Annotated in this window: 50 protein-coding genes (1 of these 50 cut by a window edge); 26 read left to right on the top strand and 24 right to left on the bottom strand. The window is 67.5% G+C overall.

The features are described from left to right. Positions 1–445: the 5' portion of a 1,4-alpha-glucan branching protein GlgB gene (glgB, locus tag V9L20_RS10165; protein ID WP_337296673.1), read on the bottom strand. The gene continues 1,727 nt to the left of window position 1, outside the view; 445 of the gene's 2,172 nt are visible here — the first part of the coding sequence; its start codon is at positions 443–445; the stop codon falls past the left edge of the window. A 5-nt stretch (positions 446–450) separates the two neighbouring features. Beyond that, on the bottom strand, positions 451–2,127 hold the full coding sequence (locus tag V9L20_RS10160; RefSeq protein WP_337296495.1) for an alpha-amylase family glycosyl hydrolase: 1,677 nt from the start codon (positions 2,125–2,127) through the stop codon (positions 451–453). 141 nt (positions 2,128–2,268) lie between these two features. On the opposite strand from V9L20_RS10160, the gene V9L20_RS10155 reads away from it, so the two are divergent. The 3 genes from V9L20_RS10155 to V9L20_RS10145 are packed head-to-tail and all read left to right on the top strand — an operon-like array spanning position 2,269 to position 4,917. Continuing rightward, positions 2,269–3,744 carry an NAD(P)/FAD-dependent oxidoreductase gene (locus V9L20_RS10155; protein ID WP_337296494.1) on the top strand — a complete coding sequence of 492 codons (1,476 nt, stop codon included), beginning with the start codon at positions 2,269–2,271 and terminating at the stop codon, positions 3,742–3,744. Between the two features lie 52 nt (positions 3,745–3,796). After that, positions 3,797–4,321 (top strand): CMD domain-containing protein, encoded by a 525-nt coding sequence (locus V9L20_RS10150; RefSeq protein WP_337296493.1) that lies wholly within the window; start codon positions 3,797–3,799, stop codon positions 4,319–4,321. After that, positions 4,318–4,917, top strand: coding sequence for a peroxidase-related enzyme (locus tag V9L20_RS10145; RefSeq protein WP_337296492.1), 600 nt, complete (start codon positions 4,318–4,320; stop codon positions 4,915–4,917). The genes V9L20_RS10150 and V9L20_RS10145 overlap by 4 nt, the downstream gene beginning before the upstream one ends. Here the strand turns inward: V9L20_RS10145 and V9L20_RS10140 are convergent. Together V9L20_RS10140 and V9L20_RS10135 are read right to left on the bottom strand one after the other, a co-directional pair. Next, a complete protein-coding gene (locus tag V9L20_RS10140; protein WP_337296491.1) occupies positions 4,912–5,991 on the bottom strand; it encodes an NAD/NADP octopine/nopaline dehydrogenase family protein in 1,080 nt (359 codons plus the stop codon). The two genes, V9L20_RS10145 and V9L20_RS10140, sit on opposite strands and share 6 nt — an antisense overlap. Further along, positions 5,984–6,958 (bottom strand): Bug family tripartite tricarboxylate transporter substrate binding protein, encoded by a 975-nt coding sequence (locus tag V9L20_RS10135; protein WP_258503660.1) that lies wholly within the window; start codon positions 6,956–6,958, stop codon positions 5,984–5,986. The genes V9L20_RS10140 and V9L20_RS10135 overlap by 8 nt, the downstream gene beginning before the upstream one ends. A 204-nt stretch (positions 6,959–7,162) precedes the next feature. Between V9L20_RS10135 and leuS the strand changes: the two genes are divergently transcribed. From leuS to V9L20_RS10105, 6 genes are all read left to right on the top strand, one after another. Further along, positions 7,163–9,793, top strand: a complete 2,631-nt coding sequence (gene leuS / locus V9L20_RS10130) for a leucine--tRNA ligase (RefSeq protein ID WP_337296490.1) — start codon at positions 7,163–7,165, stop codon at positions 9,791–9,793. Between the two features lie 14 nt (positions 9,794–9,807). Further along, entirely contained in the window at positions 9,808–10,329 is a 522-nt protein-coding gene (locus V9L20_RS10125) for an LPS-assembly lipoprotein LptE (RefSeq protein ID WP_337296489.1), read from the top strand. 27 nt (positions 10,330–10,356) lie between these two features. Further along, positions 10,357–11,424 (top strand): DNA polymerase III subunit delta, encoded by a 1,068-nt coding sequence (holA, locus tag V9L20_RS10120; RefSeq protein WP_337296488.1) that lies wholly within the window; start codon positions 10,357–10,359, stop codon positions 11,422–11,424. 66 nt (positions 11,425–11,490) lie between these two features. After that, positions 11,491–12,783 carry a glutamate-5-semialdehyde dehydrogenase gene (locus tag V9L20_RS10115; RefSeq protein ID WP_337296487.1) on the top strand — a complete coding sequence of 431 codons (1,293 nt, stop codon included), beginning with the start codon at positions 11,491–11,493 and terminating at the stop codon, positions 12,781–12,783. Positions 12,784–12,903: 120 nt separating this feature from the next. Further along, complete coding sequence (gene gshA / locus V9L20_RS10110; protein ID WP_337296486.1) at positions 12,904–14,214, top strand: glutamate--cysteine ligase; 1,311 nt, start codon at positions 12,904–12,906, stop codon at positions 14,212–14,214. Between the two features lie 174 nt (positions 14,215–14,388). Continuing rightward, on the top strand, positions 14,389–16,260 hold the full coding sequence (locus tag V9L20_RS10105) for a potassium transporter Kup (protein ID WP_258503668.1): 1,872 nt from the start codon (positions 14,389–14,391) through the stop codon (positions 16,258–16,260). A 40-nt stretch (positions 16,261–16,300) separates the two neighbouring features. On the opposite strand, the gene V9L20_RS10100 is transcribed toward V9L20_RS10105, so the two are convergent. The 3 genes from V9L20_RS10100 to V9L20_RS10090 are packed head-to-tail and all read right to left on the bottom strand — an operon-like array spanning position 16,301 to position 18,436. Beyond that, complete coding sequence (locus V9L20_RS10100) at positions 16,301–17,038, bottom strand: GntR family transcriptional regulator (RefSeq protein WP_258503669.1); 738 nt, start codon at positions 17,036–17,038, stop codon at positions 16,301–16,303. A gap of 41 nt (positions 17,039–17,079) precedes the next feature. Continuing rightward, positions 17,080–18,003, bottom strand: a complete 924-nt coding sequence (locus V9L20_RS10095; RefSeq protein WP_337296485.1) for a polysaccharide deacetylase family protein — start codon at positions 18,001–18,003, stop codon at positions 17,080–17,082. A gap of 10 nt (positions 18,004–18,013) precedes the next feature. Beyond that, positions 18,014–18,436, bottom strand: a complete 423-nt coding sequence (locus V9L20_RS10090) for a nuclear transport factor 2 family protein (RefSeq protein ID WP_337296484.1) — start codon at positions 18,434–18,436, stop codon at positions 18,014–18,016. A gap of 234 nt (positions 18,437–18,670) precedes the next feature. On the opposite strand from V9L20_RS10090, the gene V9L20_RS10085 reads away from it, so the two are divergent. The 5 genes from V9L20_RS10085 to gshB are packed head-to-tail and all read left to right on the top strand — an operon-like array spanning position 18,671 to position 25,545. After that, positions 18,671–19,879 (top strand): ABC transporter substrate-binding protein, encoded by a 1,209-nt coding sequence (locus V9L20_RS10085; RefSeq protein WP_337296483.1) that lies wholly within the window; start codon positions 18,671–18,673, stop codon positions 19,877–19,879. Next, positions 19,876–20,754, top strand: a complete 879-nt coding sequence (locus V9L20_RS10080; RefSeq protein WP_337296482.1) for a branched-chain amino acid ABC transporter permease — start codon at positions 19,876–19,878, stop codon at positions 20,752–20,754. Before V9L20_RS10085 ends, V9L20_RS10080 begins: the two co-directional genes overlap by 4 nt. Continuing rightward, complete coding sequence (locus tag V9L20_RS10075) at positions 20,751–23,264, top strand: branched-chain amino acid ABC transporter ATP-binding protein/permease (protein ID WP_443098563.1); 2,514 nt, start codon at positions 20,751–20,753, stop codon at positions 23,262–23,264. The genes V9L20_RS10080 and V9L20_RS10075 overlap by 4 nt, the downstream gene beginning before the upstream one ends. 53 nt (positions 23,265–23,317) lie before the next feature. Beyond that, the gene (locus V9L20_RS10070; RefSeq protein ID WP_337296481.1) at positions 23,318–24,586 is read left to right on the top strand and encodes a benzoate/H(+) symporter BenE family transporter; all 1,269 of its coding nucleotides are present in this window, start codon (positions 23,318–23,320) and stop codon (positions 24,584–24,586) included. After that, complete coding sequence (gshB, locus tag V9L20_RS10065; protein WP_337296480.1) at positions 24,586–25,545, top strand: glutathione synthase; 960 nt, start codon at positions 24,586–24,588, stop codon at positions 25,543–25,545. Before V9L20_RS10070 ends, gshB begins: the two co-directional genes overlap by 1 nt. A 9-nt stretch (positions 25,546–25,554) precedes the next feature. On the opposite strand, the gene V9L20_RS10060 is transcribed toward gshB, so the two are convergent. From V9L20_RS10060 to V9L20_RS10040, 5 genes are all read right to left on the bottom strand, one after another. Further along, a complete protein-coding gene (locus tag V9L20_RS10060; RefSeq protein ID WP_337296479.1) occupies positions 25,555–26,841 on the bottom strand; it encodes a PepSY-associated TM helix domain-containing protein in 1,287 nt (428 codons plus the stop codon). Between the two features lies 1 nt (position 26,842). After that, complete coding sequence (locus V9L20_RS10055; protein WP_337296478.1) at positions 26,843–29,053, bottom strand: TonB-dependent receptor; 2,211 nt, start codon at positions 29,051–29,053, stop codon at positions 26,843–26,845. Positions 29,054–29,159: 106 nt separating this feature from the next. Continuing rightward, positions 29,160–29,927, bottom strand: coding sequence for a class II glutamine amidotransferase (locus tag V9L20_RS10050; RefSeq protein WP_157611715.1), 768 nt, complete (start codon positions 29,925–29,927; stop codon positions 29,160–29,162). 50 nt (positions 29,928–29,977) lie between these two features. Continuing rightward, complete coding sequence (locus V9L20_RS10045) at positions 29,978–31,117, bottom strand: ABC transporter substrate-binding protein (RefSeq protein WP_258503681.1); 1,140 nt, start codon at positions 31,115–31,117, stop codon at positions 29,978–29,980. A 71-nt stretch (positions 31,118–31,188) separates the two neighbouring features. Beyond that, on the bottom strand, positions 31,189–32,670 hold the full coding sequence (locus tag V9L20_RS10040) for an MFS transporter (protein WP_337296477.1): 1,482 nt from the start codon (positions 32,668–32,670) through the stop codon (positions 31,189–31,191). 137 nt (positions 32,671–32,807) lie between these two features. Between V9L20_RS10040 and V9L20_RS10035 the strand changes: the two genes are divergently transcribed. Further along, positions 32,808–34,223, top strand: coding sequence for a zinc-binding metallopeptidase family protein (locus tag V9L20_RS10035; protein ID WP_337296476.1), 1,416 nt, complete (start codon positions 32,808–32,810; stop codon positions 34,221–34,223). Positions 34,224–34,245: 22 nt separating this feature from the next. Here V9L20_RS10035 and V9L20_RS10030 read toward each other — a convergent pair whose 3' ends face one another. The 6 genes from V9L20_RS10030 to V9L20_RS10005 form a co-directional block, all read right to left on the bottom strand. Continuing rightward, a complete protein-coding gene (locus V9L20_RS10030; protein WP_337296475.1) occupies positions 34,246–34,473 on the bottom strand; it encodes a cysteine-rich CWC family protein in 228 nt (75 codons plus the stop codon). 5 nt (positions 34,474–34,478) lie between these two features. Continuing rightward, positions 34,479–35,735: a 6-phosphofructokinase gene (locus tag V9L20_RS10025; RefSeq protein ID WP_337296474.1), complete on the bottom strand. Its 1,257-nt coding sequence runs from the start codon at positions 35,733–35,735 to the stop codon at positions 34,479–34,481. A gap of 46 nt (positions 35,736–35,781) precedes the next feature. Next, positions 35,782–36,945: an acyl-CoA dehydrogenase family protein gene (locus V9L20_RS10020; RefSeq protein ID WP_337296473.1), complete on the bottom strand. Its 1,164-nt coding sequence runs from the start codon at positions 36,943–36,945 to the stop codon at positions 35,782–35,784. A 2-nt stretch (positions 36,946–36,947) separates the two neighbouring features. Next, complete coding sequence (locus tag V9L20_RS10015) at positions 36,948–37,754, bottom strand: enoyl-CoA hydratase-related protein (RefSeq protein ID WP_337296472.1); 807 nt, start codon at positions 37,752–37,754, stop codon at positions 36,948–36,950. Next, positions 37,754–38,932: an acetyl-CoA C-acetyltransferase gene (locus V9L20_RS10010; protein ID WP_337296471.1), complete on the bottom strand. Its 1,179-nt coding sequence runs from the start codon at positions 38,930–38,932 to the stop codon at positions 37,754–37,756. The genes V9L20_RS10015 and V9L20_RS10010 overlap by 1 nt, the downstream gene beginning before the upstream one ends. A 130-nt stretch (positions 38,933–39,062) precedes the next feature. Next, positions 39,063–39,383, bottom strand: a complete 321-nt coding sequence (locus V9L20_RS10005) for a DUF2917 domain-containing protein (RefSeq protein WP_337296470.1) — start codon at positions 39,381–39,383, stop codon at positions 39,063–39,065. A gap of 82 nt (positions 39,384–39,465) precedes the next feature. Here V9L20_RS10005 and V9L20_RS10000 point away from each other — a divergent pair, with 82 nt between their 5' ends. Then, positions 39,466–40,401 (top strand): LysR substrate-binding domain-containing protein, encoded by a 936-nt coding sequence (locus V9L20_RS10000; RefSeq protein ID WP_337296469.1) that lies wholly within the window; start codon positions 39,466–39,468, stop codon positions 40,399–40,401. Between the two features lie 26 nt (positions 40,402–40,427). On the opposite strand, the gene V9L20_RS09995 is transcribed toward V9L20_RS10000, so the two are convergent. Continuing rightward, positions 40,428–40,934: a fasciclin domain-containing protein gene (locus tag V9L20_RS09995; RefSeq protein ID WP_258508209.1), complete on the bottom strand. Its 507-nt coding sequence runs from the start codon at positions 40,932–40,934 to the stop codon at positions 40,428–40,430. Between the two features lie 443 nt (positions 40,935–41,377). Here V9L20_RS09995 and V9L20_RS09990 point away from each other — a divergent pair, with 443 nt between their 5' ends. Continuing rightward, positions 41,378–41,605 carry a hypothetical protein gene (locus V9L20_RS09990; RefSeq protein ID WP_337296468.1) on the top strand — a complete coding sequence of 76 codons (228 nt, stop codon included), beginning with the start codon at positions 41,378–41,380 and terminating at the stop codon, positions 41,603–41,605. Continuing rightward, on the top strand, positions 41,598–42,380 hold the full coding sequence (locus V9L20_RS09985) for a hypothetical protein (RefSeq protein WP_337296467.1): 783 nt from the start codon (positions 41,598–41,600) through the stop codon (positions 42,378–42,380). Before V9L20_RS09990 ends, V9L20_RS09985 begins: the two co-directional genes overlap by 8 nt. On the opposite strand, the gene V9L20_RS09980 is transcribed toward V9L20_RS09985, so the two are convergent. The 4 genes from V9L20_RS09980 to V9L20_RS09965 form a co-directional block, all read right to left on the bottom strand. Next, complete coding sequence (locus tag V9L20_RS09980) at positions 42,381–43,031, bottom strand: L,D-transpeptidase (protein WP_258503698.1); 651 nt, start codon at positions 43,029–43,031, stop codon at positions 42,381–42,383. A gap of 7 nt (positions 43,032–43,038) precedes the next feature. After that, a complete protein-coding gene (locus V9L20_RS09975; protein ID WP_258503699.1) occupies positions 43,039–43,338 on the bottom strand; it encodes a proteophosphoglycan ppg4 in 300 nt (99 codons plus the stop codon). Positions 43,339–43,462: 124 nt separating this feature from the next. Next, on the bottom strand, positions 43,463–45,637 hold the full coding sequence (locus tag V9L20_RS09970; protein ID WP_337296466.1) for a malate synthase G: 2,175 nt from the start codon (positions 45,635–45,637) through the stop codon (positions 43,463–43,465). A 189-nt stretch (positions 45,638–45,826) separates the two neighbouring features. Continuing rightward, positions 45,827–46,567: an IclR family transcriptional regulator gene (locus V9L20_RS09965; RefSeq protein WP_337296465.1), complete on the bottom strand. Its 741-nt coding sequence runs from the start codon at positions 46,565–46,567 to the stop codon at positions 45,827–45,829. A 133-nt stretch (positions 46,568–46,700) separates the two neighbouring features. On the opposite strand from V9L20_RS09965, the gene V9L20_RS09960 reads away from it, so the two are divergent. From V9L20_RS09960 to V9L20_RS09940, 5 genes are all read left to right on the top strand, one after another. After that, positions 46,701–47,648 carry a hydroxymethylglutaryl-CoA lyase gene (locus V9L20_RS09960; protein ID WP_337296464.1) on the top strand — a complete coding sequence of 316 codons (948 nt, stop codon included), beginning with the start codon at positions 46,701–46,703 and terminating at the stop codon, positions 47,646–47,648. Next, on the top strand, positions 47,641–48,831 hold the full coding sequence (locus V9L20_RS09955; protein ID WP_337296463.1) for a CaiB/BaiF CoA transferase family protein: 1,191 nt from the start codon (positions 47,641–47,643) through the stop codon (positions 48,829–48,831). Before V9L20_RS09960 ends, V9L20_RS09955 begins: the two co-directional genes overlap by 8 nt. Positions 48,832–48,882: 51 nt before the next feature. Then, positions 48,883–49,815 carry a LysR family transcriptional regulator gene (locus tag V9L20_RS09950; RefSeq protein WP_258503707.1) on the top strand — a complete coding sequence of 311 codons (933 nt, stop codon included), beginning with the start codon at positions 48,883–48,885 and terminating at the stop codon, positions 49,813–49,815. A 64-nt stretch (positions 49,816–49,879) separates the two neighbouring features. Then, the gene (locus tag V9L20_RS09945; RefSeq protein ID WP_337296462.1) at positions 49,880–50,332 is read left to right on the top strand and encodes a DUF2214 family protein; all 453 of its coding nucleotides are present in this window, start codon (positions 49,880–49,882) and stop codon (positions 50,330–50,332) included. A 7-nt stretch (positions 50,333–50,339) separates the two neighbouring features. Then, complete coding sequence (locus tag V9L20_RS09940; RefSeq protein ID WP_337296461.1) at positions 50,340–52,373, top strand: fused MFS/spermidine synthase; 2,034 nt, start codon at positions 50,340–50,342, stop codon at positions 52,371–52,373. A gap of 77 nt (positions 52,374–52,450) precedes the next feature. Here V9L20_RS09940 and V9L20_RS09935 read toward each other — a convergent pair whose 3' ends face one another. After that, entirely contained in the window at positions 52,451–52,840 is a 390-nt protein-coding gene (locus tag V9L20_RS09935) for a PsiF family protein (protein ID WP_337296460.1), read from the bottom strand. A gap of 132 nt (positions 52,841–52,972) precedes the next feature. Between V9L20_RS09935 and argS the strand changes: the two genes are divergently transcribed. From argS to V9L20_RS09920, 3 genes are all read left to right on the top strand, one after another. Continuing rightward, positions 52,973–54,658, top strand: coding sequence for an arginine--tRNA ligase (gene argS / locus V9L20_RS09930; RefSeq protein WP_337296459.1), 1,686 nt, complete (start codon positions 52,973–52,975; stop codon positions 54,656–54,658). Positions 54,659–54,665: 7 nt separating this feature from the next. Further along, a complete protein-coding gene (locus V9L20_RS09925) occupies positions 54,666–55,415 on the top strand; it encodes an SPOR domain-containing protein (protein ID WP_337296458.1) in 750 nt (249 codons plus the stop codon). A 161-nt stretch (positions 55,416–55,576) separates the two neighbouring features. Next, the gene (locus V9L20_RS09920; RefSeq protein WP_258503716.1) at positions 55,577–56,224 is read left to right on the top strand and encodes a thiol:disulfide interchange protein DsbA/DsbL; all 648 of its coding nucleotides are present in this window, start codon (positions 55,577–55,579) and stop codon (positions 56,222–56,224) included. Positions 56,225–56,264 lie beyond the last annotated feature (40 nt).

The following is a 56,264-nucleotide window of genomic DNA, read 5'->3' as shown; positions in this document are numbered from 1 at the left end:
GCGCGTTCGGCGCCCACACCGCAAACGCCACGCCCTTCACGCCATTCATCTCGCGCAGGTGCGCGCCCAGCCGCTCCCACGGCCGCAGGTGCGTGCCCTCGGCCAGCAGCCACACGTCCGTTTCGCCGAGCACGAACGGAAAGCGGTAAGGGTCTTCAAGCCGCGAGGTGTGCGTGCCCCAGTCGATCTGGAACGAATAGCCCAGCAGCGCCTCCGCCGCCGGCACCAGGCCCGAAAAGATGTCGGTGCCGTCTTGCCGGGCGAGCATGGCCAACGGCCAGCCCGTGCGCGTGTGCATCACCGCCACGCTGTGCGCGCCGGGCAAGAGCGCACGCACCTGCAGGCCGTCACGTGTCTCGTGCGGCCCGAGCACCGCGAACGGGTCGCCGTGTTCGGCGCGCATCAGTGCGCGCGCTTCGCGTTCGGGCAGCAGCATCGGTGGCATGTTCTTCACATTTGCTCTTCGCTGGCGGGGCGGCCGAAAAAGACACCATAGGGTGGCAGCGTCAGCATGCTGCTGTCGCCGCTTGCCTGCACGCGGGCCCCGGCCTGCGGCGAATGCGGATGCCCCGGCAATGGCACGAGCGCCTCGCGCAGCGCGACCGAGACGGACTCGTCTCCCAGGTTGAAGAGCGCCTGCAGCGATTGGCTGCCCTCGCGCCGCTCGAACCACAGCACCGGCTCGGGCGCATCGAAGAAAGCGGTGCTGCCGGTGCGCAATAGCGGCTGCGTGCGGCGCCAGTGCAGCAGCGCGCGGCTGAAGACGAGCATCGAATCGGGGTCGGTCGATTGGCGATCGACCGCCAGCGGCAGGTGGCGGCCATGGACCGGCAGCCAGGGCCCGCCGGTGGTGAACCCGGCGTGAAGTTCGTCGGCCTTCCAGGGCATGGGCGTGCGGCAGCCGTCGCGGCCCTTGAACTCGGGCCAGAACGCGCGGCCGTAGGGGTCTTGCAGCAATTCGAACGGCACCTCGGCCTCGGGCAGGCCGAGTTCCTCGCCCTGGTAGATGCTGGCGCTGCCGCGCAGGGTGAGCAGCAGCGTGAGCCAGAGCCGGTCGCGCCGGGTGTCTTCGGGTTTGCCGTTGCTCCAGCGCGTGGCCACGCGGGGCACATCGTGGTTGGAGACGGCCCAGCAGCCCCAACCACCCGTGGGTGCGAGTGCCTGGTCGAGCGTTTCGACCTGGTGGCGCAGGTGGTGTGCGCTGTGGTCGGCGGTCAGCAGGCTGAAGCTGTAGGCCAGGTGCAGGCGCCGGCCCAGTTCGGTGTACTGCGCCATCACGGGCGGCGCGTTCTCGTCGCCCACCTCGCCGAGCGCGACGGCGCCGTAGCCATCGAGCAGCTTGCGCAGGTTCTCGAGAAAGAGCAGGTTCTCCATCTGGCTCTTGTCGTAGAGGTGCTGCTGCATGGCATAGGGGTTGTCGGCGCGCACGGTGCTCACCTCGTCCAGCGCGGCCGTGCTGGCCGGCGGGTTGTCGCGCAGCTGCGCATCGTGGAACTGGTGGTTGCAGGCATCGAAGCGGAAGCCGTCCACGCCGCGCTCGCACCAGAAGCGCACCTCGCCGAGCAAGGCCTCCTGCACCTCGGCGCAATGAAAGTTGAGATCCGGCTGCTCCTTCAGAAAGCTGTGCAGGTAGTACTGCCGGCGGCGCGAGTCCCACTGCCAGGCCGAGCCGCCGAACACCGAGAGCCAGTTGGTCGGCGGCGTGCCGTCGGGCCGTGGGTCGGCCCACACGTACCAGTCGGCCTTGGGGTTGTCGCGGCTCGAGCGGCTTTCGGCAAACCAGGCGTGCTGGTCGGACGTATGCGAAAGCACCTGGTCGATGATGATCTTCAGGCCCAGCGAATGCGCGCGGGCCAGCATCTCGTCGAAATCGGACAGGGTGCCGAAGATCGGGTCGACGTCGCGGTAGTCGGACACGTCGTAGCCGAAGTCCTTCATCGGCGAGCGGAAGAAGGGCGACACCCAGATCGCATCGACCCCCAAGCCGGCCACGTGCTCGAGCCTGGAGGTGATGCCAGGCAGGTCGCCAATGCCATCGCCGTTGCTGTCCATGAAGCTGCGCGGATAGATCTGGTAGATCACCGCGCCGCGCCACCATTCGCTGTTGCTGCTTTGATTGCTGCGCATGCTGCCCCTGTGGTCTGAAAATCATTGTGGCATGCGAGATCCGGGCCCGGTCCATGCATGGGTCTCTCCGGTCGCACCTGAAAAGCTTTCTACACTGGGCAGGGGTTTCATGTGAACCCCGCTCCCGTTCCCGCTCGCAAGATGACAACCGACTCCGTTTCCCTCGTACTTTCTTCTTCGCCTGAAGGCCTGGCCGCGCTCGAGCGGCGGCTTGCCAAGGACCTTGAATGCCTGGGCTGGCCCGCACGCTCATGGATGCCCGTTCGCGAACACGCGGGCGAGCCGGTGCTCGACGTGGCCATCATCGGCGGCGGGCAGGCCGGGCTGGCGGCCGCCGCGGCCCTTGCGCAACAGGGCATCCGCGCCGTGGTGTTCGACCGATCGCCCGCAGGCAACGAAGGCCCGTGGGCCACCACGGCGCGCATGGAAACCCTGCGTTCGCCCAAGGAGCTGACCGGCCCCGCGCTCGGCTTGCCCGCGCTGACCTTCCGTGCGTGGTTCGAGGCGCAGTTCGGCGCCGAAGCCTGGGCGGCGCTGGACAAGATCCCGCGCCTCCAGTGGATGGACTACCTGGTCTGGTACCGCCGCGTGATGAACGTCGATGTGCGCAACGAAACCGCGGTCACAGGGATCAAGCCGTTGCCCGATTCGCCGCTGGTGCGGCTGGAACTGCGCACGCCCACCGGAGCGCAGCGCGTGCTGGCGCGCCGCGTGGTGCTTGCCACCGGCCGCGACGGGCTCGGCGGCCCGGCAGTTCCCGCTTTCGTCAACGCACTGCCGCGCTCGCAATGGGCTCATTCGTCCGATGCCATGGACTACGGCAAGCTGGCCGGCCTGCGCGTGGGCGTGATCGGCGCGGGCTCTTCGGCCATGGACAGCGCGGCCACCGCGCTGGAATGCGGCGCCCACAGCGTGGAGCTGCTGATCCGCCGGCCCGACCTGCCGCGCGTCAACAAGGGCAAGGGCGCCGGCGTGCCGGGCCTGACGCAGGGGCACTACGACCTGCCCGATGAGCTCAAGTGGCGCATTCGCCACTACATCAACGTGGCGAACGTGCCGCCGCCGCACGGCAGCACGCTGCGCGTGTCGCGGTTTCCGAACGCGTTCTTCAACTTCGGCTGCCCGGTTCTTTCGATCGAGCCGCAGGGCGCGTCGATGCGGGTGGCAACGCCGAAGGGCGATTTCGTGTTCGACTTTCTCATTGTCTCGACCGGCTTCAAGGTCGACTGGGGCAATCGGCCGGAGTTCGACGCCATCGCGCCGCATGTGCGCACATGGGGTGACCGCTTCGTGCCCGCGCCCGGCAACGAAGACCAGGAGCTGGCGGATTCGCCCGATCTCGGCCCTGTGTTCGAGTTTCAGGAGCGCGCGGCCGGCGAGTGCCCGGGGCTCGACCGCATCCATTGCTTTTGCTACCCGGCGGCCTTGTCGCACGGCACGGTGTCGGGCGACATCCCCGCAATCAGCGACGGCGCCAGGCGGCTTGCGAGCGGCATGGCCAGCCTGTTCTATCGCGAGGATTTCGAGCACCACTTTGCCAACATCGAGGCCTACAGCGAGCCCGAGCTGTTCGGCGACGAGTGGGTGCCCGCGCCGCCACCGGCCGAGCGCGGCTGAACCTGCAGACCCATTGCATTGAACTGAATCGAACGGGATTGAACTGAAACGCATGACACCAACCTCCTACGACGCATCCACACCGCTCGACGTGATCGACGCCGCGGTGCCGCTGGCACCAACCCAGCCCACCCGCATGCTGCGGCTGCAGCGCGACAAGGTCGTGGCGGCCACGCAGGGCAGCTACGACGCCATGTTCTCGCCCACGGTCGAAGGCCTTTCGGTGGCCGAGCGCCTGCTGGTGGCGCTGCACGCCTGCAGCGTGTCGAAAGCCGCGACGCTTGCCGCGCACTATCGCGAGCGCTTGCTGGCCGAGGGCGCGGACCGCGAGCTGGTTGCCGCCGTAGGGAGCGGCGCAGCGGTGGCGGATGCACGCCTGCGCACGGTGCTGGCGTTCACCGCCAGCCTGATCGAGCGCCCCATCGAAGGCGACAAGGCCTCGGTCGACGCGCTGGCCCAGGCGAGCCTTTCGACGCCCGCTATCGTCGCGCTGGGCCAGCTTATTGCCTTCTTGTCCTATCAGATACGCATGGTCGCGGGCCTGCAGGCCTTGGCGGCTGCGGAGGTGTCGCAATGACCACGCCGATTCGCATCAAGGGCTTTACCAACGAGGTGCTGAGCTGGAGGCCCTGGCTCGATCCGGTCGACGTTGCCGCCGCCACGCCGGCCCAACTGGCCGCGCTCGACGAGATGAGCCCGCAGGCGCGCACCTCGCCTTACTTTCTGGTGCTGGCGCATCAGCCCGAAATGCTGCTGCAGCGCTCCATTGCCTTCAACGCGATCATGTTTGCGCCGGGCGGCATGCCGCGGGCCGAGCGCGAGCTGGGCGCCACGGTGGAATCGCGCGTCAACGGCTGCGTGTATTGCGCCTCGGTGCATGCGCAGCGCTTCGAGCAGCTGGCCAAGCGCAACGACGTGATTTCGCAGGTGTTCGAGGAGCCGGCCTCGGCGGGCACCACGGCGCGCGAAAAGGCCATCGTCGAATTTTCGATACACCTGGGCGCCGAGCCCGACAAGGTATCGGCCGAGGACGTGCGGGCGCTGAAAGAGGTGGGCCTGACCGAACTCGAGATCCTCGACCTGGTCCACTCGGTGGCGCTTTTTGCCTGGGCCAACCGGCTGATGCTCAACCTGGGCGAGCCGGTCTTTCCCGAGGCAACGGCAACTTCATAGGCGGGCGAGCAGCCCGGCCACGGTTTCGCCGGCCAGCTTGAGCGGCGCCAGCAGGTCATTCTGCTGCCGATATTCGGTGCCGCTCACCAGCGAGGCGGCGTCCACGATGGTGCGCGTCGCCGGCGTGGGCACGCCGGCAATCTGCCCCAGCGCCTCGATGAAAGCCAGGCCGTAGGGCATGTCCTCGGTCACGAAGCGGGTGTCGGTGCGCACGGGCCCCGGCGGGCCGCCGCGCTTGGCATGCAGCTCGGCCGCAATGTCTTCGAGCCGTGCCGATTCCGTGCCGAAAGATCGCGCGAAGTGTTCCTCGATGGGGCCGAGCTCGATACCGAAGGCCTTGGCCACCGCTCGCCGTTCCAGGTCCAGCGCCTCGATTGCGCGGGCCACGCCGGGCGTCATGCAGTGGTACTGCGGCCAGTTTTCCGCGCGCTCGATGCGGCTCCAGTTGAAGACGGCCAGCGGGCCGTGGGACTGTGGGTTGACGTTCGCAAGCGCACTGGCGAGCGTGTTTTTCTGCGGGAAGAAGCCATCGCCGAACAGGGCGGTGCACAGCGCAACGGCGTCCTCGAGGTTGGCGCCCGGCAGGGCGGACACGCCGACCGCCTTGCGCCGGGTCATCACCTTGACCTGCGTGCCCGACTCGCGGCGCGCGGTCAGCACCGTGGTGCCGAAGCTCGCAACGGTGATCCGCAGACCTGCGCGAAGGGCGCTTTCGTACAGATAGAGCGACGACAGCGAGGCCATCGAGCTGACGATCACCGTCTGCCCGTCGCGCAGGAAGGGCAGCAGCGCATCCATCACGCGCTTGTGCCCATTCACCGGCAGTGCGATCAGCAGCAGGTCCGATGCAAGGCAAAGCTGGGCCGCATCGTCCGCCACTTCGACCGTGGCGCTGCACGGCTGCACGCCGCTGGCTTCGAGCGGTTGCGTGCGCAAGGCCTCGGCGCCGTGGCCGCTCGGCGACCAGAGCATGGCGTCGTGCCCCACCTGCCGCAGCCACGCCGCGCCGGCGAGCGCAATCGCGCCGGCGCCGGCAATGCCGACCCGGTATCGCTTTCCCGCAGGCTCAGTCAATCTTGATTCCGCCCTGCTTGATCACCTTCGCCCAGCGCTGGCTGTCTTCCGAAATGACCTTGCCCAGTGCCGCGCCGCCGCCGCAGGTGTTCACCGCGCCCAGTTGCGCGAAACGCTGTTTCGTTTCGGGCAGGTTGCATACCTCGACCAGCGCTGCGGAAAGCTTTTCGAGGCTGGCCGCGGGCATGCGCGCGGGGGCCATCACGCCGACCCAGACCGGCACCTCCATGCCGGCAAGGCCTGCTGCCTCGGCCACCGTCGGAGGCGTGCCGAGGCTGGGCAGCGCCGCGCGCGAGAAGGTGCCGAGCACGCGGGCCTTGCCGCTCGCGACCATCGGCTCGATGGAAGCGGCGCTGGTCACGATCAGCGCCACCTGGCCGCCCAGCAGGTCGGTGAGTGCCGGCGCCGCGCCGCGGTACGGCACATGCAGCAGGTTCACGCCGCCCGCCTGTGCGAGCAGGGCGCCCGTGAGGTGCGACACCGTGCCGTTGCCGGTCGATGCGTAGGTGAGCTGGCCGGGTTTGGCCTTGGCGTCGCGCAGCACGTCGGCCACGGTCTTGTAGGGGCTTTCGGTGCGCACGGCCAAGGTCATCGGCGTATCTCCGACCAGCGCCACGGGCGCGAGGTCGTGCACCGGGTCGTAGGGCAGCTTCGCCTGCAGATGGGGCGCGACGGTGATGGCGCCGCCGGTCGCCAGCAGCACCGTGGCGCCATCGGTCGCCTTCGCCACCGCGTCGGCCGCCAGGATGCCGCCCGCGCCCGCCTTGTTGTCGACGATGACGCTGCCGCCCAGCTTTTCGGTTAGCTTGGCGCCCAGGTAGCGGGCAATCACATCCTGCGCGCCGCCGGGGGCGAAGGGCACGACGATGCGCAGCGGCTTGTCGCTCGCCTGCTGCGCCCACAGCGGCGTGGCAGTGGCAAGGCAGGCCGCAAGCCCCAGTGCCAGGTGTTTCCAAAGCAGTTTCATGGCTTTTTCCGATCCGCGTCAGGTGGCAGGAAGTCCCGCATTTTTCGTGAAACACCGCGGAACCGGCTTTGCCGGGCCGCTGGTGTTGCCCCCGGTAGGGGGTTGGCGAAGCGACACGAAGTGCGCGAAGACTGGGGGCGAGTCTAGTCGGCGCGATAATCCGCCTTCCCCGGCCGCTCCGAGCCGGGCTCCTGCCGTACCGTCATGAACCCCAGCTACAAACCCAGCGACGTCGAGTCCGCTGCCCAGGCGCAATGGAGCGCCGCCGATGCCTACCGCGTCACCGAGGACGCGAGCCGCAAAAAGTATTACGCCTGCTCGATGCTGCCGTACCCCAGCGGCAAGCTGCACATGGGCCATGTGCGCAACTACACCATCAACGACATGCTCACGCGCTACCTGCGCATGAGCGGCTACAACGTGCTAATGCCCATGGGCTGGGACGCCTTCGGCCTGCCGGCCGAAAACGCGGCGCTGAAGAACGGCGTGCCGCCGGCCAAGTGGACGTACGAGAACATCGACTACATGCGCGGCCAGCTCCAGGCCATGGGCCTGGCCATCGACTGGAGCCGCGAGATCGCCACCTGCGACCCGAGCTACTACAAGTGGAACCAGTGGTTGTTCTTGAAGATGCTCGAAAAGGGCATTGCCTACCGCAAGACCCAGGTCGTCAACTGGGACCCGGTCGACCAGACCGTGCTGGCCAACGAGCAGGTGATCGACGGCAAGGGCTGGCGCACCGGCGCCACGGTCGAGCGCCGCGAGATCCCAGGCTACTACCTGAAGATCAGCGACTACGCCGAAGAGCTGCTCGAGCACACCCAGCACAAGCTGCCGGGCTGGCCCGAACGGGTCAAGCTGATGCAGGAGAACTGGATCGGCAAGAGCGAGGGCGTGCGCTTCGCCTTCACGCACGACATCAAGGACGCGAGCGGCCAGCTGATCCAGGACGGCCGCATGTACGTGTTCACCACGCGCGCCGACACCATCATGGGCGTGACCTTCTGCGCCGTGGCGCCGGAGCATCCGCTGGCCGCGCACGCCGCCACGCTCGACCCCAAGGTCGCGGCCTTCATCGAGGAATGCAAGGCCGGCGGCACCACCGAGGCCGAGCTCGCCACGCAGGAAAAGAAGGGCGTGCCCACGGGCCTGACCGTGACGCACCCGATCACCGACGAGCAGGTGCCGGTGTGGGTGGGCAACTACGTGCTCATCAACTATGGCGACGGCGCCGTGATGGGCGTGCCCGCGCACGACGAGCGCGACTTCGCCTTTGCCAACAAGTACGGCATCGAGATCATCCAGGTGGTGCTGGTCGACGACGAGCCGCACTTCGACTATCACAAGTGGCAGGACTGGTACGGCGACAAGCAACGCGGCGTCACCATCAACTCCGACAACTTCAGCGGCATGACCCACAAGGAGGCCGTGGCCGCCGTGGCGCACGCGCTCGCCCAGAAGGGCCTGGGCGAAATGCAGACCACCTGGCGCCTGCGCGACTGGGGCGTAAGCCGCCAGCGCTACTGGGGCACGCCGATCCCGATCATCCATTGCGAAGAGCACGGCGCGGTGCCGGTCCCCGAGAAGGACCTGCCGGTGGTGCTGCCGACCGACTGCGTGCCCGACGGCTCGGGCAACCCGCTGGCCAAGCACGAAGGCTTTCACGCCGGCGTGGTCTGCCCCGTGTGCGGCAAGGCCGCGCGGCGCGAGACCGACACGATGGACACCTTCGTCGACAGCTCGTGGTACTTCATGCGCTATTGCGACCCGAAGAACGACCAAGCGATGGTGGCCGGGGGTGCCGACTACTGGATGCCGATGGACCAGTACATCGGCGGCATCGAGCACGCGATTCTTCACCTGCTGTATGCGCGCTTCTGGACCAAGGTGATGCGCGACCTGGGCCTGGTGAAGGTCGACGAGCCCTTCAGCAAGCTGCTCACGCAGGGCATGGTGCTGAATCACATCTTCTACAACCGGGGCGAGAGGGGCGAGAAGAATTACTTCCCTCCGGCTGAGGTCACTCCAGTTGTCGATGCGCAGGGTCGCATCATTGGCGGCACTCTGGCTGACGGCACGAAGCTGGAATACGGCGGTGTCGGCAAGATGGGCAAAACCGAGCGCAATGGCGTCGACCCGCAGGACCTCATCGAGAAGTACGGTGCCGACACCGCGCGCCTGTACACCATGTTCACCGCGCCGCCGGAAGCCACGCTCGAGTGGAACGATGCGGCCGTCGAAGGCAGCTACCGGTTCCTGCGCCGGGTGTGGAACTTCGGCGTGGCGCAGGCGGACGTGCAACCGGTAGCCGTTGGCGGCCAGTCTTTCGGCAAGAACGCCCAGGCGCTGCGCCGCGAGGTGCACACCGTGCTGCGCCAGGTCGACTACGACTACCAGCGCATGCAATACAACACCGTGGTGTCGGGCGCGATGAAGCTGCTCAACGCGCTCGAAGGCTTCAAGCCCGACGGCAGCCCCGCCGATGCAGCCGCGCTGCGCGAAGGCTTCGGCATCCTGCTGCGTTGCTTGTATCCCGCCACGCCGCACATCGCCTTCCAGCTCTGGCAGCAGCTCGGCTACGACAAGGAACTGGGCGGCCTGCTAGACGCGCCTTGGCCCGTGGTGGACGTGAGTGCGCTCGAGCAGGACGAGATCGAACTCATGCTCCAGGTCAACGGCAAGCTGCGCGGCGCGCTGCGCGTGCCGGCCGGCGCTTCCAAGGCCGAGATCGAGCAGCTCGCGCTTTCCTGCGACGACTTCGTCAAGTTCGCGGAAGGCGCACCGGCCAAGCGCGTCATCGTGGTGCCCGGCCGCCTGGTCAACGTGGTCATTTGAGTAACGACACAAGCATGAACAATCGAATTGCCTCGCTGCCGCGCCGCAGCTTTCTACTGGGCCTGTCCGCTGCGGGCGCGAGCCTTGCGCTGGCCGGCTGCGGGTTCGAGCTGCGCAAGGCGCCCGTGTTCGCGTTCAAGACGCTGGCCGTGTCGGGCAATTCCGAGCTCATCAACCGGCTGCGCCGAGAAATGCGCGCCGCCGGCACCGTGGCGCTGGTGCCGCCCACCGAGGCGCAGACCGCCGACGCAATCCTCGAGATTCTTGGCGAGAACCGCGACCGCATCGTGATCTCGACCAACTCGGCCGGCGCGCTTCGCGAGCTGCAACTGCAGCTGCGCGTGCGCTTCTCGCTGCGCACGCCCGGCGGCAAGACGCTGCTGCCGCCCACCGAGGTGTCGCAGACGCGCGACCTGAGCTTCAACGAAACCAATGCGCTCGCCAAAGACGGCGAAGCCGAGCTGCTGTACCGCGACATGCAGGCCGACATCGCGCAGCAGCTGATGCGCCGCCTGGCTGCGGTCAAGGAACTCTAGGCGCAAGCCTGCGCCTGCCGCGATCCGATGCAACTTGCCAGCGCCCAGCTCGGGCCCCACCTGCAAAAGGGGCTGAAGTCCCTCTACACGATCCACGGCGACGAGCCGTTGCTCGCGCAAGAGGCCGCGGATGCGATTCGCGCCGCGGCGCGCACCCAGGGCTACACCGAGCGCAGCTCGTACACCGTGGCCGGCGCGCACTTCGACTGGAGCGCGGTGCTTGCGGCGGGCGGTTCGCTCTCGCTGTTCGCGGACAAGCAGATCGTCGAGATCCGCATTCCCTCGGGCAAGCCCGGCAAGGACGGCAGCACAGCGCTGCAGCAGCTGGCCGAAGCGGCGCAGGGCAACGACAGCACGCTCACGCTGGTGATGCTGCCGCGGCTCGACAAGGCCACGCGCACGGGTGCCTGGTTTTCGGCGCTCGAGAACAACGGCGTGAACCTGCAGGTCGACCCCATCGAACGCGCCGCGCTGCCGCAGTGGATCGCGCAGCGCCTGGGTGTGCAGGGCCAGCGCGTGATGCCGGGCGACGAAGGCCAGCGCACGCTGCAGTTCTTCGCCGACCGCGTCGAAGGCAACCTGCTCGCGGCACATCAGGAAATCCAGAAGCTCGCCTTGCTGCATCCGGCGGGCGAACTGAGCTGGGAGCAAGTCGAGGCCGCGGTCAACAACGTTGCGCGCTACGACGTGTTCAAGCTGTCGGAAGCCGTGCTGGCCGGCAATCCGCAGCGCGTGGCGCGCATGCTCGACGGGCTGCAGGCCGAAGGCGAGGCCGAGGTGCTGGTGCACTACACGATTGCCGAGGACATCCGCGCGTTGAAACGCGTGAAGGACGCCATGGCCTCCGGCCGTCCGCTGCCCATGGCGCTGCGCGAAAACCGCATCTGGGGCCCGCGCGAGCGCGCTTTCGAGCGCGTGCTGCCAAGGCTCGACGACCGCATGCTGGCCCGGCTGCTGCGCGCCGCGCATGTGGTGGACGGCATCTGCAAGGGGCTCAAGCAGCCCGATTGGCCCGCCAGCGGCTGGCAGGCGCTGCAGCGTCTGGCACTGATGCTGTGCCGCGCCTGCAGCAGCGGCCCGGCTCCCTCTCGCTGAGGGAGAAAGGACAACACCCAAGGGGTGCAAAGCCCGGGGTTGATCCAAATGCAGGAAAATGCCGACATGAACGCGTTCAACGTCAGCGAGCACATGCAGGCCCTCGGCCTGCAAGCCAAATCCGCCGCATTCCTCATGGCCCGTGCGAATGCAGCTACCAAAAACAGAGCATTGAAGGCCCTGGCCAAGCGCCTGCGCGAAGCCGGCCCCGGCCTTTCCGAGGCCAACCAGAAGGACCTGGAGCGCGCGACGGCCGCGGGCCTGTCGGCGCCGATGGTCGACCGCCTCAAGCTCACGCCCAAGGTCATCGAGACCGTGGCGCAGGGCTGCGAGCAGCTCGCCGGCATGGCGGACGTGATCGGCGAGATCATCGGCATGAAGCAGCAGCCCAGCGGCATCCGCGTGGGCCAGATGCGCGTGCCGATCGGCGTGTTCGGCATGATCTACGAGAGCCGCCCCAACGTGACCATCGAGGCCGCGAGCCTCGCCATCAAGAGCGGCAACGCGGCCATCCTGCGCGGCGGCTCGGAGGCCATCGAATCGAACAAGGCGCTGGCGCTGCTGGTGTCCGAGGCGCTGGCCGAGGCCGGGCTGCCGGTCGAAGCGGTGCAACTGGTGCAGACCACCGACCGCGAGGCCGTGGGCCAGCTCATCGCCATGCCCGAGTTCGTGGACGTGATCATTCCGCGCGGCGGCAAGGGCCTGATCGAGCGCATCAGCCGCGACGCCAAGGTGCCGGTCATCAAGCACCTGGACGGCAACTGCCACGTCTACGTGGACGACACGGCAGAGTTTGAAATGGCGCTGCGCATCGTCGACAACGCCAAGACCCAGAAATACAGCCCCTGCAACGCGGCCGAGGGCCTCTTGGTATCGGCAGCGGTGGCCGAAGACTTCCTGCCCCGCATCGGTGCCATCTTTGCGGCCAAGGGCGTGGAAATGCGCTGCGACCCGGTTGCGGCCCGCATCCTGCGCGCGGACGATGCCGTCAACTCAAGCGGAAAAATCGTCGATGCGGTCGAGTCCGACTGGTCCGAGGAATACCTTGCCGCCGTGATCAGCATCAAGGTGGTCGAGGGCGTGGACGAGGCCATTGCGCACATCAACCGCTACTCGAGCCACCACACCGACGCCATCGTCACGCGCGACCATGTGCATGCACAGCGCTTTTTGCGAGAGGTCGATTCGGCGAGCGTCATGGTCAATGCGAGTACACGCTTCGCAGACGGTTTCGAGTTTGGCCTGGGGGCCGAAATCGGCATCAGCACGGACAAGTTCCATGCACGCGGGCCGGTCGGCATCGAAGGGCTGACCTCGCTCAAGTATGTGGTGCTTGGGCAGGGCGAAGTCCGGAGTTGATGCACCGAAGGCGGGCGGATTGAACCAAGACTGCCGTACGTAGTCTTGTCATTGGGGCGGCCACCCCCAAATCCTACAATTCCGCTCTACCTTCAAGTACAAAACCAACAAGGCCGCCGCATGGTTCCGCATCTCGTCACCGCCCTGACCGGCCCGATCAACGAACTGGAGCAGCGGGTACTCGACTCGACGCCCGCCATCGAGCGCTGGTTCCGGCTCGAATGGATGGAGCACACGCCGCCGTTCTACAGCGCCGTCGACATCCGCAATGCCGGCTTCAAGCTCGCGCCGGTCGACACCAATCTTTTTCCGGGCGGCTGGAACAATCTCACCAAGGAGATGCTGCCGCTGGCAGTGCAGGCCGCACAGGCCGCCATCGAGAAGATCTGTCCGGAGGCGCGCAACCTGCTCGTCATTCCCGAGAACCACTCGAAGAACACCTTCTACCTGGCCAACATTGCGCAGTTGGTGCGCATCTTCCACATGGCGGGGCTCAACGTGCGGGTGGGCTCGATCGATCCGGCCATCAAATCGCCCAAGAAGATCGAGCTGCCCAATGGCGAAACGGTGTGCCTGGAGCCCGTGGTGCGCAGCAAGCGGCGCCTGGGGCTCAAGAATTTCGACCCCTGCACCATCCTGCTCAACAACGAGCTTTCGGCCGGCACGCCGGGCATCCTGGAAGACCTGCACGAGCAGTACCTGCTGCCGCCGCTGCACGCCGGCTGGTCGGTGCGGCGCAAGAGCAACCACCTGCACAGCTACGAAGAGCTCTCCAAGCGCTTCGGCAAGCTGCTGGGCATCGACCCGTGGCTCATCAACCCCATCTACGCGCGCGCCGAGGGCGTCGACTTTGCCGAAGGCCGCGGCATCGACGTGCTGACCAGCCATGTGGACGCGGTGCTGACCAAGGTGCGCCGCAAGTACAAGGAATACGGCATCAACGAGAAGCCTTTCGTGATCGTCAAGGGCCATACCGGCAGCGACGGCCCGGGCGTGATCACGGTGCATGACGCGAAAGAGGTCGAAGGCCTGGTTGGAAAGCCGCGCGCCGCATCGTCGAGCACCAAGGCCGCCGCGGCCAGGGAGCTGCGCGGGCCTGGCGAGGTGATCGTCCAGGAAGGCGTGCTCACCAACGAGCGGGTGCACAACGGCGTGGCCGAACCCGTGGTCTACATGATGGACCGCTACGTGGTGGGCGGCTTCTACCGCGTGCACGCCGAGCGCGCCCCGGACGAGAACCTCAAGTCGCCGGGCGCGAGCTTCGTGCCCCTGGCGTTCTCCGAAAGTGCGCATCTGCCGCAGCCCGGCGCCAAGCCCGGTGCAAGCGCGCCGAACCGCTTCTACATGTATGGCGTGGTGGGCCGCCTGGCCATGGTGGCGGCCAGCTACGAGATGGAAGCCACCGATCCGGACGCCGAAATCTACGAATGATTTTGCCGAGCGGGTTGCGGCGGGTGCGGTCGGCGGCAAAATAGCGGCCCCACAGCAAAGGAAAGAAAAGGGCGGAGGGTGCGCGCAGCGGCTGGAAATTCCATCGCGGCAGCACTCCGGTGCGCGTAACGCCTGGTTACGCGCTTGCAATTCGCTCTTTTTCCCATCGACTTCGTGTCACCTCCCAAATCCTCTTCCGCCGCCGCCTTGATCATCGGCACCATCGGTGTCGTCTATGGCGACATCGGCACCAGCGTGCTGTATGCAGTCAAGGAAGTGTTCGGCCACGGCCACCTTCCTTTCACTGTCGAGAACGTCTACGGCATCCTGTCGATGTTCTTCTGGACGCTCACCGTCATCGTGTCGATCAAGTACGTGGTGCTGGTGCTGCGGGCCGACAACGAAGGCGAGGGCGGCCTGGTCGCCATGCTGGCGCTGGCCTCGCGTGCGGTGGCCGACAAGCCCAGGCTGCGCAACGTGCTGCTGCTGGTGGGCATCTTCGGCACCTCGCTCTTCTATGGCGACGGCGTCATCACGCCCGCCATCTCGGTGCTTTCCGCGGTGGAGGGCCTCGAAGTGGTGTCGCCCCACTTCAAGCACTATGTGCTGCCGATCACGCTGGTGGTGCTGTTCTGCCTCTTCGTGGTGCAAAAGCGCGGTACCGCGGGCATCGGCAAGTTCTTCGGCCCGATCACGCTGGCGTGGTTCCTGGCCATTGCGGTGCTCGGCGTGTCGCAGATCATTCACCACCCCGAAATCCTCAAGGCGCTGAACCCCTGGTTCGCGCTGAAGTTCATGTGGGACAACCCGGGCACCAGCTTCATTCTGCTGGGCGCCACCGTGCTTTGCGTCACGGGCGCCGAGGCGCTCTATGCCGACCTGGGCCACTTCGGCAAGCGGCCGATCCGCGTCGCGTGGTTCACGGTCGTGATGCCGGCGCTCACGCTCAACTACTTCGGCCAGGGCGCGTTGCTGCTCGAGAACCCCGAAGCGGTGAAGAACCCTTTCTTCATGATGGCGCCTGAATGGGCGCTCGTTCCGCTCGTGCTGCTGGCCACGGCCGCTACCGTCATCGCGTCGCAGGCGCTCATTACCGGCGCCTTCAGCGTCACGCGCCAGGTCATCCAGCTGGGCTACCTGCCGCGCCTGAACATCGAGCACACGAGCGTACGCACGGCCGGGCAGATCTACATTCCGCTGGTCAACTGGGGCCTGTTCGTGGCCATCGTGCTGGCGGTTGTCATGTTCCGCTCGTCGAGCAGCCTGGCCGCCGCGTACGGCATTGCGGTGACCACCGACATGCTCATCACCACGGTGCTGACCTTCTTCGTGATCCGCTATGCGTGGAAGCTGCCGCTGGCGCTGTGCATCGCGTCCACGGCGGTCTTCTTCGTGGTCGACTTCCTGTTCTTCGCGTCCAACCTGCTCAAGCTGTTCGAAGGCGGCTGGTTCCCGCTGGTGATCGGCGGCTTCGTGTTCACCTTGATGATCACCTGGAAGGAAGGCCGCCGCCTGATGGGCGAGGTGCAGCGCGCCGACGCGATCGAGCTCAAGGCCTTTCTCGACTCCGTGTTCGAAAGCCCACCCGCGCGCGTGGAAGGCACCGCCGTGTTCCTGACCGCCGAGCCGGGCGTGGTGCCCAACGCGCTGCTGCACAACCTGAAGCACAACAAGGTGCTGCACGAGCAGAACATGTTCGTCACCGTGCGCAACCATGAGGTGCCCTGGATCCCGATGGACAAGCGCATCGAGATCGAGGCGCTCGGCCACCATTGCTGGCAGATCATCGTGCACTACGGCTTCAAGAACGACGTCGACCTGCCGCGCGCGCTGGACCACGCGCGCCTGCGCGGCTGCCAGCTCGAGCCCATGGCCACGAGCTACTTCCTCTCGCGCGACGTCGTCATTCCCACGCTCGGCAGCGGCATGGCGCCGTGGCGCGAGAAGCTGTTCGCGCAGATGCACCACAACGCGAGCGGCGCGGCCGCATTCTTGGGTCTGCCGAACAACGCGGTGGTGGAGCTGGGCTCGAAGATCGAGATTTGAGGCGGCGCAGGCCGCCTGCGTGCGGCTGCCTCGTCGCGGCTCAGCCCAGGCCCAGCATCTGCCCCAGGCTGCGCTGCGAGGCCGGGCGGTCTAGCGCGATGTTGCGCTCGAGCACCAGCAGGTGCTCTTCCATGAGCCGCACCGCGGTGTCGGCATCGCCCCGCGCAATCGCGTCGACCACCTCCGCATGCTCGCCGTGCTCGCAGGCGGCATTGCCGGGCGGCTCGTAAAGCGCCACGATCAGCGAGCAGCGCGACATCAGCTCCGTCAGGTAGCGTTCGAGGATCGGGTTGCGTGCGAGCCGCGCAACGCGCAGGTGGAACGAGCTCGCGAGCCGCGCCCATTCGGGCTGCGTGTAGCGGTGCATGGCCGCATGCTCTTCCTTCAGGTGCCGGCGCAGTTCGGCAATCTCGGCGCGGGTGGCGTTGCGCACCGCCATGCGCACCAGCGCGGCTTCTAGCGCACGGCGGGCTTCGAAGATCTGCCGCGTCTCCTCGGGCGAGGGCATGGCCACGATGGCGCCGCGGTTCGGCCGCAGCTCCACGATGTGGTCGTGCGCAAGCCGTTGCAGCACCTTGCGCACCATTGCGCGGCTCACGCCGAACAGCTCGCACAGCGACGCCTCGGGCAGCTTGGTGCCGGGCGCCAGGCGCTGGTGGGTCACGCCTTCGAACACCGAGCGGTAGATGCGCTCCTCGATGTCGCCGTCGTCAGGCGGGGCGTCCGCGGCGGGCTGCCTTGCAGCGGTGGTTTTCAGCGAAGAAGGAGAGCGGGCCATGGGCAGGATGAGCAGGACGACGCGCGATTATCGAGCCCGCCTCAGTCGAACTCCCCAGGCCGCTCGACGGCGAGCTGCGCAACGTGCGCCGCAATCGCCCCCGGCGTGGTGAACCAGATCTCGCCGCGATCGCGCGCGCGTGCAAGGTGCACGAGCGCCGTGCGCAGGTGCCGCAGCCGGTAGGGCTGGCCCACGATGTACGGATGCAGCGCGAGGCCCATCACCAGCGGCTGCGCGCGCGCCTGCTCGCGCATCTCGTCGAAGTTGTCGACCACCATCGCGCTGAAGTCCTTCGCGTCCATCAGCCGGCCGACGATCATCGGAATGTCGTTGAGCTCCTGCGGATAAGGCACCGACCAGATCGCGCCGCCTCCGCGCGTGCGCATGCGCACGGGCTGGTCGTCGTGGCACCAGTTGAGGGTGTAGCCGTAGCCGGTCTCCGCCAGCAGGTCGGGCGTGAGCGCGCTTTCGGAGATCCACGGCGACAGCCATCCCGCGGGCGCCTGCCCGCTTTCGCGCAGCATGCGCTCGCGGCAGCGCACGAGCAATGCGCGTTCATGGGCTTCGTCCAGCGCGCCCTGGCGCTCGGCATTGCTGTGGCCGTGGCCGATGAGTTCGTCGCCGCGCGCCACCAGGGCCCCCACCAGTTCCGGGCAATGGTCGTACAGCGCGGTGTTCACCAGGGCGCCCGTGGGCAGCCCGAGTGCATCGAAGAGCTCGAGGCAGCGCCAGGCGCCCACGCGGTTGCCGTACTCGCGCCAGCCGTGGTTCAGCACGTCGGGCTGCGGCGAGGCCGGGCCGATGCAGGCGCCGAGCCCGTCGCCGAACGCGAAGTGCTCGATGTTGAAACCCAGGTACACCGCAAGCCGTGCGCCGTTGGGCCACGCATAGTCGGGCCGGCGCGTGATCGGCCGATAGTCGAAGCGCCCGTGCGAGGGCAGCAGCTCGGGCCAGCGCGTCGTCATGCGCCTTGCCTCACAGCACTGCAAGCCCGGCGCGCACCAGCAACCACTCGGCGCTGTCGTTCCACACGTCCATCTGCACGATGAGGCCGTGGCTCACCACGTACCGGTCGACGTAGCGGTTGCCCTCGAAGGCCGTGCCGTCCGGCCATGCGCCATAGAGCGTGCCCAGGCTGTAGACCACGGTTTCTTCAGGCGTGCCGCCGGCCACCACCTCGGTGCGCTCGATCTTCTTCTTGACCCACGCATAGCGCTTGGCATTGAAGGCCGAGGTGTCGCCGGGTGCCTGCATCGGGCGGTTGCCCGTGAAGCGGATGCGAATGCCGGGTGCGGTGTAGCGCGAGGCCGACTCGGGGTCGGGAATCATCACCAGCCGAAGGAATTCGTCTACCACGGCGGCAGGGTCGGTGAGCGTGGGCGCAGCGGATGTGTCCATGGGGTTCTCCATTGATGGGCCATGGCGGTGCATGGCGAAAGGCTTGAAGGTCTTTGCAGCAATTCTCGTGCCGAATTGTCGACTTGCAAAAGCATGAATTGTCGACAATATGAGTGATGGATTGTTGACTTGGCATGGCGCTTGCATCCGGGACGAGCCAACCGCTTAGGCGGATGCCGATGCACCTTGTTGGGTGCCGCCCGTTGTTGTCCCCCTTCGATCCAGGAGCTCGCCATGACCCGCACCATCCGCCTTCCCCAACTGAGCCGCCGCTCGCTTTGCCTGGCCGCCGCCGCGGCCGCAACCTGTCTCACGGCGGGCACGGCCTTCGCTGCCGAACCGATCAAGATCGGCCTCGTCACCGCGCTTTCGGGCCAGTCGGCGCTGGCCGGCGAAGCCATCACGCGCGGCCTCACCGTCGCCATCGACGAGATCAACGCCAAGGGCGGTCTGCTTGGCGGGCGCAAGCTCGAACTGGTGCGCCGCGACGATGAAGCCAATCCCGCCAAGGGTGTGGTCTCCGCGCGCGAGCTGATCTTCAAGGAGAAAGTGGCGGTGCTGTTCGGCGGGCTCGACACGCCCGTGTCGATGGCCATCGTGCCGATTGCCAACCAGGAGAAGACGCCGTTCATGGGCCCCTGGGCCGCGGGCACGCCCATCACCAAGAACGGAGCCAACCCCAACTTCGCCTTCCGCGTTTCGGCGGTCGACGAAATTGTCAACGTGGGCATGCTCGACTACGCACAGAAGACCTTCAAGTCGAGCAAGTTCGGGATGATCCTGGTGAACAACCCCTGGGGCGAATCGAACGAGAAGGGCCTGCACGCCGCGCTGGCGGCCAAGGGCCTGAAGGCCGTGGGCGTGGAGAAGTTCGACGGCAACGACGTCGACGTGGTGCCGCAGCTCACGCGCCTGAAGGCCGCGGGCGCCGACACGCTCTTCATGGTGGGCAACGTCGGTCCCTCGGCCCAGGTGGTGAAGTCGCTCGACCGCATGGGCTGGCAGGTGCCGATCGTCTCGCACTGGGGCCCGGCGGGCGGGCGCTTCACCGAGCTGGCCGGCCCGAACGGCAAGAACGTGCACTTCGTGCAGACCTACAGCTTCTTCGGCAAGCAGTCGCCGGTCGGCGAGAGGGTGATTGCGGCGCTCAAGGCAAAGTACCCGGCCATCAAGGGCCCGGACGACATCACGCCGGCCGTGGGCGTGGCCAATGCCTACGACGGCATGCAGCTCGCCGCGCTGGCCATTGCGGCCGCCGGCTCGACCGACGGCGACGCGGTGCGCCAGGGCTTCTACAAGATCGGCAAGTACGAAGGCCTGATCAAGACCTACGACAAGCCCTTTTCGCCCGGCACGCACGACGCGGTGACCGCGAGCGACTACGTATGGGCGCAGTTCATCGACAACCGCATCCTGCCGGTGGGCATGGCCGCGGCGAAATGATGCTGCTGTCCGCATGGATCAGCGGGCTGGGGCTCGGCAGCATGTACGGGCTGATCGCGCTCGGCTTCCACGTGACCTATGCCGTCTCGGGCACCGTCAACTTCGCGCAGGGCAGCGCGATGATGCTGGGCGCGGTCTTCACTTTCTGGTTCGCGCAGACGCTGGGCTGGCCGATGCCGCTCGCGGTGCTGCTGGCGCTCGCGCTCTGCGGCGCCTACGGCCTCCTGGTCGAGTTCGCGGCGGTGCGGCCCTTTGCGAGCCGCGGCTCCGAGGCCTGGCTGATGGCAACGGTTGCGCTCGGCATGGTGGTCGACAACCTGGTGATGTTCACCTTCGGCAAGGAGCCGCGCAGCTTGCCTTCGCCGCTCGCGGTCACGCCGCTGCAGGTGGGCGAGGTGGGGCTTGGCGTGTACCCGCTGCAGTTGCTCATTCCGCTCGCGGGCCTGGCGCTTGCGGCGGTGCTGCACCTGGTGGCGCGCCGCACGCGCTGGGGCATCGGCATGCTGGCCGTGGTGCAGAACCCCGCGGCCGCGCGGCTCATGGGCATTCCGATCCGCCGCGCGGTGGCCGCGGCCTTTGCGCTGTCGGCGGTGCTCGCGGGCGTGGCGGGCGTGCTGATCGCGCCGCTCTTCAATGTGCAGGCCGACATGGGCACGCTGTTCGGGCTCAAGGCCTTTGCGGTCGCGATCCTCGGCGGCATCACCAGTGCATGGGGCGTGATGGGCGCGGGCCTGCTGTTCGGCCTGGCGGAGGCGCTGATCACCGCCACGCTCGGCTCGGGCTACACGCAGATCCTGACCTTCGGCCTCGTGATCGCGGTGCTCGCGCTCCGGCCACAGGGGCTCTTCGGCCGCGCGGCGGTGAAAAAGGTATGAGCGGCATCGGCATGCGCTGGCTCGCGCTGGCAGGGCTCGCGGCGGCCATGGCGGCGGGCGTGGCGCTCGCGGCCACGGTCAACGGCTACTACGTTTTCGTGCTCGCCAATGTTGCGCTCTTCGCCATCGTGGGCATCGGGCTCAACGTGCTGCTCGGGCTCACGGGGCAGATGTCCTTCGGCCATGTGGGCTTCTATGCCATCGGCGCCTACGCGGTCGCCATCCTCACGGGCAAGGCTGGCTGGAGCTTCTGGGCCGCCTGGCCCGCGGGCGCGCTGATCGCCGGTGCCATGGGCGCATTGCTCGCGCTGCCGGCGCTGCGCGCCAGGGGCCCTTACCTTGCGATGATCACCATCGCCTTCGGCTTCATCGTCGAGCATGCCATCGTCGAGGCGCGCGACCTCACGGGCGGGCAGAACGGAATCATGGGCATTGCGGGGCCCGTGCTCGGCGGTTTTGCGCAAGGCGAGCGCGCGGCGGCAATGCTCGCGGTGCTCACGGCGGGCGTGGCGGTCGCGGCCTTTGCGATGCTCTCGCGCGGCGGCTGGGGCGCTGCGATGCGTGCGGTGCGCGACAGCGAAACCGCGGCCGAATCCATCGGCCTCGATCCGCTGCGCATCAAGACCGTGGCCTTTGCCATCTCGGCGCTCTGCGCCGGAGCGGCCGGCGGGCTGTTCGCGCCGCTCTCGGGTTTCGTGACACCGCACACCTTCGGCTTCGGCCAATCGATTTTGTTCGTGCTCGTGGTGATGATCGGCGGCGCGGGCTCTGTCGCGGGCCCGCTGGTGGGGGCGCTCGTGGTGGGCTTGCTGCCGGAGCTGCTCGCGAGCTTCGAGGAATACCGGCTGCTCATATTCGGCCTGCTCTTGCTGGTGGTGCTCTGGGTTGCACCCGAGGGGGCCGCCGGGCTCTGGCGCCGCATTGCAGCGCGCATCGGCAAGCAGCCCGCCGAAGCGCCGCTTGCGACCAGTGGAGATGCGGGCCTTGCGCCGCGCGCAAGGGGCGCGCCGATCCGCACCGAGGGCCTCACGATGCAGTTCGGCGGCGTGCGCGCGGTGGGCGACTTGGCCTTTGCCACGCAGCCTGGCGGCATCACCAGCCTGATCGGCCCCAACGGTGCCGGCAAGACCACCGTGCTGAACATGCTGAGCGGGTTCTACCGGCCCACCGGCGGCGGTTTCCGCCTGGGCGAGTCGGCTCTGCAAGGGCAGCGTGCCTACCGCATTGCGCGCGCCGGCGTGGCGCGCACCTACCAGACCTCGCAGCTCTTCGGCAGCCTCAGCGTGGAAGACAACGTGGCGCTTGCGCTCGGCCGCGGCACGCTCGGGCCGCTGCTCGGTGCGCGACGCTTCCGCTCGGCGGCGGCGCGTGCCGAGGCGCGGCGGCTCCTCGCGTTCTGCGGCTATGCGGGGTCCGCACAGGTGCGCGCCGCCGATCTCGCGCACGTCGACCGGCGCTTGGTCGAGATCGCACGCGCGCTGGCCACCGCGCCGCAAGCGCTCTTGCTCGACGAGCCCGCGGCCGGCCTCTCTCGCGAAGACAAGGTGCTGCTTGCGGCGCTGCTGCAGCGCATCGCGGCCGCGGGCATCGGCGTGCTGCTGGTCGAGCACGACATGGATCTGGTGATGGGCATCTCGGACCACATCGTGGTGCTCGACGCCGGCCGCAGGCTGGCCGTGGGCGGCGTGGCTGCAATCCAGGCCGACCCCGCGGTGCGCAAGGCCTACCTCGGTGAAGCCCTGGCGACGGACGATGCGCCGGCAGATGGCCGGGCGCCGCGCCCGCCGCTGCCGGCCGATGCGCCCGAGCTGCTCGGCGTCGGCGGCCTTGTCGCCGGCTACGGCGCGGAGCCGGTGCTGCACGGCATCGACCTGCGCGTGCGGCGCGGCGAACTGGTGGCGCTGCTCGGCGCCAACGGCGCGGGCAAATCGACATTGATGCGTTCGCTCGCGGGCTTGCACCGGCCGGTGCAGGGCGGCATCCATATCGACGGCATCGAGCTCGCGGGCATGGCGGCCGAGCGCATCGTGGCGCATGGCCTGGTGCTGGTGCCCGAAGGCCGGCAGGTGTTTCCCGAGCTCAGCGTGCGGGACAACATCCGCCTGGGCGCGTTTCTCGACGGGCGCGACATCGAGGCGCGCACCGAGGCCATGCTCGGGCGCTTTCCGCGCCTGCGCGAGCGGTTGCACCAGCGCGCCGGCCTGCTCTCGGGCGGCGAGCAGCAGATGCTGGCAATTGCGCGCGGCCTGATGTCGAAGCCGCGCGTGCTGCTGCTCGACGAGCCTTCGCTGGGCCTGGCACCGAAGATCATCGCCGAGCTGTTCAAGGCGCTCGACGGGCTGCGGGCCGAGGGGCTGACGGTGGTGCTGGTCGACCAGATGGCGGCCCTTGCGCTGGCGCTGTGCGACCGTGCCTACGTGATCGAGGGCGGGCGCATCGCGGCCGAAGGCAGTGCGGCCGAGATCGCGGCCGACGGGGCGCTCGCGCGGGCCTACCTCGGTTCGACCTGAAAGGCGGCCCGCGCGATTTCGGCGGTCTGCCGGCCAGCCGGCACAATCGCCGGATGTCGTTTTTCAAGGATCTCAGCCTCTCGGCCTTCACCGCGGGCTTCGTCGCCGTGCTCGTGGGTTTCACGAGCTCGGTGGCCATCGTGTTCCAGGCCGCACAGGCTTTCGGTGCCACGCCCGAAATCGCGGCCTCGTGGATGTGGGCGCTGGGCATCGGTATGGGCCTGCCATCCATCGTGCTGTCGCTCTGGTGGCGCAAGCCGGTGATGATTGCCTGGAGCACGCCGGGCGCCGCCGTGCTTGCCGTCGCGGCGGGCAGCTACGGCATGGGCGAGGCGGTCGGCGCCTTCATTGCCTGCGCCGCGCTCATCGTGCTGGCGGGGGCCACGGGCTGGTTCGAGCGGGTCATGAACAAGATTCCGATGGCGATTGCCTCGGCGCTGCTCGCCGGTGTGCTCGCGCGCTTCGGGCTCGATGCGTTCATTGCCGCCAAGACGGCGCTGCCGCTGGTGCTTCTGATGCTCGGCACCTACCTGGTCGCCAAGCGCTTGCTGCCGCGCTATGCGGTGCCGCTCACGCTGCTGGTGGCCATTGCCTTCGTGGCGGCGCGCGGCGAGCTGAGCTGGTCGACGGTGCACTTTTCGCTCACCTGGCCCGTGTTCACCATGCCGGTGTTCAGCTGGCAGGCCATCGTCAGCCTGGCCTTGCCGCTTTTCATCGTCACCATGGCCTCGCAGAACCTGCCGGGCGTCGCGACGATACGCGCAGCAGGCTACGGCGACCTGCCGGTGAGCAAGCTCATCACCATTACCGGGCTGGCCACACTGGTGCTGGCGCCCTTCGGCGCGTTTGCCTTGAACCTGGGCGCCATCAGCGCCGCCATCTGCATGGGCCGCGAGGCGCATGAAGACCCGGCGCGGCGCTACACGGCGGCCGCAAGCTGCGGCGCCATCTACGTGGTGATTGCATTCTTCGGAGCGGCGGTCACCGGGTTGCTCACGGCGTTTCCCAAAGAGCTGGTCGCCGCCATTGCCGGCCTGGCACTGCTGGGCACCATCGGCAGCGGGCTGGCGGGTGCGGTGCGCGATGAGCCGCACCGCGAGGCCGCGATCATCACCTTCCTGGTCACGCTCTCGGGCGTGGCCATCCTTGGCATCGGCTCGGCGTTCTGGGGTGTGGTGGCCGGTGCGCTGGCATTGGCGGTGCAGCAGGCCGGGCGCACGAAGCCAAAGGCCTCCGCCGGCAAGGACATCGCTGCTTCCGGCAACATCGCGCCAGACAGCAGCAACATGGCGGCCACACCCGGCGCCGGAAAGACTCACTGATGAAAAATATCCTCTTCGTCGCCGACCCGCTCGACCATTTCAAGATCTACAAGGACACCACTTTCTCGATGATGCGCGAGGCCCAGCGCCGCGGCTATCGCATCGCGGCCTGCCTGCCGCAGGACATCCAGTGGAAGTCGGGCGGGCAGGTCACCGCCACGGTGCAGCAGATCACGCTCACCGGAGACGCAAGGGACTGGTACCGCGTCGATATCAGCGAGGCCAAGGCGCTGAAGGACTTCGACGCCGTGCTGATGCGCAAGGACCCGCCCTTCGACGCCGAATACATCTATGCCACGCACCTGCTCGAGCAGGCCGAACGCGAAGGCGCGCGCGTGGTCAACAAGCCGAGCGCGTTGCGCGACCACCCCGAGAAGCTCGCGATCATGGAGTTTCCGCAGTTCGTCACGCCCACGCTGGTCACGCGCAGCGCGCAGGCCGTGCGCGACTTTCATGCCGAGCATGGCGACATCATCCTGAAGCCACTCGACGGCATGGGCGGCATGGGCATCTTCCGCGTGAAGCAGGACGCGTTGAACCTCGGCTCCATCGTCGAGACGCTCAACAAGAACGGCGCCGAGACCATCATGGTGCAGCGCTTCGTGCCAGAGGTGGTTCAGGGCGACAAGCGCATCCTGATCATTGCGGGCGAGCCCGCGCCCTTTGTGCTGGCGCGCATTCCGCAAGGCACCGAGGTGCGCGGCAACCTGGCGGCCGGCGGCAAGGGCGTGGCCCAGCCGCTCACGGCGCGCAACCGCGAGATCGCCGAGGCCATTGGCCGGGTGCTCGCGCCGCGCGGGCTGCTCTTGATCGGGCTCGACGTGATCGGCGACTCGGTCACCGAGATCAACGTGACGAGCCCGACCTGCTTCCAGGAGATCACCGAGCAGACCGGCTTCGACGTGCCGAAGATGTTCATCGATGCGCTCGAGGCGCACCTGGCCGCGGCAGTTTCCTAGGTCTTTCTTTCAGCGCGGCGCCGGGGTGCCGAGGTGGTGCGGCTGTGCCGCCACTTCGCGCTGCCGCCGTGTCTGCAGCAGCCGCGCGCGCCGCTTGCGCCACCAGATCACGATGCCCGTGACGGACAGGCCCGCCACCACCAGCCCCATGAGCGACATCAGGATGCGTCCCGGCAGTCCCAGGATGCGCCCGCCGTGCAGCGGCAACTGCAGCTGCGCGAACACGTCGGCCGCGGTGCCGTGCCAGGGCCGGTTGCTGGTGATGACGCGGCCGTCGCGGCCGTCCAGGTAGAGGTTCGACAGGTCCATGCCGTTGCTGCTGTCGTGCGTGGCGTGGTCGAAGAAAGACACGTTGTAGAAACCCCCGCGCTGGTTGTAGAACACGCCGCCCAGCGGCGTGGTCCAGCCGCGCCGGCGTGCCTCGGCTTCGGCGTCGGCAACGATCTGGCGGAAGCCGATGGCGGGTTCGATGCGCGTGCCCAGCGGCGCGAGCGGCACCAGCGACGACGGCCCGGGCGTGGTCTTCGACACCAGCGACAGCATCGGGTGGAAGATCTCCTTGTAGAGATTCAGCGAGAACGAGGTGAAGGCGACGATGATGATCAGCGCCCACAACCACAGCCCGCCCGCACGGTGCAGGTCGAAGTTGAGCTTGTAGCCGCCGGCCGCCCAACGCACGGCCCAGGCCGGCTTCCAGCGGCGCCACCATTCGAGCGCGGCGCGGTGCTCGGGATGCGCGGCCTGCCGCTGGCGCCGCGGCGTGGTGAGGTACAGCGCAAAGAAGCTGTCGAGCAGCCACACCAGCGCCACGCCCCCCATGATCCAGTAGCCCAGCCGGTCGGTACCCCACACGGCCGGCACGTGCAGCATGTAGTGCAGCTTGCGCAAGAAGGGCATCAGCGTCTCGGGCTTGAGCGAGATCGCGGTCGAGTCGCGCCGGCCGCGGATCTCGGCCGTCACGGGATCGACGTACACGCGGTTGTAGCCGAGCTGGTAGGGCTTGCCGGTGGCGGGGTCGGTGCGCGGCTGCACGAAGTAGCCGGCCGCATGGCCTTCCTCGAAGCCGAGCGGCATGTACGCGACCCGCGCGCGCGGGTCGTCGGCCTCCACCGCCGCGGCCAGCTCGAACGGATCGCGGAACGGCCCGCGCGATTCGGTGTCGTAGAGCTCGCTGTTGAGCCAGCCGTCGATCTCGTGGTCCCACGAAATCACGGCGCCGGTCAGGCCCGAGACAATGAGGAACAGTGCAACCGCGAGGCCCGCCCAGCGGTGCACTGTCGTCGCAAAGGCGCGCATCTCAGAAGTCGATGGTGCCGCTCACCGCAAAGGTGCGCGGTGCGCCGAGGACCAGGTAGTTGGAGCCCTGCGTGCCGCCCACCGACGCCCAGTACGACTTGTTGAACAGGTTGTCGATGCGCGCGCGCAGCGTGAGCGCGCGGCCGTTGCCCAGGTCGACCAGGTAGCGCGCGCCGATGTCGAAGCGCGTCCAGCCCGGGATCTGCTGCGTGTTGGCGGCGTTGGCGTACTGCTTGGAGGTGTAGAGCAAACGCGCGTTCAGCGACAGGTTGCGCACACCCGGCACGTCCCACTCCGCGCCCAGGTTGGCCTGCTGCTTGGCCACGCCGATGGCCGTGCGGCCATCGGTGGCGCCGCCTTGCGTGTCCTTCTGCTTGGCGTCGATCAGCGTCAGGCCGCCCAGCAGGCGCAAGCCCTTGGCAGGCTGGCCGAACACCGAGAACTCGAGGCCCTGGTTGCGCTGCTTGCCGTAGAGGCCGTAGGTCTGGCCCTCGTACTGGTAGGTCGGCTGGTCGGTGGTGAAGAAGGCAGCGCTCGCACCGATGGTGCCTCCGTCGTACTTGACGCCGACTTCCTTCTGCTTGGCCTGGTAGGGCGCGAACACCTCGCCGGCGTTGGTGACCGGACGGCTGTTGACCGTGCCGGGTGCCACGTTGCCCTTGACGAGACCTTCGATGTAGTTCGCGTAGACCGAGGTGCTCGGCGTGATCTTGAACACGACGCCGGCCACCGGCGTGGTCTTGCTCTTGTCGTAGGCGCTCGTTTCCTTGACGGTGTTGTAGGCGAAGCTGGTCTGCTCGATCGTCTGCCGGCGCACGCCGAGCGTGACCAGCAGGCGGTCGTCCATGAACGACATGGTGTCGGCCACTGCAACGCTCGAGGTCTTGATCTTGTCGGTCAGGCGCGGGTCTTCCAGCGTGTTGCCGGTGAAGTTATTGGCGACCGGGAAGGGCGACGCGTACGGCGCATAGATGTTGTTGCGCAGGCTGCCGCGCGAGATCGTGTAGGCGTTGTCGCGGTCGTTGCTGTATGTGGCGGCCGAAGCCACCACCGCGTGCTTCACCGGTCCGGTCACGAAATTGCCGCGCACGCCGATCTCGGCCGTGCCGATGCGGTCCTTGCGGGTGTTGCTGAAACGCGTGCCGCTGGTGTTGCCGAACGCGTCGGCGAGCGTCGGGTTCGCCAGCACGTTGTCTTCGTCGCTGCGGCGCACGCCGCCGGCGGCCCAGGCGGTGATGTTGTCGGTGATGTCGACTTCGCCGCGGAAGGTGGCGAACTTGTCCTTTTCCTTCGAGTAGGTCCAGGGCTGCGCAAAGTTGGTGCTGGCGTCTGGTGCGCTGGGGATCGGCAGCGTCGACGATGGCGTGAGGCTCGGGCGGCCGTCCTTCAGATCGTAGTCCTGGTAGCCGAAGTCGGCCGACAGGCGCACGTTGCGGTTGCGCCAGTCCAGGCCGACGGCAAAGGCGCTGAGCTGCTGGCTCTCTTTATGGACGCCGGTGCCGCCTTCGCGGCGCACGGCATTCACGCGAACGCCCAGGCTGTCGTCGGGGCCGAAGCGGCGCGCCAGGTCGAGGTTCACGTAGCCCTGGCCGCCGGTCTGCACGCCGAAGCCGACGCGCGTGATCGGCTCGTTGGACGCGCGCTTGGGCAGCAGGTTGATCGCGCCGCCGATGCCGCTGCCGCCGGGCGCCGCGCCGTTCAGGAAGGTGTTGGCGCCGCGGAACACTTCCACGCGCTCGAAGAATTCAGAGGCAATGTACTGGCGCGGCAGCATGCCGTAGAGGCCGTTGTAGGCGACGTCGTCCGAGTACACGGGGAAGCCGCGCACCACGTAGAGCTCCTGGAAGTTACCGAAGCCGCGCGCCTGGCGCACCGACGGGTCGTTGAGCAGCACGTCGGCAACGCTCTTGGCCTGCTGGTCCTGGATCAGCTCGTTGGTGTAGTTGGTGCTCGAGAACGGCGTGCTCATCATGTCCTGGGTGCCCAGGATGCCGACGCGCCCGCCGCGCGCCACCTGGCCGCCGGCGTAGGGCTTGGTCAGGCCTTCGGCCGAGGCGTCGGCGCTGGCTTCGACGGTGACGGTGCCGAGGGTGCCGGCGGCTTCAGCCGGCGCGGCGGTCTGGGCCGTAGCGGCCAGGGCGTGAATTGCGAGCAGCGTGGCGGCCGCGGTCGGGCGCAGGCTGGCGCGCAGGAAAGAGGAGGAAGAAGACATTGAAAGGTTCGAAAGGGGCGCAAATGAGAACCATTATTGTTACCCCGCCGAACCGGTTTGCCGATACTTTCTCTCAATGTTGCGAAAAAGTGTCAGTAGAAACGCCTCAGTGCCCGAAGCGCTGCCCGTCCACGAACACGTGCAGCTCGCCCGGCACGAAGGGCGTCCAGCTTTCGTTGCTGGTGAGCGGCGCGGTCACCACCACCGCCACGCGGTCGTTGGGCGTGGTGTGCCGCGCAAAGTCGATCTCGAGGTCTTCGTCCGCGAGCTGCGCGGTGACGAAGGGGTGGCGGCGTTCCACGTACCAGAGGTTGGTGGAGGCATGGGCCCAGAGCGCCTGGCCGTTCGAGAGCATGAAGTTGAAGGTGCCGTGGCGCGCAAGCTGCGGCGCCAGTTCGCGCAGCGTGAGCGTGAGCTCCTCGATGCTCGGCACGCCCGCATGCGACTTGGCCAGCTCCTGCATGAGCCAGCAGAAGGCGTGCTCGCTGTCGGTGTTGCCCACCGGGTGAAAGTTGCCGTGCAGGCGCGGGCGAAAGTCCTTCAGGTCGCCGTTGTGGGCAAACACCCAGTAGCGGCCCCACAGTTCGCGCACGAAAGGGTGGCAGTTCTGCAGGTTGATGGCGCCCTGCGTGGCCTTGCGGATGTGCGCAATGACGTTGCGGCTTTGAATGGGGTAGCGCCGGATGAGCTCGGCCACGGGCGATTCGCTCGCCGGCATGTGGTCGACGAAGTGCCGCAGCCCCCGGTCTTCGAAGAAGGCGATGCCCCAGCCGTCGGCGTGGTGGTCGGTGCGGCCGCCGCGCTGGGCGAAGCCCGTAAAGCTGAAGGTCACGTCCGTGGGCGTGTTGCAATTCATTCCAAGCAGTTGGCACATGGCGCTATTAAAGCGCGAGCGCAGCCGCCGCGGGCGAACCCGTCCAACGCTCAGCGAACGAACCGGCCTTCAGGCGTGACGCGCACCATTTCGATGAAGCGCGAGCCGGTGGTGGCGCCGGTCGAAAAATCGATGTCCATGCCGGCCAGGCGCAGCTTGAGCGCGCGCAGCGTGGCATGCAGGCGGGCGCGCGTGAGGTCGCGGCCGGTGCGCTTGATCGCCTCGATCATCACCAGCCCGTTCAGGTAGCCCTCGAAGCTGCCGTAGCCGACCGGCACCTGGGCGCGCTCGGCTAGGCGGCGGTAGTCGCGCGTGACGGCTTCCACCTCGCCCCAGGGGTACGGCGTAACCTGCGAAATGGCCAGCCCGCCCGCCTGCAGCGGAACCACCTTGGCCGTGACCTCGCCCGAGACGACCGACATGCCGTAGAACATCGGCTTGCTGCCGGCGGCGTACATGGCCTTGATCACCTCGCCGGTCACCGTGCCGGCCAGGTACATCAGCACGGCCTGGGGGTGGCTGTCGGCAAGCGCCTTGCCGGCGGCGGCCGAGGTCGAGCCATCGCCCTTCACCGCCACCACAGCCGTAGGAGCCTGCTTGTGAGTGGCCATGGCCGCCTCGATCAGCTTTACCGCCTCAAGGCCGCCGGGGTTGTCCAGGTGGGCAATCGCGATCTTGCTCACGCCGATGGTCGACAGGTGCTCGACCAGCGCCTGCGCCTCGCGGGCATTGCTGGCTCGCACGAAGTAGGCCGAGCCCGCCACGCGCTCGCGGGCGCTGTCGCCCACGCCGTAGCCGCCCACGCTGGGCGCGCCGCTTTGCTGCAGCAGCTTGGCCGCGGCGGAGGTGGTGCCCGATCCCACGCAGCCGAAGAAGGCGAACACGCGATGGTCGTTCAGCAGCTTGCCGTAGTTTTCGAGCGCCTTCTCGGGCTTCAGCTCGTCGTCCAGCGCCACCAGCTTGATCTTGCGCCCGCCCACGCCGCCTTGTTCGTTGGCGGCATCGAAGGCCAGCGCAGCGCCGTTGTGCACGACCTTGATCTGCGAGCCGAGCGGGCCGCTCAGCACGGCCGAGCTGCCGAGCAGGATCTCGGTGTCGGTCACACCCGCTTCGGCGGCCTGTGCGGAGGAGAGACGGGCCAAGCCCGCGGCGAAAACCGCCGTCGAAGCGACAAAACTTCTGCGCTGCATGAAAGACCCATCCCGTGAGTTAACAAATGCTAACAATTAGAAACGATGGGTGCTTAAGTATTACTAAGTGCTTACCCTTGCCGGGTGGGTTGCCGAAGCTGCCAAGCCGCGCAAATGGCAATCGCGCACAGCGCCGCCAGCATCAGAAACACCTCGTCGAAGGCCGCCAGCCGCGCGGCGCTGCTCGTCGGGTTGGCGAGCGAATCGCCATGCGCCGCCAGCCGCCACTCGAGCACGATGGCGCACAGGCTCACGCCCGCCGCACCGCCGAGCATGCGCAAGAAGTTGATGGCACTGGCGCCCTGCGGAATCAGCGGCTTGGCCAGCGGCCGCATCGAACCCAGGTTGAGCGAAGGCAGGATGAAGCCGAGCCCGATGCGCCCGATGATGGCAAACGCCACCAGGAGCCACAGGGCGCTGTCGAGTCTCAGCACCACCATCAGCGCGAAGGAGGCCGCCAGCAGCGCCAGCCCGATGCTCACCAGCAGCCACGTCGGCTGCCGGTCGGCCAGCCGGCCCACGCCGGCAATGGCAACCGCCAGCACAATGCCCGCCGGCAGCAGGATGGTGCCGACGTGCGAGGCCGACAGCTGCAGCCCCACCTGCATGTACACCGGCAGCAGGTAGGTCGAGCCGAACAGCGCCGTGCCGTAGATGAAGGCGACCACGCTGCCCATGGCGAACTGGCGGTACTGGAAGAGGCCCAGGTTCATCAGCGGCGTGCCGCCCGAGGCCGCGAACCGGCGCTGCCACCAGATGAAGCCCGCCAAGGCTGCCAGCGCACCGCTCAGCAGCAGGGCGGCTTCGATGGGCGAGTCGCCGCGCAACTCGACCAGCCCGTTCAGCAGGCAGAGCGTGCCCGCCGTGCCCAGCGCCAGGCCCCGCCAGTCGAGCCCGCTGCCGCGCGTGGCCGCCACGCCGCCCGGCGCCGTGGTGGGCACGAACTTGTAGGCCAGCCAGAGCGAGGCCAGGCAGAACGGCACCACCATGAAGAAGATGGAGCGCCAGCCGAACAGGTCGACCAGCACGCCGCCGATGCTCGGGCCGATGGCCGGCGCCAGCACCACACCCATGCCGAAGATGCCGCTGGCGCGCCCCTGCTCGTGCGGCTCGAAGGCGCGCAGGATGATGATGGCCGGAATGGGCTGCACCACGCCGGCGGCAAGCCCTTCGGCCACGCGCGCCAGCAGCACCAGCGTGAAGTTGTTGGCCAGCCCGCCCGCCACGCCGCCCACAAGCAGCAGCACCATGGTGCCGACGTAGGTGCGCCTGTAGCCGTAGCGCGACAGCAGCCAGGGCGTGGTGAGCATCGAGACGGTCATGGCCACCATGAAGCCCGAACTCACCCATTGCGCCCGCTCCTGGCCAAGCGAGAAGTGGTGGCTCATGCCCGGAATCGCCACGTTGACGATGGTCGACGACATGATCGACGCCATCACGCCCACCATGACCGAGACCAGCAGGTACCAGCGGTAGCGCGGACCGTAGCGGTCGCGCATGGTGCCAAGGGTCGGCGGGGCCGGCGGTGCGGCTTCGGGCGGGGGAGTGGGCATCGTGGAGCGGCGGCCCGGCTTTGGGTGCGGGTCCGTCGTCCTACAAGCATATCGGTCTTTGCGCGAATGGGCGCCGATGCAACGGCCGCACAATGCACACGCTGTCCCGCACTGCTTTCCGAGAAAACAAAAACGACATGGCTCCCCAATCCGATCAACCCGTCGAGCATTCCGACGATCAAGCCGCTGCTCAAACCGGCGACCAGGCCGCAGCCGACCCGCAGGCCGCGCACGCGCCGCCCAACCTCGCGGCCGAACTGGCCGCGCCCACCGTCAGCCGCGCCTACCGCTGCCAGTGTGGCCGGCCGGTGTTCCTGCGCAACAGCCAGTGCCTGGCCTGCGGCACGCCGCTCGGGTACGTGATCGATCGGCTCGGGGTGGTGCCGCTCGCGCCCGTCGCCGCCGAAGAAGGAAGCCAGGACGAAGCGGAGGGCGAGCGCCCCGCGCCCGACACCTTCACCGTGTTCGGCAATCCGGACGGCAAGAGATACCGCCGCTGCGCCAACCTCATGACCGCCGCCAGCTGCAACTGGATGGTGCCGGCCCCGCGCGAGGGCGACGACCCTTCGTTCAACACCGACGGCCTGGCGCCCGGCTACTGCCTGGCATGCAGCGTCAACCGCACCATTCCAGACCTTTCGGTGGAAAGCAACGGCGAGCTATGGCGCAAGCTGGAGCATGCGAAGCGCCGGCTCATTTCGCAGCTGCTGGCGCTCGGGCTGCCGGTGGTGAGCCGCCACGCCGATCCGGCGCATGGCCTGGCGTTCGACTTCCTGAGCAACATGCCGGGCAGCCCGCATGTGATGACCGGCCACGAGCACGGCGTGATCACCCTCAACGCGGAAGAGGCCGAAGATGCCGTGCGCGAGCGCATCCGCGCCGAAATGCGCGAGCCTTATCGAACGCTGCTCGGGCACTTTCGCCACGAGATCGGCCACTACTACTGGGACCTGCTGGTGCAGCCCACGCCATGGCTCGACGAGTTTCGCGCGCTCTTCGGCGACGAGCGCGCCGACTACACCGCGGCACTCCAGCGGCACTACGAGCAGGGGCCGCCGCCCGACTGGTCGATTCACTTCGTGAGCAGCTACGCGAGCATGCATCCGTGGGAAGACTGGGCCGAAACCTGGGCCCACTACCTGCACATGGCCGACACCACCGACACGGCGATGAGCTTCGGCGTGGACGCCACCAACGTCGAACTCGCGAGCGACCTGTTCACGCTCGAAGACCTGTGGCGGCCGGAGCATCCCGGCGCCGCCAAGTTCCTGGATTTTCTGAACGGCTGGGTGCTGTTGACCAATGTGCTGAACGAACTGTCGCGCAGCATGGGCCAGCCTGATTACTACCCCTTTGTGCTGCCGCGCGCGGCCGTGGGCAAGCTGCAGTTCATCCACTGCGTGGTGACCGAGCAGCGCGACCGCGCGTCGTCCACGGCGGCTGCGCCGACTGTGCCGCTGCCTTCGGACTCGCAGCCTGCCGCCTCGGCGAACGAACCTGCGGCCGAGCAGTCGCAGGCGCAAAGCCAGCAGCAGAACTCAGCGCAGTTCTAAAAGGCCAGCAAGGCCTAGGGGCCTACGATTCGACAGGCGTGCCTGCGGCGCAGCGCGCGCAGATACAGGCCTTGCCGCGCTTCTCCTGCGGCACCGCCGCTAGCGGCGCGTTGCGAAAATCCGCCGCCATGCACCAGCAGGGCGCCTGCGGCTCGCCGGTTTCGCGCGCGACCTCCATCGCACAGCGGTTCTGCTCGCCGCAAAGCGGGCAGCGCGTGGCGTCGATCGTGTCGGGAAGAACTGCAGCCATGGCCGTCAGGCGAGCTCGAAAGCCGGCAGCTTCTTCGCCACGGCCACATTCCGGAGCGTTGCGTACACCGGCAGGCCGTTGCGGTAGGCGGGGTAGTCCTCGCCCTCGATCAACGGCAGCAGGTAGAGCCTGCACTTGTCGGTAATGCCGTAGCCGTCGTCCGAAATGAAGTCGCGCGGCATCGGCTTTTCGACATTCGCCACCGCGTCGAGCGGCGCACTGCCGATGCGGTAGGTATACGGCGCATCGGAGGTGCGCTCGATGGTCGGCATGACCGCGTTGTGGCCTTCCAGCGCCAGCTCGACCGCGCGCTGCCCCAACTCGTAGGCCTGCCGCACGTCGGTGGCCGAGGCAATGTGCCGTGCCGCGCGCTGCAGGTAGTCGGCCACCGCCCAGTGGAACTTGTGGCCCAGCGCGTCCTTGACCATCTGCGCCACCACCGGCGCGGCGCCGCCGAGCTGCGCATGGCCGAACGCGTCGCGCGTGCCTTGCTCGGCCAGGAAGGTGCCGTCGGGGTAGTGGCAGCCTTCGGACACCACCACCGAGCAGTAGCCGTGCTGCTTGACCAGTTCGTCCACGCGCGCGAGAAAGCGCGCCTTGTCGAACTCGATCTCGGGGAACAGCACCACCACCGGAATGCCGTGGTCCGCCGCAAGCCCGCCCGCTGCCGCAATCCACCCCGCATGGCGCCCCATCACCTCGAGCACGAACACCTTGGTGGAAGTGGCCGCCATCGAGCGCACGTCGAACGAGGCTTCGAGCGTCGACACCGCCACGTACTTGGCCACCGAGCCGAAGCCCGGGCAGCAGTCGGTCAGCGGCAGGTCGTTGTCGATGGTCTTGGGCACATGAATGGCCTGCAGCGGGTAGCCGAGCGACTGCGACAGCTGGCTCACCTTGAAGCAGGTGTCGGCCGAGTCGCCGCCGCCGTTGTAGAAGAAATAGCCGATGCCGTGTGCCTTGAACACCTCGATGAGCCGCTCGTACTCGCGCCGGTTCTTCTCGAGCGACTTGAGCTTGTAGCGGCACGAACCGAAGGCGCCCGAAGGCGTGGTGCGCAGCGCCGCAATGGCTTCGGCCGGTTCGGCGCCGGTGTCGATGAGTTCTTCGGTCAGCGCGCCGATGATGCCGTTGCGCCCGGCGTAGAGCTTGTCGATGCGGTCCGGGTGTTTTCGTGCCGTCTCGATCACGCCGCAGGCCGACGCATTGATGACCGAGGTGACGCCGCCCGACTGGGCGTAGAAGGCGTTGAGGATGGGCATGCGCCATTCTCCCGCAGCCTCAAGCCAGGCGCCAGTGGCCCCGGTTTCAGCGCCCGCCAAGCCCCATCGCGCGCGTGATCACTTCCTTCATGATCTCGTTGGTGCCGCCGTAGATGCGCTGCACGCGTGCATCGGCGTAGGCGCGGGTGATCGGGTATTCCCACATGAAGCCATAGCCGCCGTGCAGCTGCACGCACTCGTCCATCACCTTGCACTGCAGGTCGGTGGTCCAGTACTTGGCCATGCTGGCGGTGGCGGTATCGAGCTTTTCGGCCATCAGCAGCTCGATGCATTTGTCGACGAACACCTGCGCCACCTGCACCTCGGTCTGCAGTTCGGCCAGCGTGTAGCGCGTGTTCTGGTAGTTGCCCACGGGCTGGCCGAACACCTTGCGCTCCTTCACGTAGGCCACGGTCTGGTCGATGGCGGCCTGCGACGCCGCCACCGCGCCGATGGCAATCTGCAGCCGCTCCCACGGCAGCTGCTCCATCAGGCAGACGAAGCCGCGGTTCATCTGCGCGGCATCACCGAGCAATGCATCGGCCGGCAGCCGCACGTCGTTGAAGAACAGCTCGGAGGTGTCTTGCGCCTTGAGCCCCAGCTTCTTGAGCCGCTTGCCCTTTTCGAAGCCCGCCATGCCGCGCTCGACCAGGAACAGGCTGGTGCCCTTCGCGCCCGCGGCCGGGTCGGTCTTGGCGACCACGATCACCAGGTCGGCATGCCAGCCGTTGGTGATGAAGGTCTTGCTGCCGTTGAGCAGGTAGCTGCCGTCAGGTTGCCGGATGGCGCTGGTCTTGACCGCCTGCAGGTCGCTGCCCGCGCCGGGCTCGCTCATGGCAATGGCGCCGACCATCTCGCCGCTCGCGAGCTTGGGCAGGTAGTGCCGCTTCTGCGCCTCGGTGCCGTAGCGCAGGACGTAGGGCGCCACGATTTCGCTGTGCAGCCCGAAGCCGATGCCCGTGAAGCCGCGCGCCCAGAGCTCCTCGAACTGGATCACCGAATAGAGCAGGTCGGCGCCCGCGCCGCCGTATTCCTCGGGCAGCGCCATGCAGAGAAAACCGTTCTCGCCAGCCTTGGACCACACGGCGCGGTCCACATAGCCCTGTTCTTCCCACGCCTCGTGGAAGGGCGCGATCTCCTTGCCCATGAAGCGGCGGAAGCTGTCGCGAAAGGCCTCGTGGTCGGCGCTGAAAAGCGTGCGTTCGATCATGCTCAGCGCCCCGGAAACGTCGGCGGGCGCTTCTGCAGGAAGGCGCTCACGCCTTCGCGGAAGGTGGGGCGGTCGATCAGCTCGCGCTGGCGTTCGCTTTCGTAGTGCAGCTGTTCGGCCAGCGTGTGGCGCTCCGAGGCTTCGAAGGCTTCGCGTGCTTCGACTACTGCATGCGCCGGCAGCCGGGCGAGACGCTGCGCAATGGCGCGTGCTTCCTCGAGCAGCTGTTCGTCGTCGGCGCAGGCCCAGATCAGGCCCCACTGCACCGCACGCCCCGCGCTCAGGCGCTCGTCGAGCAGCGCCATGCCCATGGCCCGTGCCTTGCCGGCCCGCCGCGGAATGGCCCAGGTGCAGCCCAGGTCGGGCACGATGCCGAGCTTGGGCAAGAAGGGCAGGTAGAAGTAGGCGCTGCGCGCCGCAATCGTCACATCGGCCGCCAGCGCCAATCCGACACCCGCGCCCGCCGCCGCGCCGTTGACCGCGGCCACCACCGGCACGGGCAGCGTGCGCAGCGTTTCGATGAGCGGGTTGCTGAGCGACTGCATCCACTCGGCTGTCTGGTCGCCGAGCGACTTGCCTTCTTCACCGGGCGTCATGGCGCTCAGGTCCGCGCCCACGCAAAAGGCCTTGCCGGCACCGGTCAGGATCACCGCGCGTACTCCGCGGTCGTCGCGGATGCGCTCCAGTGTGTCGCGCAGTTCGATCTGCAATTCGCGCGCAATCGGGTTCAGCTTGGCCGGCAGGTTGAGCGTGAGCGTGGCGATGCCGTCGGCCAGCTCATAGAGCACGTAGGGTTGCTGCGCGGTCATCAGAGCCTTTCCACGATGGTGACGTTGGCCATGCCGCCGCCTTCGCACATCGTCTGCAGCCCGTAGCGCTTGCCGCGCCGGCCGAGCGCATGGATCAGCGTGGTCATGAGCTTGGTGCCCGAGGCGCCCAGCGGATGGCCGAGCGCAATGGCACCGCCGTTCACGTTGAGCCGGGCCGGGTCGGCGTCGAGCGCCTGCAGCCAGGCGATGGGCACGGGCGCGAAGGCTTCGTTCACTTCGTACAGGTCGATGTCCTCGATGCGCATGCCGGCCTTCTTCAGTGCGCGCTGCGTGGCGGGCAGCGGGGCTTCCAGCATGATCACCGGGTCGTGCCCCATCACGCTCATGTGGTGGATGCGCGCGAGCGGCTTCACGCCCAGCGCCTTCAGGCCGCGTTCGTTCACCACCAGCACGCCGCTCGCGCCATCGCAGATCTGACTGGCGGTGGCGGCGGTGCAGCGTCCGCCCTCGGCAATCAGCTTCACACCCGCGATGCCCTCCAGCGTGGCGTCGAAGCGAATGCCTTCATCCACCATGTGTCGTTCGCCGCTGCGCGTGCCGTCGGCCAGCAGGATCTCGATGGGCACGATCTCATCGCTGAAGGCGCCTTCGCGGCTTGCCGCAATTGCGCGCCGATGGCTTTCGAGCGCGTAGCGGTCGAGCTGGTCCTTCTCGATGCCGTAGTTCTTCGCAATCATCTCGGCGCCCGTGAACTGACTGAACTCCACGCCCGGGTAGCGCTGCTTCATCGCAGGGCTCATGTAGGTGCCCAGGCCCGCCTTCGCGGGCAGCGCGTTGGGCGTGAACATCGGCACGCGCGTCATGCTTTCGACGCCGCCCGCAATCACCGAGTCCATGCTGCCCGACATCACGGCCTGCGCCGCGAAATGCAGCGCCTGCTGCGACGATCCGCACTGCCGGTCGACCGAGGTGCCAGGCACCGATTCGGGCAGGCGGGACGCCAGCACCGCATTGCGCGCCACGTTGGTCGCCTGCTCGCCCACCTGGCTCACGCAACCAAGAATCACGTCTTCCACCGCCGCCGGGTCGATGCCGCTCCTGGCCACCAGCGCGTCGATCACCTGCGCCGCCAGGTCGGCCGGATGCCAGCCCGCGAGCCTGCCGCCGCGCCGGCCGCCGGCCGTGCGCGCCGCGGCCACGATGTATGCCTCTGCCATGGTCATGTCCTTCCTCGAAAGAAAACAGCGTGAATTGGGCGCCCAACGCAAAAAAGCCGCCCGTCACAACGGCGGCGTTCAATGCTTGGAAAGTCCATGGCATCGAGGTTCGATGCCGGGGGCGCTCGGGTCAAGCCGGGGACAACCCGAGAGAAGGCAGTCGCCAAGGCGACCGGCGGCCCGACCGCGCGGCCAGCGGCATGGCGGCCGGCTGAGCGTCCGAGACGGTGATGCACGAAGACTCCAGCGCCGAGACCAGCACGCGCCGGTGTTCGGTGCCTTCGAATCGCTCCCCCGGCGCAAGCACGATGTCGCGCGTGTCGTGGTCGAGCGTCACCCAGACCGAGCCGCTGCGGCATTCGATGCCCACCCCGGCGCCATCGGGAACGGCAAAGATGGAACGGACCGGCAGGCTGACATGAAAGCGGGAAGAGGGGTGTTGGGTGCTCATGGCAAGCTCCATTGCATTCGTGATACGAATGAATATAGTGAGTTGATCCTCCTCTTACACGCGGTGATTCGGAACTCGTTGCATGCATCCAGAGAATGTGAAGACCCATGGCGCCTTGGGCGGCGAGCTCCCGCCGCTGGAGTTGCTGCGCAGCTTCGAGGCCGCGGCGCGCCGGCTGAGCTTCACGCTCGCGGCCGGCGAGCTGCACCTCACGCAGTCGGCGGTCAGCCGCCAGATCCAGCAGCTGGAAGCCAGCCTGGGCGTGCTGCTGTTCGAGCGCCGGCACCGCTCGCTGGTGCTCACCGAGGCGGGCGGTGTCATGCAGCGGGCCGTCACCGACAGCCTGGAGCGCCTGCGCGACGCCACGGCGCGGCTGCGCGCGACCTCCGCGCCGCGGCAGGTGGCCATCACCAGCACGCCCGGCTTTGCGTCGTTCTGGCTCATTCCAAGGCTGGCGCGCTTCACCGGCAGCCATCCGCAGGTCGACGTTCGCGTGTCGGCCACGCTCGAGGTGCTCGACCTGGAGAGCAGCCGCATCGACCTGGCCGTGCGCTTCGTGCCGATCGGCCGTGGCATCGGCACGGCGCTGTTCGAGGAGTCGGTGATCCCGCTGTGTTCGCCGCAACTCGCCGCGTCGCTGCGCGAGCCGTCCGATTTTTCGAAGCTCACCTTGCTGACCGTGGACTACCCCGACCACGGCGAGGCCCCCACTGTCGATTGGGAGCCCTGGCTTCGCGTGATGGGGCTCGACCAGCTGCGCATGAAGAGCACGCTGCGCTTCACCCTGTACACCGATGCCGTGGCCGCCGCGGTGGCAGGCCAGGGCGTGGTGATCGGCCGCCTGCCGCTGCTGCGCGATCTGGTGCAGGCGGGCCGGCTCGTCGCGCCGCTCGGTGAAGGCGTGGCCTCGCACCGCGGCTACTTCATCGAAACATCGAGGCGCGCCGCGGGCAACCCCGACGCGCTGGAGTTCGCGCAGTGGCTGCGCGAGGAAGCCGAGGCGGCGCAGCGAGGCTGATGACGAGACCGCCGAGGGCGAGGTGATCAGCCCGGCAGCAGCACCTTGTCGACCACGTGGATCACGCCGTTCGACTGGTAGACGTTGGCAATGGTCACCGTTGCCGTGCCGCCGGTGGCGTCGCTCACCCTCACGTTGCTGCCGCTCATGGTGGCCGTCAGCGTGCCGCCGCTCGCGGTCTTCAGCGTGGCCTTGCCGCCGCCCGCCTTGATGGCGCTCATGAGCGCGGCGCCGTCCATCTTGCCGGGCACTACGTGGTACGTCAGCACCTTCGTGAGCGTGGGCTTGTTCTCTGCCTTGAGCAGCGTGTCGACCGTGCCGGCCGGCAGTGCCGAGAAGGCTGCGTTCGTCGGTGCGAACACGGTGAAGGGGCCGGGGCTCTTGAGCGTGCCCACCAGGTCCGCGGCCTTCACCGCGGCCACCAGCGTGGTGTGGTCCTTCGAATTCACCGCGTTGTCGACGATGTCCTTCGTCGGGAACATCGCGGCCCCGCCCACCATGGGGTTGGGCGCGGTGGCGCCGCTCATGCCCATGCCGCCCGCGCAAGCGCCGAGCAGAACCGAAACGCCGATTGCGATCACGAGTTTTTTCATTGAGGACTCCTGGTAAGAATGTTCTGGAAGACAGCTGTGGAAACCGCCGGCAGCTCGGAGGCGCGATGCGCTCGACACCTATACGGCGCGTGGGCGCATTTGGATTCACGTGGGCTTTGCGCCACATCGGCGCGCGCGGCACTTGCGCGCCGCACGCGTGCTCGCCAGAATCCGCCCTTCCTTTTTCAGCAACAGTTTTTTATTCGCGCCCGGCGACGACCAACCTCCCGGGCGGCAACTCACTCAATGAACCGTTTTCTGAACACCTGATCCGCACACCGACCGCCCCGGCCGGACGTGCATCCATGCATCCGCCGAGGCCCATCGACAAAGGCCCCGCGCAGCCATTCGCCGGGGCCTTTTTGTTTTTGGAGTGTGCGCACATGAGTGCTCAACGAAAGGCCCGCGACGACGAGAAGCGTCTGGGCCGGTTTTATTTTTCGGTGCCGAGCGCGGCACCTCGCAACCCCGTGGTGGCCGCGATGGCGCGCCGCGAAACCAGCCAGGGCGCGGGGCGCCACTTGCGCACGCACCGTGCCGAGCGCCGCGCGCAGAAGGTTGCATTGCAGAAGGCCGCGCGCGGCTTCGCGGGGAGGACCGACGATGCGTGACGACATGGACAAGGTCATCGTCGAGAGGCCGCGCCGCGGTGGTAGCTGGCAGGGCGACGGGCGTGCCTGGCGCAACAGCAAGGAGGCGGGTTCGCGCCTGGGCATGAAGCGCGGTTACCACCGCACGAAGGGGCTCAACGAAAACCTTGCGCCGCTGAAGCGCTGGCTGCACAAGCAGGTGCATCGGCCGTGGAACAAGGTTTACGCAGAGCTGTGCAGCGGCATCGACCGCCGAAGCACGGTGCAGGCGCACATCTTCGAGCACATCGACGACTTCGTAGCGCGCAACGCCGAGCTGCGCGACGGCCAGGTGTGGGTGCCCGCCGAACGGTGGCGCAGCCACCTTCGCGCACCGTTGAGCGAAGCTGCGCATGTGGAGCTCTTCGTGCATCCGGTGACTGGCATCCTGTTGCCCAACCGGCGCTTGCATGAGGCGCGCGAGGCCAGGAAGGAGGCATACCGCGCGTCAAGGAGCAAACCGCCGGCGCGTGCGCCGCACGTTTTTCACGTGATCGACGAAGTCATTCAATGGCACCGCATCCAGGGCTGCTGGTTCGAGGTCACCATCGCGCCGATGCCCGAGCTGAGGCGAACGATGCTGGACGTGACGTATTACGACGTGCTGCGCCGCTGCCCGGTCACGCGCCGCGGCGGTTGCGAGAAGCCGGCCTTTGGTTCACCCGATCATCGGGAGATGTACGGGCGGGACCACGTCTATGCCGCGTCGATGCGCAGGCTCAACCAGCAAGAGGTGCGGGAACGCTTCGGCGATTGATCAGCGCGCCTGGGCGGTCGGGGTTTCAAACAGCGTGCTTGCCGGTCTCGTTTCCGGCAGCACGTAGATCACGGCCTTTGCAGTGCCGAACGACGGCTTCACATGCGCGTCGTAAAAGGCTGCCGGCACGTTGATGCAGCCGTAGGAGATGCGGTTGTCCGCCGCAGTTGGCGTGGCCAGGCGTTCGAGCCGGCGCTCGGCCTTGTTGGTTGCGCGCACGCGGTGCATCGACACGGCCGCGTCGTAGTCGACCCAGACGATGTCCTCGCCTGAAAGATTGCGGCCCGGCTCGCTGACGAAGCGGCCCGCGGGCGTGGTGCGCTCGTCGTCGCGGATGTCGGCCATCTGGCGCTCGCCGATGCCGGGCACCGAGTGGTCGCCTTTCGCAAGGCCGAGCAGGATGGGCGAGGACGCCCGCCGCTTGCCGTCCGCATCGAAGATGTGGACCGCCGCGGCTTTCTTGTCGACGATGGCGAAGGGCGTGCCCTGGTTGTCGCCGGTCGTGCGCACCCAGCCGGCCACGGTTTCGGTGTCGCGCGAAACCGCCGGCGACGAATGCGCCGGCGGTGCCGCAATCAGCAGCGAAGCGAGCGCAGCTACGGCGATGCCGGAAGCGAAGCTGCGCCCGCGGCGCTCAGAGCTGACCCGCATCGCGCGATCAGTTGCGGTCGGCACGTGCCACGCGCATCGAACCGCTCTGGTTCGACATGTCCTGGCTGGTGCTCGGCGATGTGGTCGCCTGGTTTGTCGTGGTGCTACCGGTCGAGCCCGACATCGTGCCTTGGTTGGTGGCCGGCGTGCCGGTGGTGCCCATCGGGGTGTTCTGCTGTGTCTGCTGGCCGGCGCCAGTGGCCGGATTCGGCGAGCTGGTCGTCGGCGGATTGCCCTGTGCAATGGCGAAACCTGCGGCGCTGGTGAGGGCGATGGCGGCCATGGTCATCTTGATCGAACGGGTCATGTGTATCTCCTTGGATGGAATGAGTGAATCGATCGCTCGATGGAGCAACCGATGCTCAAGCTAGCCTTGGTACACGCCCGCGCGGTCGGTGGGCCGCGCGGTCAGCTGTAGGACGATGGGTGTCTCAGGCGCCCGCCTTCACCTTCAGCCGCCATGCATGCAGCAGCGGTTCGGTGTAGCCGCTCGGCTGCTCGATGCCCTTGAACACCAGGTCCTGCGCGGCCTTGTAGGCGGCCGAGGTGTCGAAGTTGCCGGCCATCGGCTGGTAGATCGGGTCGCCCGCATTCTGTTCGTCGACCACCTTGGCCATGCGCTGGAAGGCCTCGTCGACCTGCGCCTTGGTGACCACGCCGTGCAACAGCCAGTTGGCGATGTGCTGGCTCGAGATGCGCAGCGTGGCGCGGTCTTCCATCAGGCCCACGTTGTGGATGTCGGGCACCTTGGAGCAGCCCACGCCCTGGTCGATCCAGCGCACCACGTAGCCGAGGATGCCCTGCACGTTGTTGTCGATTTCCTGCTGCTTCTCGGCGTCGGTCCACTTGGCTTCGGGCGCGATGGGCACTTGCAGCAGCGCGTTCAGGATGTTGTCGCGTTCGGCATCGGCATCGATCTTTTCGAGCTCTTGCTGCACGGCCGTGACGCTCACCTGGTGGTAGTGCAGCGCGTGCAGCGTGGCGGCGGTGGGCGAGGGCACCCAGGCGGTGTTGGCGCCTGCCTTGGGGTGCGCAATTTTCTGTTCGAGCATTGCGGCCATGAGGTCGGGCATGGCCCACATGCCCTTGCCGATCTGCGCCTTGCCGCGCAGGCCGCACGAGAGGCCGACCAGCACGTTGTTCTTTTCGTACGCGCCGATCCACGCGCTCGACTTCATGTCGCCCTTGCGGATCATCGGGCCGCCCTGCATGGCGGTGTGCATCTCGTCGCCTGTGCGGTCGAGAAAGCCGGTGTTGATGAAGGCCACGCGCGCGGCGGCCTCGGCAATGCAGGCCTTGAGGTTGACGCTGGTGCGGCGCTCTTCGTCCATGATGCCGAGCTTCACGGTGTTGGCAGGCAGGCCGAGCAGCTGCTCGACACGGCCGAACAGTTCGCTGGCAAAGGCCACTTCGGCCGGGCCGTGCATCTTGGGCTTGACGATGTAGATGCTGCCGGTGCGCGAGTTGCCCTTGCGCTTGAGGTCGATCATCGCGATGGTGGTGGTGACCACGGCATCGAGAATGCCTTCGGGGATTTCCTTGCCGTCCGCGTACAGCACGGCGGGGTTGGTCATCAGGTGGCCCACGTTGCGCAGGAACATGAGCGAGCGGCCGTGCAGCTTCAGGGGCTTGCCGTCGGCACCGGTGTATTCGCGGTCGGGGTTGAGGCCGCGCGTGAAGGTCTTGCCGCCCTTGGCCACTTCTTCGGTGAGCGTGCCCTGCACGATGCCGAGCCAGTTCGCATACGCCAGCACCTTGTCGGCCGCATCGACCACGGCCACCGAGTCTTCGAGGTCGAGAATGGTCGAGAGCGCGGCCTCGAGCACCAGGTCGCTCACGCCGGCCGGATCGGTCTTGCCGATGGGCGTGCTGCGGTCGATGCGGATGTCCAGGTGAATGCCGTTGTGCTTGAGCAGCACCGAAGACGGCGAGGCCGCATCGCCCTGGTAGCCCACGAAGGCAGCCGGGTCGCGCAGCGTGGTGCTGCTGCTCTGCAGCGCAATGTGCAGCTGGCCGTCTTTCACGCTGTAGCCGGTCGCCATCTTGTGCGAACCGTTTTCGAGCGGCGCGGCCTGGTCGAGCACGTTGCGTGCAAATTCGATGACCTTGGCGCCGCGCACGGGGTTGTAGCCCTTGCCCTTTTCGGCGCCATCGGTCTCGGGAATGGCATCGGTGCCGTAGAGCGCGTCGTACAGCGAGCCCCAGCGTGCATTGGCGGCGTTGAGCGCGTAGCGCGCGTTCAGGATGGGCACCACCAGCTGCGGGCCGGCCTGCAGCGCGAGTTCGGAATCGACGCTCGCCGTGGTGGCCTTCGCGCCCTTGGGCTGCGGCAGCAGGTAGCCGATTTTTTCGAGGAATGCGCGGTACGCCGGCATGTCGGCAATCGGGCCGGGGTTCTTCTTGTGCCAGGCGTCGAGCTCGGTTTGCAGGCGGTCGCGTTCGGCCAGGAGCGCAATGTTCTTCGGAGCGAGGTCGCTCACGATGGCGTCGAAGCCCTTCCAGAAAACGTCGCTGGCCACACCGCTGGCGGGCAAGACCTTGTCTTCGATGAAGCGGTGCAATTCGGTCGCGACCTGGAGTCCGTGGGCGGTGGTGCGGGCGGTCATGTTTTTCTCCTGGAGAACGATTCAATGTGGGCGGAACAGGAGGCGGTGTCTGTCAGAACAGCGCTGCGCCGTGGTTCCATGCAAGGACTTTATTCGATACTTTGCTGGCCTGTAAGAGCCGAAAGCGTGATTTATCAGTGACAAAAATGTGGGTAATCACACGCCTTCGACGCTCGCTCCGTCGCGTTTTCAGCTCATTTCGCTGAGCTGGCGGGCCGCGGTGCGCACCGGCTCTATATGGCGCGCGTCGTAGCGGTGGGCGGGCATGGTCAGCGTGACCGCGGCGGCCAGACGGCCATCGGCATGGAATACGGGCGCCGAAATGCCCGCCAGCTCGGCCGTGCGGTCGCCCACCAGCGCGCAGTAGCCCTGCGCGCGAATGGCGTCGTACAGCTTCCGCTCCTCGGGGCTGCGCGGCTGTTCGGCTTCGGGGCCGAAGGCGATCAGCACGCGCGCACCGGCGCCGCGGTCATTGGGCAGCAGGTCGCCCGCGCGCACGTGGTCGCGCACCACATGCGACGAATCGACGCGGAACTGGCACAGCCGCACCCAGCTGTCGCCCTGGCCCTGCCGCACGTGGTACGCCGCGCTTTCTCCAGTGGCCGCCGCGAGCGCGCGCAGCACCGGCAGCACGAGGCGGTCGAGCGAAAGCGACGCCGCGTAGAGGCCGTGCAGGCGCGCGATCTCGGCGCCGAGTGCATAGCGCCCGTCGTCCTGCCGGCGGATCAGCCGTGCATGTTCGAGCGAAGCCAACAGACGCAGCACCGTGCTCTTGTAGAGCTGCGTGCGCTCTGCAAACTGCGCGAGCGACAGCGCCTCGTCGCCGGGCTGAAAGGCTGAGAGCAGGCTCAGTGCGCGGTCGACCGCCGCGGCACCGCCGGGGGCGGCATTGAGGTCTGAAACCGATTCGGTCTGGGCTTTGCGGGGCATGGCGTTGGCTTGACAGGGAAAGTCGTTCGGCGGTGTAATTCTGTTTAATGGAATTTAGTTCTGCAAGATAGAACTGTCAAGCGAGTGCCGCCCGCCAAGTGGCCAGCCAATCGCTCCAAGGAGACAAGAGTCGATGACACCCCCCGATGTTGTGATCAGCGAGGTCGGCCCGCGCGACGGCCTGCAATCGGTCAAGGCCACCATGCCCACGGCTGACAAGCTGCGCTGGATCGACGCGCTCTACGCCGCCGGCGTGCGCGAGATCGAGGTGGCCTCCTTCGTGCCCGCCAGGCTGCTGCCGCAGATGGCCGATGCGGCGGAAGTGGTGCGCCATGCCGCTACGCTGCCCGGTCTGGTGGTGATGGCACTGGTGCCCAACCGCAAGGGCGCGCAGGCCGCGCTGGAAGCGGGGGCGCACAAGCTCACCATGCCCGTGTCGGCCAGCGTCGCGCATTCGATGGCCAACGTGCGCAAGACGCCGGCCGAAATGGTCGACGAAGTGCGCGCCATTTCCGAGTTGCGCCGCGACACGGCACCGGGGGTGCTGCTCGAAGTCGGCATTTCCACCGCCTTCGGTTGCACGCTGCAAGGGCTGGTGCCCGAAGACGACGTGATCCGCCTGGCCGCGCAATGCATCGAAGCGGGCGCGGAAGAAGCTGGCCTTTCGGACACCGTGGGCTATGCCAACCCGGCGCAGGTGCGCCGGCTCTTCAGGCGGCTGCGCGCCGAACTCGGCACGCATGCCGGCGCGGCGCACATGCACAACACGCGCGGCCTGGGCATTGCCAATTGCCTTGCGGCGTGGGACGAGGGCGTGCGCACCTTCGACGCCTCGCTCGGCGGACTCGGCGGCTGCCCTTATGCACCTGGCGCCTCCGGCAACGCAGTCACCGAAGACCTCGTCTTCATGTTCGAGGCCATGGGCGTTCGCACCGGCATCGACATCGAAAAACTCATCGCGGCGCGCGCGCCGCTCATGGCCGGCCTGCCGGGCGAACCGGTGTACGGCATGACGCCCGAAGCCGGCCTGCCCAAGGGCTTTGTCCAAGGCCCTGTCCAGGAAACCAACCCACATGCCTGAATCCAATCCGCTTCCCTACGCCGGCGTCCGCGTCGTCGAGTTCACCCACATGGTCATGGGCCCAACCTGCGGCCTGCTGCTGGCCGATCTCGGCGCCGAGGTCATCAAGGTCGAGCCCATCGAGGGCGACAGCACGCGCCGCCTGCTCGGTTCGGGCTCGGGCTTCTTCCCCACGTTCAACCGCAACAAGAAGAGCATCGCGCTCGACCTCAAGACGCCAGAGGGCGTGGAGGCCGCGCTGCGCCTCGTCGCCACGGCCGACATCGTGAGCGAGAACTTCAAGCCAGGCACCATGAAGAAGCTGGGCCTGGACTACGACAGCCTGAAGCAGCTCAACCCGCGCCTCATTTATGTGAGCCACAAAGGCTTTCTGCCGGGGCCGTACGACCACCGCACCGCGCTTGACGAGGTGGTGCAGATGATGGGCGGCCTGGCCTACATGACCGGCCGCGCCGGCGACCCGCTGCGTGCGGGCACCAGCGTGAACGACATCATGGGCGGCATGTTCGGCGCCATCGGCGCGATGGCCGCGCTGCGCCAGCGCGAACTCACCGGCAAGGGCTGCGAGGTGCAGTCCGCGCTGTTCGAGAACAACGTGTTCCTGGTCGCGCAGCACATGATGCAGTTCGCCGCCACCGGCAAGGCGGCCGACCCGATGCCCAGCCGCATCTCGGCGTGGGCCGTGTACGACGTGTTCACCGTGAAGGACGGCGAGCAGATCTTTCTCGCGGCCGTGAGCGACAAGCAGTGGGCGATCTTCTGCAAGGCCTTCGGGCTGGAAGAAATGCTGGCCGACCCGCGCCTGAAGACCAACAACGACCGCGTGCTGGCGCGCGAGTGGATGATGCCGATCCTACGCTCGCACCTAGCCGGCTATAGCGCGGCCGAACTCAGCGCGGTATTCGAGCAGAACGAGCTGCCCTTTGCGCCCATCACCAAGCCGCAGCAGCTGTTCGACGATCCGCACCTGATTGCCACCGGCGGCCTTGCGCCCGTGCGCATGAACGACGGCCACATGGCCAAGGTGCCGCTCATGCCCTTCACGCTCGACGGCGAACGACCCGGCATTCGCCTGCAGCCGCCGCACATCGGCGAGCACACCGCCGAGCTGCTGAAGGAGGTGGGCTACAGCGACGAAGAAATCGTCGCCTTCGAGGCGCGCCGGGCCGGCGCTGCCGGTTGAACCCAAGGCAAGGCTCGGGACAGAAAACCCGGGATATATAGTTCGGGCGCCATGGACCGCCTGAAGCAACTCGAATCCTTCGTCTCGGTGGCGACCCGCGGCGGTCTCACGGCCGCGGCCAAGGCCGAGGGCGTCGCGCCCGCCATCATGGGGCGGCGCCTCGACGCGCTCGAGGCCAGGCTGGGCGTCAAGCTCTTGGTGCGCACCACGCGGCGCATCACGCTCACACACGAAGGCAGCGCCTTTCTCGAGGACTGCCAGCGCCTGCTGACCGAATTCGCCAATGCCGAGGCCAGCGTGAGCGCCGGCGGCATCAAGGCCAGCGGGCACTTGCGCGTGACGGCGCCGGCGGGCTTCGGCCGCCGGCATGTGGCGCCGCTGGTGCCGCGCTTCCATGCCATGCACCCGGAAGTCACGATCTCGCTCAATCTGAGCGACCGCGTGGTCGACGTGCGCGGCGAGAGCTTCGATTGCGCGGTGCGCGTGGGCGACATGCCCGATTCGTCGCTGGTGAGCGTGCGGCTGGCCGACAACCGGCGCCGCTGTGTCGCCACGCCGGAATTCGTGCGCCGCCACGGCATGCCCAAGCACCCGAGCGAGCTGTCGCGCTTTGCCTGCCTCACGCTCTCGAGCGATGCTTCTCAAACGCGCGGCTGGGCATTTCGCCTGCCGGCCGAAGAGGGCGAGGGCGGCGAAGAACTGATCTACCTCCGGCCCGAGGGTCCGCTCGATTGTTCCGACGGGCAGGTGCTGCACGACTGGTGCCTGGCCGGCCACGGCATTGCCTGGCGCAGCACCTGGGAGGTCGAGGCCGAAATCGATGCGGGTTTGCTGGTGCCGCTGCTCGACGAATTCGCCGCGCCGCCCAACGGCATCTACGCCGTGTTCACGGGCACCAAGCACCTGCCGCTGCGGGTTCGGCTGTGGCTTGATTTCCTCAAGGAGCAATACGGACGCCCCGAATTCTGGGGCGGAAGAGGGTAAAGCCGTCCGAGCGGCGGCACAATGCGCAAGCATTTGCAACCCCATTGAAGAAGAAAGCCATTCGATGACCCTCGAAGCCATCCTCGCCTACCTGCACTTGCTGGCCATCCTCACGATGGTGGTGTTCATCTCGAGCGAAGCGGCGCTGTGCCGCGTGCAGTGGCTCAATGCCGCCGTGGTCGAGCGGCTCGCCAAGGTCGACCTGGTCTACGGCATTGCCGCCATTGCCGTGCTCGCGACCGGCATTGCCCGCACCGTGTGGGGCGTGAAGGGCACCGCCTGGTACTGGACCAACCCGCTCCTGCACGTGAAGCTCGGCCTGTTCATCATCATCGGCGTGCTCTCGATCTTCCCGACGCTGACCTACTTCCGCTGGCGCAAGGCGCTGCGCGCCAACGGCACGCTGCCGACCGAAGACGATGTGCGGAAAACGCGCAAGCTGGTGATGGTGCAGGCCCACCTGATTGCGGTGATTCCCCTGGTCGCCGTGTTCCTTGCGCGCGGCTTCGGCAAGTAGGGCCGGCATGGAACGCGCCGGCATCCAGCTCCTGTTTGCCGGCACCATCTTCAGCAGCGCGTTCCTGCTGTTTCTCGTCCAGCCGCTCATCGCCAAGCAGATCCTGCCCTGGTTCGGCGGCTCGGCCGCCGTGTGGTCGATCTGCATGGTGTTCTTCCAGGCGGTGCTGCTCGCGGGCTATGCCTATTCCGATTGGGTGACGCGGCACCTTCGCGTGCGAGTACAGGCCGCATTGCATGTCGGTCTTCTGCTCGCGAGCCTGGCCTTCCTGCCGCTGGTGGTTGCGGCGCGCTGGAAGCCCACGGGCGCCGAAGACCCCACGTGGCTGATCCTGGGCCTGCTGCTTGCGACCATCGGGCTTCCCTACTTTCTGCTTTCGACCACCGGGCCGCTGGTGCAGTCGTGGGTGGCGCGCACACCCTGGAGCGCGCGGGTGTACCGGTACTTCTCGCTGTCGAACCTGGCCTCGCTGCTGTCTCTCCTGAGTTATCCGGTGCTGATCGAACCGCGCAGCTCGCTGCTCCAGCAGGCGCAGGGATGGTCGTGGGGCTACGGGGCGTTCGTGGTGCTCTGCGCAGGGACGACCTTGCTCGTGGCGTACCGCTGGTCGGAAGCCGTGCCGGCATCGACATCAACGGCGACGGCGGGCGAGGAGACGCCTCCGCGCTGGTCCGACGCGCTGCTCTGGCTCGCCTTGCCGGCGCTCGCGTCGTGGCTGCTGCTGGCGGTGACCAACCACATCACCCAGAACGTCGCGGCAGTGCCGTTTCTCTGGATCTTGCCGCTGTCGCTGTACCTGTTCACCTTTGTGCTGTGCTTCGAAAGCGACCGCTGGTACCGGCGCGGCGTTTTCCTGCCGCTGACGGCGGGCGTGCTGGTGCTGTGCGCCTTCGGCCTGCAGCACCACATCGGCTCGGACGTGCGCACGGGGCTGCCGATCTACGTTGGCGGGCTTTTCGTGCTGTGCATGTTCCTGCACGGAGAAACCGCAAGGCTGCGGCCGGCACCGCGCTATCTCACGCGCTTCTACCTGATGCTGTCGCTGGGTGGCGCCATTGGCGGCGCCCTGGTGGGGCTGGTCGCGCCGCACGTGCTGCCCGCGTACTACGAACTGGGCATCGGCCTCACGCTCACCGCGCTGGCGGCGGTGGCCGTGCTGCGTCGTCGCCTGTGGCTGCGGCTCTCCGGCGTGGCCCTGGCGGCCTGCTGCGTCTTTTTCCTGGTGGCGCAGATCCGCAGCGACAGGTTGGGCGCGCGCCATCTGGTGCGCAGCTTCTACGGCGCACTGATCACCTTCGACGTGCGCCGCGCCAATCCTCCAAGCTACGTGCGGCTGCTGTCGCATGGTTCCATCAAGCATGGCGAGCAGTTTCTCGACCCGCTCAGGCGGCGCGAGCCCACCACCTACTACGGCGCCACCTCGGGCATCGGCCGGGCCATGGCCGCCGCGCCAGACGGGCCGCGTCGCGTCGGGCTGATCGGCCTTGGCGCGGGCACGCTTGCGACCTACGGCCGAAGCGGCGACGTCTACCGCATCTACGAGATCAATCCGCAGGTGTTCGAACTGGCGGACAGCGAGTTCACCTTTCTGCGCGACAGCTCCGCGCAGACCGAGCGCGTGCTCGGCGATGCGCGGCTGGCGCTGGAGCGCGAGGCGCCGCAGGGCTTCGACCTGCTGGCAGTCGATGCATTTTCTGGCGATGCGGTGCCGGTCCATCTGCTCACGGCCGAGGCGCTGGACGTCTACCTGCGCCACATGAAGCCCGACGGCATCGTGGCCTTTCACGTGTCCAACCGCTACCTGGAGCTCGCACCCGTGGTCGCGCGAATCGCGGCATTGAAAGGGGTGCATGCGGTGCTGGTGAGCGACGACGCCAAGGAATCGAAGTGGCTCAACTCGACCGACTGGGTGCTGGTTGCGCGCGACCCCGCCGCGCTGGCGCGTGAGCCGCTGCGCGGCGCGGCTTCGCCCATCGCGCTTCCGGCGAACACGCGCCCCTGGACCGACGACTTCAACAACCTGCTGGGCGTACTCAAGTAGCACCCATGTAGCGCCCATGAAAAAGCCCCGCCGGCGCGGGGCCGTGCGGGGCTCGATTCAGAAAAGCGCGGCTGGTGTCAGGCCTTGGCGCTCAGGCATTCCTTCATGAACGCCTTGCGGGCGTCGCCCTTGAGGGTCTTGGCCTTTTCGTCGGCGTTGCAGGTCTTCATTTTTTCCTGCTGGGTCTGCTTGGCGGTCATGGCGGGCTTGGCGCTCAGGCAGTTCTTCATGAACGCCTTGCGCTCGTCGCCCTTCTTGTCGCCCGCTTCCTGGTTGCAGGTCGTCATCTTGCTTTGCTGGGCGGTGGGGGCCTTGGCCGCGGGCGTGGCCGGTGTAGCGGGGGTGGCGGGGGTGGCGGGCGTCGCGGCCGGAGCAACGACGACAGGCGCGGGCGCCTTGTCTTGCGCCTGTGCGGCGCCAAAGGAAAGGCAGGCGCCCAGGGCGACCAGGGAAAGGAGCTTCTTCATGGTGATATGTCCTTGCAAGGTTGTGTTGTGACAGGTGCCCCGCCCCCGGGGCCGCTCATCCTAACGGGCGGGGGCATGCATTCGATGACCGCCGGCGCCGCCGAGCGGGTTTGCCCCCGGTAAAATCCGCAGATGCTATTGGTCAAACAGGAGCTGCTCGCGGCGCTCGCGAACACGCTCGAATCCCTCTCGCCCGGCGCCGGCTCCAAAGCCGCGTTCGAGTCGCCCAAGGTGGCCGCCCATGGCGATTTCGCCAGCACGGCCGCCATGCAACTCGCCAAACCGCTCGGCCGCAAGCCACGCGAACTGGCCGAGGAGCTCAGCGCCGCGCTGCTCGCCACCCCCGTTTTCGGCCAGTGGGTCGAAGCCATCGAAATCGCCGGCCCCGGCTTTCTCAACATCCGCCTCAAGACCTCCGCCAAGCAGCAGATCGTGCGCGAAGTGCTGAATGCGGCCGACGCCTTCGGCCGGCAGCCCGACACCGGCGAGAAGGTGCTGGTCGAGTTCGTCTCGGCCAACCCGACCGGGCCGCTGCACGTCGGCCACGGCCGCCAGGCCGCGCTCGGCGACGCCATCTGCAACCTGCGCGCCTCGCAGGGCGACACGGTCTGGCGCGAGTTCTATTACAACGACGCCGGCGTGCAGATCCAGACGCTCGCCAACAGCACGCAGCTGCGCGCCCGGGGCTTCAAGCCCGGCGACCCCGAATGGCCGAGCGGCGAAAAGGCGCCCGCCTACAACGGCGACTACATCGCCGACATTGCCGAAGACTTCAAGGCGAAGAAGACCGTCAAGTCGGACGACCGCGAATACACCGCCAGCGGCAACATCGAAGACCTCGACTCCATCCGCGAATTCGCCGTGGCCTATCTGCGCCGCGAGCAAGACCTCGATTTGCAGGCCTTCCGCGTGCGCTTCGACAATTACTACCTCGAATCGAGCCTCTACACCAGCGGCCGCGTCGAGGCGGCGGTGCAAAAGCTCGTGGCTGCCGGCAAGACCTACGAGCAGGACGGCGCGCTGTGGCTCAAGTCGACCGACTACGGGGACGACAAGGACCGCGTGATGAAGAAGCAGGACGGTACGTACACGTACTTCGTGCCCGACGTCGCCTACCACATTGCCAAATGGGAGCGCGGCTTCCACAAGGTGGTCAACATCCAGGGCACGGACCACCACGGCACCATCGCGCGCGTGCGCGCCGGCCTGCAGGCGGCGGGCGTCGGCATTCCCGAGGGCTACCCCGACTACGTGCTGCACACCATGGTGCGCGTGATGAAGGGCGGCGAAGAGGTCAAGATCAGCAAGCGCGCAGGCAGCTACGTCACGCTGCGCGACCTCATCGAATGGACCAGCACCGATGCCGTGCGCTTCTTCCTCCTGAGCCGCAAGCCCGACACCGAATACACCTTCGACGTCGACCTGGCCGTGACCAAGAACAACGACAACCCGGTGTACTACGTGCAATACGCCCATGCGCGCATCTGCTCGGTGCTGGCCGGCTGGGGCGGCGACGCCGCCACGCTCAAGAACGTCGACCTGTCGCCGCTCGAAAGCCCGGCCGCGCAGGCGCTGATGCTGCTGCTTGCCAAATACCCGGCCATGCTGACGGCGGCGGCGAAGGATTTCGCCCCGCACGACGTGACTTTCTATTTGCGCGAACTGGCCGCCAGCTACCACAGCTACTACGACGCCGAGCGCATCCTGGTCGACGAAGAGCCGGTAAAGCTGGCGCGGCTCGCGCTCGTCGCCGCCACCGCGCAGGTGCTGCACAATGGCCTCGCGATTCTCGGCGTCAGTGCGCCGAGCAAGATGTGAAACCACCATGAAGAAGACAACCAGACAACGCGGCAACATCGTCATCGGCCTCATCATCGGCCTGGTGCTGGGGTTGGGTGTCGCGCTGGGCATTGCGGTCTACGTGACCAAGGTGCCGATTCCGTTCGTAACCAAGACCCAGCGCGGCGGCGCCGAGCAGGACGAAGCCGAGGCTCGCAAGAACCGCGACTGGGACCCGAATGCGCCGCTGGCCGGCAAGCCAGGCACGCCCGCCAAGCCGCCCGCAGCCGCAGGCGGCCCGGTGGCCCCCGCTGGCGGCGACAACACGGCCGTGGCGCCCGGAGCCGCACCGCCTGCTCCGCCGGTGCCGGTGGTCGTGGCGCCCAAGCCCACGCGTCCGGCGCCGGTGCCGGCGGAAGCCAATCCGCTGCCGCCGTCGAACGATCCGCTGGGCGATCTGGCCCGCGCGCGTGCGGGTGGCAACAGCGGCAGCAGCACGACAACGGCCTCCGCCGCGCCCAGCAGCAACAGCAGCGCGGCACCGTCGTCGGGCCCCGATCCGTTCATGTACTTTGTGCAGGCCGGCGCGTTCCGCACCACCGACGACGCCGAGGCCCAGCGTGCCAAGCTGTCGCTCATGGGTGTCGAAGCCCGGGTTACCGAGCGCGAGCAGGCGGGCCGCACGGTCTACCGCGTGCGCGCCGGTCCGTTCAACAAGAAGGACGACGCCGATCGCCTGAAAGAGCGGCTCGACAGCGGCGGCCTCGAATCGGCGCTCGTGCGCGTGCAGCGCTGAGGTGTATTCCCGGGCGGCTGCGGCCTTGCGGCAGCCGTCATGAATAATCCCTAAGCTTTGCGGCACGGGCCGCCGCCAAGATCGTATTGGGCATGCCGCATGCGGGAACTCCGCGCGGCGCCCCGGCTCTGTCTGCCGTACCCAACAGGAGAACTTTTTCAATGAAACGTCGTGACTTTTCGCTGGCCGCCACTTCGCTCGGTCTGATTTCGCTGGCTGGCAACACGGCGCACGCCCAGGCGCGCGCACCCAAGGCCGGCACCGAGTACCTGGTGCTCGACAAGCGCGTGCCCGTCGACGCGCCGGCCGGCAAGGTCGAAGTGATCGAGTTCTTCTCGTACAACTGCCCGCATTGCAACGATTTCGAGCCGCAGCTCGACGCCTGGCTCAAGACGGCTCCCAAGGAAGTGGCTTTCCGCCGCGTGCCGGTGCCCTTCGTGGGCAACGACGTCGAAGCCAAGCAGCGCCTGTACTACGCACTCGAAGCCATGGGCAAGGTCGAGGAATTCCAGCCGAAGATCTTCAACGCGATTCACAGGCAGCGCCAGAACGTCAACGGCGATACCAACATCGTTGCCTGGGCCGCGGCCAACGGCCTCGACGGCGCCAAGTTCAAGGAAGTCTTTACCTCCTTCAGCGTGGCCAGCAAGGCCAAGCGCGCCACGCAGCTGACCGAAGCCTACAAGGTGGCCGGCGTTCCGGCGCTGGCCGTGGGCGGCCGCTGGTACGTGGACGGCGAGCTCGCCGGTAACATGACCAAGGCGCTCCAGGTCACCAACTACCTGATCGGCGAAGCCAAGAAGGGCTGATCGCCTTCAGGGGCAAGACAGCGGCCCGGCCACGCCGGGC

The organism is Variovorax sp. CCNWLW225, from assembly GCF_037204045.1.
In the GTDB taxonomy this organism is placed as follows: domain Bacteria; phylum Pseudomonadota; class Gammaproteobacteria; order Burkholderiales; family Burkholderiaceae_C; genus Variovorax.
This window is presented reverse-complemented; position numbering and strand designations above follow the sequence as displayed.

Bases quoted from the DNA above. Each gene is read 5' to 3' on its own strand.
- V9L20_RS10160 (WP_337296495.1), bottom strand. From the start codon at position 2,127: ATGCGCAGCAATCAAAGCAGCAACAGCGAATGGTGGCGCGGCGCGGTG.
- V9L20_RS10155 (WP_337296494.1), top strand. From the start codon at position 2,269: ATGACAACCGACTCCGTTTCCCTCGTACTTTCTTCTTCGCCTGAAGGC.
- V9L20_RS10150 (WP_337296493.1), top strand. From the start codon at position 3,797: ATGACACCAACCTCCTACGACGCATCCACACCGCTCGACGTGATCGAC.
- V9L20_RS10145 (WP_337296492.1), top strand. From the start codon at position 4,318: ATGACCACGCCGATTCGCATCAAGGGCTTTACCAACGAGGTGCTGAGC.
- V9L20_RS10135 (WP_258503660.1), bottom strand. From the start codon at position 6,958: ATGAAACTGCTTTGGAAACACCTGGCACTGGGGCTTGCGGCCTGCCTT.
- leuS (WP_337296490.1), top strand. From the start codon at position 7,163: ATGAACCCCAGCTACAAACCCAGCGACGTCGAGTCCGCTGCCCAGGCG.
- V9L20_RS10125 (WP_337296489.1), top strand. From the start codon at position 9,808: ATGAACAATCGAATTGCCTCGCTGCCGCGCCGCAGCTTTCTACTGGGC.
- holA (WP_337296488.1), top strand. From the start codon at position 10,357: ATGCAACTTGCCAGCGCCCAGCTCGGGCCCCACCTGCAAAAGGGGCTG.
- V9L20_RS10115 (WP_337296487.1), top strand. From the start codon at position 11,491: ATGAACGCGTTCAACGTCAGCGAGCACATGCAGGCCCTCGGCCTGCAA.
- gshA (WP_337296486.1), top strand. From the start codon at position 12,904: ATGGTTCCGCATCTCGTCACCGCCCTGACCGGCCCGATCAACGAACTG.
- V9L20_RS10100 (WP_258503669.1), bottom strand. From the start codon at position 17,038: ATGGCCCGCTCTCCTTCTTCGCTGAAAACCACCGCTGCAAGGCAGCCC.
- V9L20_RS10095 (WP_337296485.1), bottom strand. From the start codon at position 18,003: ATGACGACGCGCTGGCCCGAGCTGCTGCCCTCGCACGGGCGCTTCGAC.
- V9L20_RS10090 (WP_337296484.1), bottom strand. From the start codon at position 18,436: ATGGACACATCCGCTGCGCCCACGCTCACCGACCCTGCCGCCGTGGTA.
- V9L20_RS10085 (WP_337296483.1), top strand. From the start codon at position 18,671: ATGACCCGCACCATCCGCCTTCCCCAACTGAGCCGCCGCTCGCTTTGC.
- V9L20_RS10080 (WP_337296482.1), top strand. From the start codon at position 19,876: ATGATGCTGCTGTCCGCATGGATCAGCGGGCTGGGGCTCGGCAGCATG.
- V9L20_RS10075 (WP_443098563.1), top strand. From the start codon at position 20,751: ATGAGCGGCATCGGCATGCGCTGGCTCGCGCTGGCAGGGCTCGCGGCG.
- V9L20_RS10070 (WP_337296481.1), top strand. From the start codon at position 23,318: ATGTCGTTTTTCAAGGATCTCAGCCTCTCGGCCTTCACCGCGGGCTTC.
- gshB (WP_337296480.1), top strand. From the start codon at position 24,586: ATGAAAAATATCCTCTTCGTCGCCGACCCGCTCGACCATTTCAAGATC.
- V9L20_RS10060 (WP_337296479.1), bottom strand. From the start codon at position 26,841: ATGCGCGCCTTTGCGACGACAGTGCACCGCTGGGCGGGCCTCGCGGTT.
- V9L20_RS10055 (WP_337296478.1), bottom strand. From the start codon at position 29,053: ATGTCTTCTTCCTCCTCTTTCCTGCGCGCCAGCCTGCGCCCGACCGCG.
- V9L20_RS10050 (WP_157611715.1), bottom strand. From the start codon at position 29,927: ATGTGCCAACTGCTTGGAATGAATTGCAACACGCCCACGGACGTGACC.
- V9L20_RS10045 (WP_258503681.1), bottom strand. From the start codon at position 31,117: ATGCAGCGCAGAAGTTTTGTCGCTTCGACGGCGGTTTTCGCCGCGGGC.
- V9L20_RS10040 (WP_337296477.1), bottom strand. From the start codon at position 32,670: ATGCCCACTCCCCCGCCCGAAGCCGCACCGCCGGCCCCGCCGACCCTT.
- V9L20_RS10035 (WP_337296476.1), top strand. From the start codon at position 32,808: ATGGCTCCCCAATCCGATCAACCCGTCGAGCATTCCGACGATCAAGCC.
- V9L20_RS10030 (WP_337296475.1), bottom strand. From the start codon at position 34,473: ATGGCTGCAGTTCTTCCCGACACGATCGACGCCACGCGCTGCCCGCTT.
- V9L20_RS10025 (WP_337296474.1), bottom strand. From the start codon at position 35,735: ATGCCCATCCTCAACGCCTTCTACGCCCAGTCGGGCGGCGTCACCTCG.
- V9L20_RS10020 (WP_337296473.1), bottom strand. From the start codon at position 36,945: ATGATCGAACGCACGCTTTTCAGCGCCGACCACGAGGCCTTTCGCGAC.
- V9L20_RS10015 (WP_337296472.1), bottom strand. From the start codon at position 37,754: ATGACCGCGCAGCAACCCTACGTGCTCTATGAGCTGGCCGACGGCATC.
- V9L20_RS10010 (WP_337296471.1), bottom strand. From the start codon at position 38,932: ATGGCAGAGGCATACATCGTGGCCGCGGCGCGCACGGCCGGCGGCCGG.
- V9L20_RS10005 (WP_337296470.1), bottom strand. From the start codon at position 39,383: ATGAGCACCCAACACCCCTCTTCCCGCTTTCATGTCAGCCTGCCGGTC.
- V9L20_RS10000 (WP_337296469.1), top strand. From the start codon at position 39,466: ATGCATCCAGAGAATGTGAAGACCCATGGCGCCTTGGGCGGCGAGCTC.
- V9L20_RS09995 (WP_258508209.1), bottom strand. From the start codon at position 40,934: ATGGGCATGAGCGGCGCCACCGCGCCCAACCCCATGGTGGGCGGGGCC.
- V9L20_RS09990 (WP_337296468.1), top strand. From the start codon at position 41,378: ATGAGTGCTCAACGAAAGGCCCGCGACGACGAGAAGCGTCTGGGCCGG.
- V9L20_RS09985 (WP_337296467.1), top strand. From the start codon at position 41,598: ATGCGTGACGACATGGACAAGGTCATCGTCGAGAGGCCGCGCCGCGGT.
- V9L20_RS09980 (WP_258503698.1), bottom strand. From the start codon at position 43,031: ATGCGGGTCAGCTCTGAGCGCCGCGGGCGCAGCTTCGCTTCCGGCATC.
- V9L20_RS09975 (WP_258503699.1), bottom strand. From the start codon at position 43,338: ATGACCCGTTCGATCAAGATGACCATGGCCGCCATCGCCCTCACCAGC.
- V9L20_RS09970 (WP_337296466.1), bottom strand. From the start codon at position 45,637: ATGACCGCCCGCACCACCGCCCACGGACTCCAGGTCGCGACCGAATTG.
- V9L20_RS09965 (WP_337296465.1), bottom strand. From the start codon at position 46,567: ATGCCCCGCAAAGCCCAGACCGAATCGGTTTCAGACCTCAATGCCGCC.
- V9L20_RS09960 (WP_337296464.1), top strand. From the start codon at position 46,701: ATGACACCCCCCGATGTTGTGATCAGCGAGGTCGGCCCGCGCGACGGC.
- V9L20_RS09955 (WP_337296463.1), top strand. From the start codon at position 47,641: ATGCCTGAATCCAATCCGCTTCCCTACGCCGGCGTCCGCGTCGTCGAG.
- V9L20_RS09950 (WP_258503707.1), top strand. From the start codon at position 48,883: ATGGACCGCCTGAAGCAACTCGAATCCTTCGTCTCGGTGGCGACCCGC.
- V9L20_RS09945 (WP_337296462.1), top strand. From the start codon at position 49,880: ATGACCCTCGAAGCCATCCTCGCCTACCTGCACTTGCTGGCCATCCTC.
- V9L20_RS09940 (WP_337296461.1), top strand. From the start codon at position 50,340: ATGGAACGCGCCGGCATCCAGCTCCTGTTTGCCGGCACCATCTTCAGC.
- V9L20_RS09935 (WP_337296460.1), bottom strand. From the start codon at position 52,840: ATGAAGAAGCTCCTTTCCCTGGTCGCCCTGGGCGCCTGCCTTTCCTTT.
- argS (WP_337296459.1), top strand. From the start codon at position 52,973: ATGCTATTGGTCAAACAGGAGCTGCTCGCGGCGCTCGCGAACACGCTC.
- V9L20_RS09925 (WP_337296458.1), top strand. From the start codon at position 54,666: ATGAAGAAGACAACCAGACAACGCGGCAACATCGTCATCGGCCTCATC.
- V9L20_RS09920 (WP_258503716.1), top strand. From the start codon at position 55,577: ATGAAACGTCGTGACTTTTCGCTGGCCGCCACTTCGCTCGGTCTGATT.